Source organism: Flavobacterium ovatum, from assembly GCF_040703125.1.
Lineage (GTDB): Bacteria > Bacteroidota > Bacteroidia > Flavobacteriales > Flavobacteriaceae > Flavobacterium > Flavobacterium ovatum.
Window position 1 is genome coordinate 692,057 of record NZ_CP160035.1, and the last position, 57,671, is coordinate 749,727.

The window sequence follows — 57,671 nt, forward strand, 5'->3', positions numbered from 1 at the left end:
GTAAAATCACCTATAATTATCATTTCGTTTATTGGATTTAATACCAAAGAAGTGAGTCCTACAAGTCAAAATTTAAAAATTACACTTACGGAGAATTCTAATGAACTACTAGAAGTCATTGTTCAAGTAGGATATGGAACAGTAAAGAAAAAAGACGCAACAGGTTCTGTTTCTCAAATTTCTGCTAAGGAATTCAACAAAGGACAAAACGTTACTCCTGAAAGTTTAATTAGCGGTCGTATCTCTGGTGTGAACGTTACAGGAGGAGGATCTCCTGGTGCCAAAGCAGATATTCGTATTCGTGGAGGATCTTCATTGAATGCTTCTAATGACCCTTTAATTATTTTGGACGGTTTACCATTGAGCAACGCTGTTCCTTCTGGTTCAACAAGTATTTTATCTACTATTGACCCTAATGACATTGAATCTTTTACCGTATTGAAAGATGCCTCAGCAGCAGCGATTTATGGCTCTCGTGCTGCCAATGGTGTGATTGTGATCACTACTAAAAAAGGAAGCAAAGGTCGTATAAAAGTAAATTTCAGCTCTCAAGTGGGTGTGAATACAGTTGCCAACACAGTGGATGTTTTGAGTGCCGACCAATACAGAGCTTTGGTAAACGAAAAAGGATCTGTTGCGCAAAAAGCATTATTAGGAACTGCCAACACTAATTGGCAAGACCAAATTTTCCAAACAGCATTAACGGTTAACAATAATATTTCAGTTAGTGGCGCTTTGTTTGACAAAGTACCCGTGCGTTTATCAGTAGGTAATGTGGACAATCCTGGGATTTTGAAAAACACTAGTTTTGAAAGAACAACAACTTCGGTTGCTATCAACCCCGTGTTATTTGACAAACATTTAAAAATTGACATTAGCGGAAATTTATCTTTTGGTAAAAATCGTTTCCAAGATGAAAATGCCGTAATCGGTAGTGCTATTGGATTCGACCCAACCCAATCGGTTTACCAAGAAGGTTCTCGTTATGGAGGTTATTTCGAATGGCTAGAAGCCAACGGAAATTTACCTTTACTACCAGCTAGAAACCCTGTAGCTAGACTAAATCAAGATGAAAGAAGAGCAACCTCAACTAGAAAATGGGGAAATGTACGATTAGATTATAAGCTTCATTTCTTTGAAGATTTGAGAGTGGTGGCTGAAGCCGGAATCGATAGATTTGACAGTAGCGGATTTACAGAAGTAAGTAATCTAAGTGCCCTAGGGTATCAAGCAACACCTTTTAGTGAAGGAAACTGGACGAATGTAGGAAACTATTCTAGCTATACTGATGGCCTTCAAAACAAAAACTTAAATACCTATTTGAACTATTCTAAAGCTATTGGAGGGCTTAACATAGATGTAACTGCTGGTTATAACTACCAATTGTTTCAAAAAGTAAAATATGAAACGGGGGAAACTAGACAACCTACGCCTAATGAAGATGTAACAACAGATCCGGACATCAACTTACAATCCTATTTTGGACGTTTGAACTTAGGATATGACAGCCGTTATTTATTGACTTTAAACTATAGAAGAGATGGAACTTCTCGTTTTTCAAAAGAAAACAGATGGGGCAATTTTGCAGGAGCAGCTCTAGCATGGAATATTGCCGAAGAATCTTTCTTGAAAGATAATGAAACGCTTTCAGGTTTAAAATTAAGATTTGGTTACGGAACAACTGGTCAACAAGATATCTCGGCTTCTTATGATTATTTGAGAAGAGTAACTTTAGGTTCTGTAAATACTCAATATGTTTTTGGGAACACGGTTTATGCTACAGCAAGACCAGAAGGATACAACCAAAACATTAAATGGGAAGAGTTATCAGAAATGAATGTAGGGATGGACTACGGCTTCTTCAACAATAGAATTACGGGATCTATCAACTATTTCGACAAAAAATCAAGCGACTTATTAGCAGATGTATTGGTTCCTGATGGTGCCAATTTAAGAAATCAAGGTTTTAATAATATTGGAACTTTAAGAACAAAAGGACTTGAATTCAGCATCGAATCGGATATTATTAAGACCGAAAAATTAACTTGGAATCTAGCTTTTAATGTTACTCATATCAACCAAAAAATCACAGATTTAGGTGCAACTGTTCCTGGGTTTACAGGATATGCTGTTGGAGATATTACAGGAGGTGCCAATAATAAAATACAGATGAATGCTGTAAATTCTTCACCAAACTCGTTTTTTGTTTTCGAACAGTTATATGATGCCAATCAAAGACCTATTCAAGGTGCATATGTAGATAGAAATGAAGATGGTAAAATTGATGATGGAGATCGTTACAAATTTCACAAAGCAGCTCCTGATTATACTTTTGGATTGTTCTCTACTGTAAACTACAAGAATTTTGATTTCACCATGAACTGGAGAGCAAGCTTAGGAAATTACATTTTTGACAACGTAAGTTCTGACAAAGGGTATTTGCTTGCTGGATTAAGAAGAGATACGGATTTATCTAATATAAGTACTGATTATAACAACACTGGATTCACCTTTGAAGACAATGGTACACAACGTTATTTATCGAATTATTTTGTTAAAGAAGCTTCTTTCATCAAATTAGACAACGTGACGGTGGGCTACACTTTAAACAAATCATTACTAAAAGTAGCCACTTTAAGATTCAATTTAGGAGTTCAAAATGTTTTGACATTGACTAAATATGATGGCTTAGATCCTGAGAAATTCAACGGTATTGACGGTAATGTCTACCCTAGAGCAAGAACTTTCTTATTTGGTGTAAATGCAAGTTTCTAAATAACAGGTTGAAAATAATAATTTAAAAATTAGACAAAATGAAAACATCATTTAAATATATATCTTATTTCTTCCTAATGATTTTAGGAATGAGTATGACCTTTAGCTCGTGTACGAGCGACTTAGACGTAACACCAAAAGATGACGATGAATTTCTTTCGGAAACGTTCTTTAAAGACCCCGCTTCCTACAAACAAGTATTAGCCAAATTATATGCTGGATTATATGTAGGTGGTAATGACGGAGATGGAAAAGCAGATATTTCTGGAATTGGAGGAGATTTTAGTAGCTACTTGCGTTTGCTTTTTGTAATGCAAGAATTCACTACAGATGAAGCGATTATTGCTTGGGGTGATGGAACATTACCAACCTTAAACTCTCAAACTTGGGCCCCGGCTAATGAGTTTTTATATGGTACGTATTCAAGGGCTTTTTATGAAATCAGTTTAGCCAATGAGTTTTTAAGACAAACCGCTGATGACAAATTAACTGCTCGTGGCGTTGATGCCAATCTAAAAGCTGACATTGCTAAATTTAGAGCTGAAGCCCGTTTTTTAAGAGCTTTCTCTTATGTGAATTTAATGGACTTATTTGGTAATGTGCCAATTACAACTGAAAACGACCCTGTAGGTTTCTTTTACCCAGAACAAAAATCAAGAGCTGAAGTTTTTGCTTATATCGAAAGTGAATTGAAAGACCTTGATAATAGTTTGGTCGCTTCAAAAGCTAATGAATACGGAAGAATTGATAAAACAGCTGCTAAATTTTTATTAGCTAAAATATATTTGAACGCTAAAGTTTATACAGGAACTGAAAGATTTAATGACGCCGCTAAATTAAGTACAGACATCATTACCAATTCAGCATACACTTTTGCTAATGTTCCTTACAAACATTTATTCTCTGCAGATAATAATAGAAATGGTGCACAAAGCGAATTCATTTTTCCTGTAGTAAGTGACGGAAACGCAATTCGAGCAACAGGTGGAGGAATGAGTTTTATTCTTCATGCCTCTATTGGAGGAACGATGGATGCTGCTGCTCAAGGAATGAATGGTGGATGGCAAGGGATCAGAACAAGAAGTGAATTTGTTTCTAGTTTTGGAACTCCTACAGGTGAATTTGATTTTTTTCAAACAAAAAATAAAAATTTAGCTGCTCAAACAGGTATTTTAGTTAATAAAGATGGTAAAGCTTTTGATTCAAACGATAAAGTTGAAGGTGATGCAGGTTTTGATAATAACAAAACCTACTTATTTAATTTATCTACAGGAAAAATTAGTTTAAATGGTGTTGAAGTTTCTGCTCCTTCAGGACAAAATAAACCTGTAAGCTTAGGGAAACAAAAAGTATGGTCTGACAAGAGACTTAGTGCTTACACTCCTGGTCAAACTTTAAGCATTGCCAATGTAGGAACCTTTACCAACGGATATGCGGTAACCAAATACACCAATGTTAATTCTGACGGCACTGCAGCGCAACGTAACGATATTCCTGATACAGATTTCCCTATGTTCCGCTTATCAGATGTGTATTTAATGTATGCTGAATGTGCTGTACGTGGTGCGGCTGATGCCAATATGACTACTGCAGTTGGGTACATCAACAAATTAAGAGATAGAGCTAGTGCTTCAACAATTGTAGCTGCAAACATGAATCTTAATTTTATTTTGGAAGAAAGAGGTCGTGAATTATTTTGGGAATGCCACCGTAGAACGGATCTAATTCGTTTTGGAAAATTCACTGGAGGAGATAAAATTTGGGAATGGAAAGGTGGGACTCAAAGCGGTGCTGCAACTGCATCCTTTAGAGATCTAATGCCTATTCCTGCTAAAACAATCCAAGCAAACCCAACATTAAAACAAAACCCAGGATACTAACTAACCACCAAAAAAAATTATAAAATGAAAAACTTACACAAAATCTTAATCGCTTTTATTAGCGTACTAGCAGTTTCATGTACTGCTGATGATGTAGAAAACAGACCCTTAGTTGAAAAAATATCAACTCCAGAAATGAATGCTCCTTCAACTGGCAAGCAATATGAATTAATAGAAGACAATGCCAATAATGACGCAGACCGTTTTGTATGGAAAGCCGCAAAATACTCTGAATCAGTTGTTGTAGAATATACTTTAGTAATGGATGTTTCCGGTGGTGATTTCAAAACTCCACAAACATTAATAAAAACTAGCGATGCTACTCAAGCAGCAGTTCTTGTTAAAAACTTAAATCAAGCCGCTATTGAGCTAGGAGCTGTTCCTGGAATAGCCAAACAATTCGATGTAAAAGTAATGTCATCTGTTTCTGGTGGAGTTCCAATGACCTCTGAATCACTAATTACCATTAGTATCAACGCTTATTCAGGATTGATTGCTTATCCTTTTACCGATTGGTATTTAGTAGGTGATGCTTCAGTAGCGGGTTGGGATAATAATAAAGACAACCAACCATTATTTAGAAGTGGAACCAATCCTAAAGAATACAAATTCACGGGTTACTTTAAAGCAGGTGCATTCAAATTAATTTCCACTCTAGGAAAATGGACACCAATGTACGGTAAAGGTGCTGGTGGAACAATCGTTGCAAGAGCTACAGAAGCTGATCCAGATCCAGCTAGTTTTGAAATCGCTACGGCAGGACACTACACTTTCACTATGAATACAACAACTTTGACTTATACATTAGTTGCTTATGATGCTACTACAGCGACTAACTACGCAAGAATTGGATTCTTGGGCTCTTCAAGAACTGGAAATGATGCTGGATGGGCTGGTGATGACACTGAGATGACTAGATCTACTTTCGATTCTCATATCTGGACATTAAAAGTTACTCTTTTTGACGGTAAAGGAAAATTTAGAGCTAACAATGCCTGGGATAAAAGCTGGGGTGGAGATACTGCTTTCTCAAGTATAAGTGGTGGTGGAGACATTCCAGTAGCACGTTCTAAATATAAAATCTTATTCAATGATTTAGATGGCAGCTACATGATGTTCCCAAATCAAGAATAATTAAAAAGCTTACTAATTCTCAATATGGGGCTATCAACTAGATAGCCCTTTATTTTACTATTTTACTATTTTCTTATTTTATTTACTGTTTTGCGTTTTGTCAAATCGAGCGAAGTCGAGATTATTTAGTTCTACTGTTCAAGATGTAACCTGTCCTAGGCAACAATTGAGGGGCTCAACCTGACAATAGTAGTAACCATAGACCCGTACATTTAAAAGTTAAATGGTGTTTCACCAACCAAAAAAACCAATAAACCATGAAGAAATTTTTACTCATACCCTTCCTTTTTCTAATAACCACTATATCTTTTGCTCAATCTACCACTACCCCATCTCCTGCAATTGCAACAGGAATAGTAACCTTAAATTTTAACAAAACGGGGACTCCGCTATCAAGTGAAACGGGAACTATTTATGCACATATCGGACTCACTGTTGATGGTGATCAATGGCAAAATGTAAAAGGAAGTTGGGGAAATAATACCACTCAACCTACATTGACCTTAGTTTCTGGAACAAATTATAAACTAGACCTTACCCCTGATTTGTTTGCTTATTTTGGAGTACCAACTTCTAGTTCGATTACCGAAATATGTGTCGTACTTAGAAATAGCGCTGGAAATGTACAAACGGCTGATACTTATTTTAATGTTGGTGCATTCCAATTAACATTAAACACACCCGTTGAAAACAGCTCGACCATCATAAACTCTGGCGGAAATTTTACTATTTCGGCAAATAACACTGGAGGAAATGCTAGTTATACTTTAAAATCAAATGGCGTAACTGTTAATTCGAATGCTTCAACTGCAAATTACAGTTATACTCATACCAATCTTACTGCTAACCAAAACTATGAACTAATAGTAGTTAACGGTAGCACAACTATTACTAAGAAATTTGCTGCGATTGTCAATCCTGGAGCTGTTTCTGAAACAATGCCAAGCGGACTTGAAGATGGAATCAATTATAATCCTTCGGATGCGACCAAAGCTACTTTAGTTTTGGATGCCCCATTAAAAGATTTTATTTACGTTGCAGGAAGCTTCAATGATTGGAAACCAACTTCGCCTTATGCCATGAAAAAAGATCCAACTACTGGGAAATTTTGGTTAGCGTTATCAGGTTTGACTTCTGGTACAAATTACACCTATCAATATTGGGTGGGAGAAACAACACCTATTGCCAACTCGCCTGCACTTGTAAAAACAGCTGACCCTTATTCTACTCTGGTGCTTTCTCCTTTTGATGACCCTTCGATTCCAAGTGCATCATATCCAAATTTACCTGCTTACCCAGTAGGACAAGAGCGCGAAGTAACCGTTTTGCAAACAGGACAAACTACTTATGCTTGGAGTACTGCAACCACCAACTTTGTAAAACCTGAAAAAGAAAAATTAGTAGTTTATGAAGTACTGGTACGTGATTTTGATTCCAATAGAAACTTTCAAGACCTCATCAACAAGATTGATTATTTCAAAAATCTAAAGATTAATGCTATCGAATTACTTCCTATAATGGAATTTGAAGGCAATGAAAGCTGGGGTTATAATACGTCTTTTCATATGGCTTTGGACAAATATTATGGAACTTCAGATAAGTTTAAAGAATTTGTAGATGTATGTCATCAAAACGGAATTGCGGTTATTCTTGATGTGGCTTTGAATCACGCATTTGGACGCAACCCAATGGTTAGAATGTGGATGAACGATCCTGATGGAGATGGTTGGGGTTCTCCAACTACTGAAAATCCTTATTTTAACACCGATGCAAGACACAGTTATAATGTAGGGAACGACTTCAACCACCAATTACCAAGAACACAATATTATGTAGAAAGAGTCATCAAACAATGGGTTCAAGAATATAAAATTGATGGTTTTAGATGGGATTTAACCAAAGGATTTACGCAAAATTGCCCATCAAATGTTTCTGGTGGTCAAGATGCTTGTACCAATAATTACCAACCAGACAGAGTAGCCGTTTTAAAAAAATACGCTGACTATTCTTGGAACTTAGATCCAACTCATTACACTATTTTCGAACATTTGGGAACCAATAACGAAGAACAACAATGGGCAAATTATAAAATCAATGAAACACCAAGCAAAGGAATTATGATGTGGGGAAAAATGACCGACAATTACAATGAATTATCAATGGGATACCAAGCCAATATCTCTAATATGACCAGTGCTAGTCGCGGTTTTAATTCAAACCGATTAATAGGTTATGCCGAAAGTCATGATGAAGAACGTTTGATGTACAAAAACCTGCAATACGGTAACAGTGCTAATTCAGCTCATAATGTAAAAACACTAGATGTTGCCTTATCAAGAATGTCGGCAATTGGAGCGGTTTCTTTGTTGGTTCCTGGACCAAAAATGATTTGGCATTTTGGAGAATTAGGAATGCATGAATCCATATATACTTGTAACAACGGGACAGTCAATACTGCAGGTGACGCAACTGCAGGTGACTGCAAACTAGACACCAAACCACAACCACAATGGGTTGAAAATTGGTTAGCAGTCAATTCAAGAGCAAAAATTTATAACGATTGGGCTAAAATGATTGCTTTAAAAACTACTGAACCTGTTTTTCTAGGAACCGCAACAATTAATAATAGCGCTTCATTGACACAGAACATCAAGATTACCAACTCTTCATTAGCTTCTAGCGAACTTAAAGATGTGATTATTTTGGCCAATTTTGATGTCACTACCCAAAACATGACTGCAGGATTTCCATACACTGGAACTTGGTACAACTTGATGGACAATACTTCTATCAATGTTAATACTACTGCAGATCAAATTAGTGTTTCAGCTGGTCAATTTAAAATTTACGGAAACAAAAACTCCGTTGCATTAAGCACTGAAAAATTTGCAAATGATTTAGATATCATACTATATCCAAATCCTGCTCATTCGTTTTTTAAACTGAATAAAACTGTTGATCAAGTGTCTATTTACGACTTAACAGGAAAAGAAATACTTCATTTTGAAGGAGACTTTAACGAAAATCATGCGTTTTCGATCACTACTATTCCTGCTGGAATTTATTTAGTAAAAACTCAAAACAATCTAGGTCAAACAACCATAGTAAAACTGGTGAAAAACTAAAAATCAACAATTTGAAATCCATACAACAGTATATTAAAAAAAGTATTTTCATAACTTTAGTAGCAATACTATCCTGGAATTCTCATGCCCAAATCCAAAGAGTAGAACCTCCTTATTGGTATGCGGGCATGAAAAATTCGGAACTTCAGATTTTATTTTATGGCAAAAATATAGCCGAAAAGGAAGTTAGTGTTTCCAATGACATTCGCATCATTGAAGTCAAAAAAACAAAGAATCAAAATTACCTTTTTGTAACAATCGACACCAAAAATGTCAAGGCTCAAGAAGTTCAATTTTCTTTTTCGAAAAAGAAAAAACAGTCTATTACACAAAAATATGTGCTGAAGGAGCGAAGAGAAAATTCTGCTTTACGCAAAAGTTTTGATGCTTCAGACTTGATGTATTTGTTAATGCCGGATCGTTTTGCAAACGGAAACCCAAAAAATGACAATGATAATAAAGTATTCGAAAAAGCCAACAGAAGTCTTTCTAGCGGAAGACACGGCGGCGATATTGAAGGAATTATCCAAAATCTAAATTATATCCAAGAACTGGGAGCCACGACGGTTTGGTCCACACCCTTGTGCGAAGATAATGATGCACAAGGTTCGTATCACGGCTACGGACAATCGGATGTGTACCAAATCGACCCACGTTACGGATCCAATGAAGATTACTATAGGTTATCGAATGAGTTACATAAAAAAGACATGAAGCTAGTCATGGATTATGTGACCAACCATTGGGGAGCCGAACATTGGATGATTAAAGATTTGCCAACTTATGATTGGATACATCAATTTCCAGGTTATGCACAAACGAATTACCGAATGACGACTCAGTTCGATCCCAATGCCTCTAAGATTGATGCCAAATTATGTGCCGATGGCTGGTTTGTAAAATCCATGCCCGACTTAAATCAGTCCCATCCTTTGGTATTGAATTATTTGATTCAAAATGCAATTTGGTGGATAGAATCTGCCGATTTGGATGGTTTTCGTGTAGATACGTATTCGTATAATGACAAAGTAGGAATCGCCAAATGGACTAAAGCCATCACCAATGAATATCCCAATTTTAATATTGTAGGTGAAGTTTGGATGCAAGACCAAGCGCAAATGGCTTATTGGCAAAAGGATAGTAAAATTGCGGCTATTCAAAACTACAATTCCCATTTACCAACTGTCATGGATTTTACCCTTATGGATGCAACGGCAAAAGTTTTTGATGAAAACGAAGCTTCATGGAGCAACGGTTTGATTAAATTCTATGAAAACTTTGCCAATGACTTTCTATATCCAAATCCAAACAATATTCTAACTTTTGTCGAAAATCACGACACCCAACGCTTTAACGAAATCTATAAAAAAGACTTTAAAAAATACGCTATGGCGATGAGCCTTCTGGCAACGGTTCGTGGAATTCCACAAATTTATTACGGATCCGAAATTGGAATGGCGGGCGATAAAAACAAGGGTGACGGAGCGATTCGATTAGATTTTCCAGGTGGATGGAAAGGCGATACCAACAATGCTTTTACCAATGAAGGAAGAACTGCAGAGCAGCAACAATATTTTGATTTTAGTTCGAAATTGTTTCAGTGGCGCAAAAGCAATGAAGCGGTACATTTTGGAAAAATGACGCATTACATTCCGATGGACAATATTTATGTTTACTTCAGATATACTGATAAAAAAACCGTGATGGTTATCATGAATAACGGACTGATTACTCAAAACATCAAAACCAACCGTTTTGCCGAAAATATTAAAGATTTCAAAATTGGAAAAGAGGTACTAGCTGGCAAATCCATTTCATTAGAAAACGAAATTTCCATTGCTCCACAATCTGTTTTGATTTTAGAATTAGAAAAATAAATCTGCTTGAACTAGAAATTATTTGGCCACAGCTTTAATCAAGAATCTGTGGCTAAAATAATTTTGTTTTAGCCCACATCATATTTCATTTTTCGCAATACTCGCAACGCTTCCTTAAAGGATAAATAAATTTTCGGGAAAGGTTTGAGTAGCGTTTTGGCGTCTACCAACCTCTCTTTAGCATCGTCAAAACCATTGAGATAGCAAATCATAAAAGTAGAAGGTAGGTTTTCTAAATCCTTTTGTTCTCTAGGAGTCAGTACTACTCTCTTTTCTAATTTATTCAGTAATGAAATGTTGGAATTGTAAATATGAAAAAGCATTTTTTTGTTGAATTCGGGAGGTTGAAACAACATTTCACTTTCAATTTTGTAATATCCGTTTTCGTAAAAATAGATTTTTTGTTGTTCTAATGGATAATAACTCGTTTGATCGTTCAGCCCCAAAGGTACATACTCAATAATGGTAAACGAATGTTCGTCGTAGGTAATCGTAACCACATCTTGCGCGGAATAAAACAACTTAATTTGCTCGTTGATTAACTCAATATCTACTCGAGACAAATACGGAACGTTGCGAACTACTTTTGGAATTCCAGCCCAACAAATCACAAATAATTCTTTGAAAACCTTGTACTTTGGCGCCATGTCTTTGTGGCGGAAATTCATAAAATCAAAAACGCCATCTAGAGTGTGCTGAATATTATTTCGCGAATGATTTTCGATTCCGATTACAGTTTCGGTGTTCTGAAAGTTCTTTTCGACCTTTTCTTCGGTTGGCATCGTATTACTCCCTACTCTAACAAAAACGCTATTGACGGGAATGGTATGAATTCCTTTTTTGAAAAAAGAAACATTTTTCTTAGGCTTGATAGTTACCAAACCCACTACTTTGTCTTTGGGTAAATTTGGAAAAGGTATATTCTCGTACTGAATTTTAGGTGGATTTTCGAGATAAGCATTAACCAAATTCTGAATGCGACTATCATCAAAGAAATCATCTCCTACAATTTCATTATCTTGATCTTCGACCCCAACTACTATATAAGAATTATTGGCCGGATTGGAATTGGAGAGTGCGCAAATATGCTTTAGAAACTTTGCCTTGCCTTCGCGTGTATGCAAATTCAATTGACGCTTTTTGTCATAAAAACTGCTCTCATCATTGTGAGCCAGTAGATTTTTTATCAGGAGCCTTTTGTTAATCATATGATAAACAGAATTATTGAGGCTAAATTTACGTAAATAATATTTTCTAAGTTTCTAAGATGCTGAGTTTCTAAGTTATTCTAATGTTATATCTTTTAAATCATTCCAGAAAATCAACAATCATAACTCGTTAATCAACAATCGTTAATCTTTTTTTACCGTTCCAACAAATCAAAAATCGTTAATCGATAATCGATAATCTGCAATCATCATTTCTATTCACAATCGTAGAACTAGCTTGAGCCGTACTCATGACCACCAAATCGGCGATATTAACATGATACGGTCTTGAAATTACAAATTGAATGATATCCGCAATATCTTCTGCTTGCAGTGCATCAAAACCTTTATAAACATTAGATGCTTTTTCTATATCTCCTTTGAAACGAACAGTACTAAACTCCGTTTCGACCATTCCGGGGTGTATCGCACCGACTTTTATATTATACGGATTCAAGTCGATTCGCATCGCTTGATTAAGTGCGTCAACAGCATGTTTGGTGGCACAATAAACGTTTCCGTTGGGATATACTTCTTTTCCAGCTGTGGAACCTATATGTATGATATGACCTGATTTCCTTTCAACCATTTGTGGAATTATTGCTTTGGAAACATACAAAAGTCCTTTTAGATTAATGTCAATCATTTGATCCCAATCATCAATATTTCCATTTTGAATAGGGTCTAATCCGTGTGCATTTCCAGCATTATTAATCAATACATCTATTGTAGAAAATGCTTCAGGCAAGGATTGAACTTTTTCAAAAACAGCAGTTTTATCACTGACATCAAAACAAAGAAGATGAACCGACGTCAATGTTGATAGCTCTCGATGCAGTTCCTTCAAAGCCTCTATTCGCCTACCACAGATAATAATTTTATAATGCTTTTGCGCTAATAATGTGGCTGTTGCCCTTCCTATTCCACTAGTTGCTCCTGTAATTAAAACTGTTTTATTCATTTGTTATTTTTTTACTTGAAAAACTAAGATTTTTTGAATTTTTTGAATTTTATTTAAAGTTCTTAAAAAATTAAAAATTGTATCACAATTCGACCTTAAAATTAGGGGTTTACTAGAAGTTTTAACCATTTATTAACATCTTTCCTCTAAAAAAAAATTCAATTTGCACTACCAAAACAAAAGCGTTAATCACAAGGTTTTAAATAAAAAGATAATGGAAGAAAATACTGCGACTTTAGACATTAGAGCGATCAATGAAAAGATAGAAAGAGAAAGTGCTTTTATAGACCTTCTTACAATGGAGATGAATAAAGTGATTGTAGGCCAAAAGCACATGGTAGAACGTTTGCTTATTGGGCTTTTGGGACAAGGTCATATTCTTTTGGAAGGTGTTCCTGGTTTGGCAAAAACATTAGCAATCAATACGCTTTCACAAGCGATACACGGTTCTTTTAGTAGAATCCAGTTTACTCCCGATTTATTACCTGCCGATGTGGTAGGAACTATGATTTATAACATTAAAGCAAATGAGTTCTCTATCAAAAAAGGACCTATTTTTGCCAATTTCGTCCTTGCCGATGAGATTAACCGTGCGCCTGCCAAAGTACAATCAGCTTTGCTAGAGGCGATGCAAGAGAAACAAGTTACTATTGGTGATACTACTTTCAAACTAGAAAGACCATTCTTGGTTTTGGCAACTCAAAACCCTGTGGAACAAGAAGGAACGTACCAATTACCAGAAGCACAAGTCGATCGTTTTATGTTGAAAACAGTGATTGATTACCCTAAAATGGATGAAGAGCGCTTGGTTATTCGTCAAAACTTAAAAGGTTCTTACGAGAAAGTAAATCAAGTGGTATCTGTAGAGCAAATTTTACGTGCTCAAGAAGCCGTTCGTGAAGTATATATGGACGAAAAAATCGAGAAATACATTCTTGATATTGTTTTCGCCACTCGTTACCCAGAAAAATACAAATTGGCAGAATTGAAACCATTGATTAGTTTTGGTTCTTCACCACGTGGAAGTATCAACTTAGCCAATGCGGCTAAATGTTATGCTTTTATCAAACGTCGTGGTTATGTAATTCCAGAAGATGTTCGTGCCATAGTACATGATGTATTGCGTCACAGAATTGGACTTACTTACGAAGCAGAAGCAGAAAACATCACTTCTGTAGACATCATCAACAAAATCATAAACGAAGTAGAGGTACCTTAAAAGTCCTTAGTACCTAGTAAATATTCCTTAGAATTGCGTCATGTTAAATCTAAGGACTTTGGACTAAAGACTAAGGACTAAGAACAAAAAAATGGATACAAAAGACCTTTTAAAGAAAGTACGAAAAATAGAAATCAAAACCCGAAGATTGAGCGATCATATCTTCTCGGGTGAATATCATACGTCGTTTAAAGGACGTGGGATGACTTTTAGCGAAGTACGCCAATACCAATATGGTGACGATATTCGTGCTATTGACTGGAACGTAACGGCTCGTTATAACGAAGCGCACGTAAAGGTTTTTGAAGAAGAACGAGAATTGACCATGATGTTAATGGTGGATATTTCTGGTTCTGAAAGTTTTGGTTCTAATGCCGCATTCAAAAAAGACATTATTACTGAAATTTCAGCTACAATGGCTTTTTCAGCTACTCAAAACAACGACAAAATTGGACTGATATTGTTCTCGGACCAAATCGAATTGTATATCCCACCCAAAAAAGGACGTTCGCATGTTTTGCGTATCATTCGAGAATTAATCGAATTTCAACCTAAAAGTCAGAAAACCGATTTGGCGCAAGCTTTAAAATTCTTGTCAAGTACTCAGAAAAAGAAAGCGATTGTTTTCTTGATGTCCGATTTTATGGTTTCGGATTACGAGCATACGTTGAAAATCGCAGCCAAAAAGCACGATATCACAGGAATTCGTGTATATGACATTCGAGAAGAAAAGATGCCAAACCTTGGAATGGTAGAAATGACCGATGCCGAAACTGGCGAAAACATGATTGTAGACACTAGTTCAAAAATGGTTCGAATGAATTATGAAAAATACTATCAAGAGCAATTGAATTATTTCAAAGAAACTTTTAGAAAATCAGGCTCTGGTGTTGTAAACACTAGAGTTGATGAAAGTTATGTAACGAAATTGCTGGGGTATTTTAAGTCGAGATGATGATTAACGAATAGTGATTTTTGATTTGTTGGAACGATTGAAAAGATTAACGATTTTCGATTAACGAATAGTGATTTTTGATTTGTTGGAACCTATAAAAGATTAACGATTGTTGATTAACGAATAGTGATTTTTGATTTGTTGGAACCTATAAGAGATTAACGATTGTTGATTAACGAATAGTGATTTTTGATTTATTGGAACCTATAAGAGATTAACGATTGTTGATTAACGAATAGTGATTTTTGATTTGTTGGAACCTATAAGAGATTAACGATTGTTGATTAACGAATAGTGATTTTTGATTTATTGGAACCGTTAAAAAACATTAACGATTTTTGAAGTTGATTAAATCGAATAAAATGAACAAACATATATTAGAAGACAGGTTAATTGACTTTGCAGCTTTGATTATAAACATATCAGATAATTTCAAGAAAAATTACGCTGGAAATCATTTGACTGGACAAATTATTCGGTCAGGAACGTCTCCTGCTCTAAATTATGGAGAAGCTCAAAGTGCAGAAAGTCATAAAGATTTTATTCATAAAATGGGAATTTGTTTAAAAGAGTTAAGAGAGACTTTTGTTTGTATAAAGATTATTGAAAAAGCAAAACTAACAACTGATATAAACACTTTGACTATTGCAAAAAATGAAGCTAATGAATTAATATCAATTTTTGTAGCAAGTATTAAAACATCAAAAAATAATAATGATAGAAAAGAATAACGTTCTCTTGTAACTAATTTAAAATAGATAAAATTCAATCAACTTTAATAAAAAATAATTCCAAAAAATATTATTAGAAAACAATAACGTACTTGTTTAACAAATCTGAAATCAAAAATCGTTAATCAATTTTAAAAATAATGATAGAAAAGACTAACATTCTCGCTTAACCAATCTGAAATCAAAAATCGTTAATCGAAAATCGTTAATAATTTCAAAAATACCAATGAAACATATACTTTACATATTCCTCCTTTTTTCAGCCTTCGTTTTTGGACAACAAAAACGTGTTGAAACAAGTATAGATACCACAAAAAATAAGATTGGAGCAGAGTTTAAATTGACTCTAAAAACTTCTGTTGATACTTTATCGAAAGTAAAATTCCCAAATCCAAAGAACTTTGGTGCACTAGAAGTTATTCGCTCCTACCCGATTGACACGGTAAAAAACAACGACCGTTACGAGTTAATCAAAAGATACGGTTTGACACAATTTGATTCAGGACGCTATGTGATTCCGAGTATCAAAGTGATGATTAACAACAAAGCTTTCTTGACCGATTCTATTGCTGTTGAAGTTGCCACTGTACAAGTGGATACATTAAAACAAAAAATGTACGACATCAAGGATGTGGTAGCTGTTGACAGTCCGATGGGCAATTGGTGGAAATGGCTTTTGGGAATCATTCTATTAGCTGCCATTGGTGCCGCTGTTTATTGGTACACTAAAAAATACCAAAAGAAAAAAATTGAAGAAGAAGTTTATAAAACGCCTATCGAAAGAGCTACGATTTTAATGAACTCTTTGGAACAAAAAGAACTTTGGCAAAAAGGAGAAATCAAAGAATATTATAGTGAACTAACAGATATTGCTCGTAATTATATCGAAGAAGCGATTGATATTCCAGCGATGGAAAGCACGACTTCTGAATTGATTGCTGGATTGAAAGCGGCTTCTTTGAAAAAGAAAATGAAACTTTCTCAAGAAACTATAGACAATTTAGAACGTGTTTTGAAACAAGCCGATTTGGTAAAATTTGCGAAATCCAAACCAATGGAATTCGAAATTACAGAAGACCGTAACAAAATTCAAAAGGCGATTGTTGTACTAGACAGCGCCATTCCCGTTGAAGTTGTAGACGAAGAAGAAATGTTGTTAAACGAAATGCAACGTCAAAAACAAGTACAATTGCAATTGGCAAAAAAACGTAAAAAACGCATTCAAATTGCGATTGCTTCTGTGGTATTTGTGATTTTTGCGGTTCTGGCTTTCTTCATTGCAACCAGAGGATTTGAGAATGTAAAAGACACTATTCTTGGGCATGAAACCAAAGAATTACTAGAAGGAGAATGGATTAAAAGTGAATACGGAAATCCATCGGTAATTATTGAAACACCAGAGGTTTTGAAACGTATCGATTTGAAAAAATCATTACCAAAAGACGGTTTGGCATTGGTAAAGGAAATGCAATCTTTTGGATATGGAAGTTTTCTTGATAACTTTTATATCATGGTTTCTACTATGAAATACAAACAAGAAACCAAAACAGATTTAAGTAAATCTGTAGAAGTTACTGTTCAATATATTGAATCACAAGGCGCACAAAATATGATTGTCAAACAAGAAGATTTTGAAACTCCCGAAGGTGTGAAAGGGGTAAAAGCATACGGTACTTTTGTGAAATTGAACGAAATTACAAAAAGCAGTCAAAAAATGTTCTACGAAATAGTATTATTTGGTCAAGATGGAGGTTTGCAACAAATCATGATTTTGCATGAAGAAGGCGACCATTATGCCAATGACATTGTGGATCGAGTATTAAGCTCTGTCGAATTAAAACAAATTGAAAAATAATGGAAAAGATAACATTTTTAAACCCCCAATTTTTTTGGTTGTTTCTTCTAATTCCATTTGCTATTGCTTGGTTATTTTGGAAAAGAAAACATCAAAACGCAACCTTAAAAATTAGTTCCACCAAAGGATTCAAAGGTTCGACTTCATTTTTAGTAAAATTCAAACCGTATTTGGGTGTTTTGCGAATCATCGCCTTATGTTCCTTAATCATTGCCTTGGCTCGGCCAAGAACAGTGGACATTAGCAACAAAACAAAAACTACCAAAGGAATTGATATTGTCATGGCAGTCGATGTTTCTGGAAGTATGTTGGCCAAAGATTTAAAGCCCAACCGAATGGAAGGCTTGAAAGAAGTAGCGGCAAATTTCGCATCAGAAAGACCTAATGACCGAATTGGCTTAGTGGTTTATGCTTCTGAAGCTTATACTAAAACTCCCGTAACAAGTGATAAAGCAGTAGTTCTTGAAGCGATTAAAAGCATCAAATACGATCAAGTTTTACAAGACGGAACTGGAATCGGAATGGGATTGGCAACAGCTGTAAACCGTTTGAAAGACAGCAAAGCCAAAAGTAAAGTCATTATTTTATTGACAGATGGGGTAAATAATGCCGGTTTCATTGAACCAGAAACAGCAGCAGATATCGCTAAACAATACGGAATTAAAGTGTATACCATCGGAATTGGAACTAACGGAATGGCCGAATTTCCGTATGCACAAGCACCAAACGGAGAGATATTGTTCCAAATGATGAAGGTGGAATTAGATGAACGCTTAATGCAATCTATCGCTAAGAAAACAGACGGTAAATATTTTAGAGCAACCAGCAACAGTAAACTAGCCGAGATTTATAACGAAATCAACAAGCTAGAAACTACCGAAATCGAAGAACTTAAGTTTTATGATTACGACGAAAAATTCAGAGGTTTTGTATTATTCGCTGGATTGTTATTGTTGATAGAAGTAGGAATGAGAAACACGGTTTATAAAAGCTTTATATAAAGCTTTAACCGCCAAGATCGCAAGAAAGTAGCAAAGCACGCAAAGCTTGGCGAACTTCGAGAAAATAACCTGGCGAACTTTGCGGTTAAACAGCACAATACAGAATTATGGAATTAGACGAACGCAATTATTTATACTTACTTTTCCTGTTACCACTTTTGGTAGCACTTTTCTTGTTCAATATGTATTGGAAAAGAAAAAAGCAAAAGGAATTTGGCTCTATCGAAGCTATTAATCAATTGAGTCCAGAACGCTCGGTTTTCAAACCTGTTTTGAAATTGATTGTAATAGCATTGGCTTTTTTGGGATTGATTTTAGGATTGGTAAATCCAAAAATCGGAACCAAAATGGAAACCGTAAAACGAGAAGGAATAGACATCGTTTTTGCGATGGACGTTTCCAAGAGTATGTTGGCCGAAGACATTGCACCAAGCAGATTGGAAAAAAGCAAGCAATTAGTATCTCAAATTATCAGTCAATTAGGTAACGACCGCATCGGAATCGTAGCTTACGCCGGAAGTGCTTTTCCAGTTTTACCAATTACTACCGATTACAGTGTAGCCAAAATGTTTTTGCAAAGTATGAGCCCAGATATGGTTTCGTCCAAAGGAACATCCTTGGATGAGGCGATAAAATTATCGGCTACTTATTTTGATGATAAAAGCAAAACGAGCAAATTGTTGATTTTGATTTCAGATGGTGAAGACCATTCAGATGGTGCTTTGGCAGCAGCCGAAGAAGCAAACAAACAAGGAATGCGCATCATCACTATTGGAGTTGGTACCGAAAAAGGAGCTACTATTCCCCTTAAAAGAAATGGTGTAGTAGAAAGTTACCAAAGAGACAAAAACGGAGAGGTTGTTGTTACTAAATTAAACCAAAAAAGTTTAGAAACTATCGCCAAAACAACCAAAGGCGGTTACATTAATGGAAACAACACTAAGGAAGTGATGGAATACATCAAAAACACTTTAGATAACATTCAGAAAACCGAATTTGAAGCCACGCAAATGGCCGACTTTCAATCACAATTTCAGTGGTTTTTAGGTTTTGCTTTTGTATTGTTATTCGCTGATATCTTCTTGTTGGACAGAAAAACAAGTTGGGTGAAAAAGTTGAATTTATTTAATGAAAAAGAATAATGCCGTTCGAAGAAATTGCAAAATTGTATCCAAATAAAATGAAAACAATATTCAAAATATACTTATCAATAACGCTACTTTGTGGACTAGGAAGCTATGCCCAACAAAAAGACGATGCCTTACCCAAAGCAAATGAAGAATATGCTGCCAGTAAATTTGTAGATGCCGAGGCCAATTATAGAATTTCGGGTGCAAAATTCAATAACAAAGCAGCTGCCAACTACAATCTTGGAAACTCCATTTACAGACAAAATCAAGCTTCCGAAGCCAAATATGCTTTCGCAACGGCCATAGAAAAAGCAAAAACTAGAAGTCAGAAACACAAAGCATTTCACAATCTAGGAAATGTTTTCATGAAAGAGAAAGATTATACGCAAGCAGTAGAAGCCTACAAAAACGCCTTACGCAACAATCCATCTGATGATGAAACCCGTTACAATTATGCTTTGGCTAAGAAAATGCTAAAAGACAATCCTCCTAAAAACGACAATAAAGACAAAAATAAGGATAAGGATAAAGACAAGGATAAAGATAAAGACAAAAATAAGGACAAGGACAAAGATAAAAAGGACGATAAAGGCGACAAAGACAAGGACAAAAAAGATGGTGATAAAGATAAAAAAGACCCCAACAAAGGCGACAAGCCGAAAGATGAAGGTCAGCCAAAACCAAATCCTAGTGGAATATCCAAACAGCGACTAGAAAACATGCTAGATGCTGTAAACAATGAAGAAAAGAAAATTCAAGGAAAAGTAAACGCCAATAAAGTAAAAGGGAAACCGGTAGACACAGATAAAGATTGGTAATAAATGTAGTTATGAGTTATAAATTAAGAGTTCTTAAGTTCTGAGACGTTATGGTTTGTATTCGAATAATGGGATTTATCATATTCAATTACTGTAGCAGAATAACTTAAGTATGGATTAACGCACGCAATGACTTAATTCAATTTATAAAATAAAAAAGCACAAACGATTAAATAGTAAAATGAAACGATTAGTATTAGTAGTATTTTTAATTTCGCAAGCAGTCATGGCACAAATTCAGTTTGAGGCCAGGGTAAGCAAAAACACGCTTGGAATAAATGAGAGACTGCGCATCGATTTTTACATGAATTTTGATGGCGACAACTTCACTGAGCCTACTTTTGATGGTTTTAGGATAATTGCTGGACCAAGCCAACAAGTAAGTCAATCATGGGTAAACGGTAGAAGCTCTTTCGAAAAAATGTACTCTTATTATTTAGTCCCCAACCATAAAGGAAATATCGTAATCAAGGGAGCAACTATAGAATATGACGGAAAAGTATATAAAACATCCAATGTTAAAATCAATGTAACCGATGCCGTTCAACAACCCCAACAAGGCCAACAGCAACAATACGGAGACCCGAATGAACCAGCTGTTTCAGCAGATAACAACCTCTATCTCGTTGCTGATATTTCAAACACAAATCCGTATATCAACGAGCCGATTACGGTGGTTTACAAATTGTGGTTCAGCTACAACATCGGAATTACTAATTGGAAGGAACTCAACAAACCCAAATACAACAACTTCTGGAGTCAAAATATTGACATCAAGCAATTAGTAGGCGAAGAAGGACAGTTCAAAGGCCAAAAATACCGCTTTGTAGTTTTAAGAAAAACGGTTTTATACCCACAAAAATCGGGTAAACTAGACATCGAACCGCTATCCTTAGACATCGATGTACAATTGCCTACCAATCGTCGTGACATTTATGGTCGTATGCAAGTAACCGAGACCAACAAACGCGTCTCTGCAGGTAGCAAAACCATCAATGTAAAACCATTGCCCGAAGCAGGAAAACCAGCTGATTTCACAGGTGCTGTAGGGAAATTTGATTTCAAAGTTACCCCTTCTAAGACCAGTTTGAAAAACGGCGAAAGCTTAGATTTACTCGTTAGCGTAACCGGAAAAGGAAACATGAAATTGTTTACCTTACCAAAGCCTGTCGTTCCCAACGCACTCGAAATGTACGATGCCGTACACACCGATAAAGTAGAAACGCCACTTTCTGGAATGACCGGAAGTATATCCGATAGTTACACCATTGTACCACAATATAAAGGCAGTTACCCAATCAAACCAATTCAGTTTAGCTACTTTGATTTGGGTTCCAAAACCTATAAAACGATTAGTTCTCCAGAAATTATGATTGATGTTCTCGAAGGTCCTACAGATACAAGAACAGATTCAACTGCTGGTAACAAACAAAAGGTGATTGCTCAAACTCAGTTTAAATATGTCAAGACTAAAACCGAATTGACAGCACTAAATGAAGATAATTTCTTAGGCTCAAATTTGTTCTTCGGCTTGTTATTTGCACCGTTCCTTTTGTTGCCAATCATCATTTTGGCCAAGAAGAAAAAAGAAGCTATCGATGGCGACGTTTTTGGAAACCGCATCAAAGCCAACAACAAACTGGCTAAGAAATATTTGTCTGAAGCCAAAAAACAACTGGCCAACAAAGAACCATTTTATGTGGCGCTAGAAAAAGCCATGCATAATTTCTTGAAAGCAAAATTGCATATCGAAACCTCCGAAATGAGTAAAGAAAATATTCAAGAGTTGTTATTGAACAAAGGTGCCGAACCAACAGCTGTAGCCGACTTTATCAACCTGACCGAGAACTGCGAGTTTGCTCGTTACGCACCAGCATCTAGCGCCACCATTCAGGAGGATTTTGACAAAGCCGTGATGATTATCTCCAAACTCGAAAAACAAATAAGCTAGCTTAGTGAAACACATAGTTATGAAAAATTATTTATCCCTACTCCTCTTATTCATCAGTCAATTATTCTTTGCGCAAACCAATTTCGACAAAGGAAATGACTTGTACCAAAAAGGAAAATACAAAGAAGCCGTTGCCGCTTATGAAAGTGTTTTAAAAGGCAACCAACAATCGGCAGAACTGTATTATAACTTGGGAAATTGCTATTACAAATTGAACCAAGTCGCACCCGCGATTTACAATTACGAAAAAGCATTGGTACTAAATCCTGATGATGCAGACGTTGCCAATAACTTGAAATTTGCCCAAAAGAAAACCATTGACGAAATCAAAGTCGTTCCCAAAGTAGGTTTTGCCAAATTGCTGCGTGATTTCACAGGCATTTACCATTTCAACACCTGGGCTTGGATGGCCGTGAGCTTTGCCTTCTTCTTTTTGGTGTGCTTTTTGGGCTATTATTTCTCCCAATTAACGCTTACCAAAAGAGCATTTTTCTACGGAATGTTCCTTTTCCTAATCTGCGTTTTGGTCAGTGTAGCCGCAGCCTTATTCGAAAAAAGCCATTTTGACAACGAAAAACCAGCCATCATTTTTGCCGACATCGCAGAGGTCTATAGCGAACCACAAAAAGCAAGCACCACCTCCCTCGTACTCCACGAAGGAACCAAAGTCTACGTCCTAGAAACCGTTTCCAACTGGAAAAAAATTCAGCTAACAGACGGCACCGAAGGTTGGCTACAAAGCAACACCATCAAAGAAGTAAAATAAAAAGTATTTGGGCGTGACCCGCAAGAAAAATGCGGGTCGGGCTTTCCGTTACAATCTTTTTTGGGCTAGAAAAAGCCCAAAAAAGGATTTCCACTTCAATCCCTCACGCAGACTCGTAATCACCACAATAAATCGTTTCTAAAATTGATTTAATGCAATTGCTTGTAAGTATATTTTGGTATATTTGATTGATTGAAAAATATGACGTTTGTCATACTTATCTACCCTAAACTGGGTGGCATTGTATGATTTTATGATACATATAAACAAGTTATGCGTCAGCTAAAAAAAAACGTAGAGAAATAGAAACAACAATATAATTTACACTTAACAAAATAATGACATATTACGGAATAGTAGACAAAATAAAAGATGAACACAAAAATGGTGTTTACGGTAGAAGAGAATTAACAGCAGAAGAGATAAAAACCGCAAAAAATAAATACAATCATTTAATTGCAAGTATAGGAACTACAGGAGGGATTTTTTTTGCTGCTCCAATTATTCTTATGGCGCCAATTTTAGCAGTCGGAATTTCTGCGTTTAATCTATTGACTAAAAAGAAAAAAACTAATTTTATAACAAGACAATATGGAAATGATAACTCTTCACAAAAAGGTATTATTATTGAAAATGAGTTACTAAATGATGATTATGAAATAGATGGCGATGAAGAATTATTTTATGGATTATTCGATAATTTCCTTTCGGAAGAAAATGCTTTTAGAAAAATTATGAAATCCAAAGGTGGTTCAACTTTAATTATTATAGAACGAAATAGTATCCCAAAAAAAATGCATTTTGGTGGAGAATTTGGTCGTTTTAATTGTGGACTATATTGCAGTCATCCGAAAGATGAAAATTTATTAATACCATTAGAAAATTCAAACGAGTTAATTAAAACATTAATATTAGAAGAAACTTTAAGCGCATATGAAGCATTAGGTGCCAAAAAAATAATTATTGAAGATAAAACTAATATTAATACTAATGGAAAAGCCGACACATTAAAAGCAAAAGGAAGTTTTGACCAAAAATATGGAAAACAGATTTTAAGAGAAAAACTTTTTGGAAAAGGAACTTTTGACAAAGACCGTGCTTTGAAAGATAGTTTATTCATACACGACTTCCCAAATATAACGACAACACTAAAAGGGAGAATAAACGGTAATCAAACATCTGAAAAATTTACTGAAAATATTAATTTAAGCGTGGGTTTAGACTTAGAAGTATTAAAATTATTTAAAGGTAATATCAATTTTGAATATAATAGAAATTGGTATTTTGAAGTTGAATTCTATGACAAGAATGAATAGCCGAACGCATAACAGCGGTTTTGCAAGATTGCGAAATATGTAGTAAATTCAAGTTTATCTTTCGCAAGAAATTTTATCTTAGCCGAAAGATTTCGGTTACGAAGTTCGCAACCTCGCAAAGCCGCGAAACGTTAACTGCCATTTTAAGAAAAAGCCATAGAAAATGACAACTTTCGACCAATTTAACAAAGAATTAACAAAACTTGAAAATTTTTACAAGTCAAGTTTATACGCATATGAACAAACTGATTTTTTACTTTATCACTGGAGGAAAAATCAAGAAAAGCTTAAAGAAATTAATTTTGAAGTTGTTAAACCAACTTTCTATAAAATTAAAACCAAAGGAACTGTTAGTGATAATCAAAAAAACTTAGCAGAAATTATTTTTGTTAGATGTGTATCAGCTTTAGAAGTATATTTAACTGAGCAAGTAAGAGAAGTTTTTTTTATTACAAAAGAACCGTTCAAAAAAGAGCATATAATGGTAGAAATCAAACAATCTGAGTTGCTATCTGCAAAATCAACAACAGACATTTTTAACAAAATTATTAATAAAGAATTAAGAAGACTTTCAAGTGGTGGTTTTGGCGAAATAATAAAATATTATAAGAAAACATTGTTAATTGATATTTCCGAGATAAAGCCAAAAAGAGATATTATAGAGGAATACCATCAAAGACGTCACTTATTAGTTCATAGACTTGGTAAAACTGACCAATTCTACAGAGATAGATATAATTATACTGAACCAACTATCACAGTTGAAAAATATTATTTAGAGCATTGTTTTGAAGATTTTAAGGAATTTGCGCACGAAATTCACAATCAAATTAAAATTAAATTAACTAATAATTTTTATATAAAAAAATCAAAACAAAAATCAGAAGCTAAATGCAAGATTGATTTAGATTTAAGTAGTAAAAAAATGAATATTTTCGATTCAAATTATGAATTTTTATCAGGAGATTCAATAACTAGGTTTGGTAATTTATTTGAGCAAAAAATCAAAAATAATGACAATAGCGAGTCAATTTTCATATCAGGAACTAAAATCGAAATGCTAGCATATGTTAATATCTTAAATGCTGAAATAAAAAGAGGGAAAATCAAAGCAACAGTTGAAACTAAATTTTCTCAAAAAAATTCTGAAAAGCCACGAAATGAATTAACTACATATTTGTTAGATAAAATCAAATCGAGACTTCCTGAACAACCTTGGACTAAAAATCAACATAAAAGAACTGCAAAAGAATTAGGCTTATCAAACAAAACTGTTTCTAGAGCAATAGAAAAGCTTATAGAAGACGGAATTTTAAAAAAACAATATAATGGAGAAATTATTGAGTAGAAAAACGGCAGGTAACAGCAAAGGTTTCGTTGGGCTTGAAAAGCCAACAATGAAACCGCGATTGAACCCTTCGACTGTCGCTCAAGACATGCTCCCCCATGCTGGCGCGAGCGTCCCGCTCATGAACACAATCAAAATCTCAGCATAATCCATTTAAAAATAGCCGAAAACCAGATTGAATTTGTTTGCGGGCACGAGCAAGATGTGCGCGCTAGCCTTTGTCTACTGTACAGGAACTACTTGACTACAAACCCACCTACACCTTCGCCTCTTGACTCTTCACAGTCTTCGTCTTAAAATCTTCATACCAAGTTTCTAGTTTTGGGAAAACCAGTTGCGATACTTTTTGGATGGGATTGTAAAACATCGATTGATTGAAAGTTTCTTCTTTGACCAACCAATTATTGAAATTGATTTTCTGGAAAAGGTTGAAAACCACACTTAAGATTAAAACCATTTTCAGGATGCTAAAAAAACCACCTGCCAAACGGTTGACCCACCCTAAATAAGCAAAACTCATCATTCCGGTGAAGACTTTGGCTAGGAGCATAATTCCTAAAACCACCGCGATAAAAGTCAAAGCAAAGGCAGTTATAGCAACGGTTTTGGCTGACCAGGAAACTACTTGACCAACCACTTCACTCACTACAGACGAAAACTTAATGGCCAAATAAATCCCCACAATCAAGGACAAAAAAGAAGCCAACTCGGCAAATAACCCGTTTTTGATTCCTTTGATTAAACCGTACAATAGCAATCCGCCTAAAACAATGTCTAAAAAACTCATAATTGAAGTATATGGCGGCAAAGATAAGAGAAAGTTATAAGTTAGGAATTATGAGTTATGAGTTTTGCTCTCTATCCGTCAGTTCGAGTGTTTTTTGCGCAGCGGAGCGAAGGAAAAAATGTATCGAGAACTCGTGAGGGTTTCCACAAAGGTTCTCGATACACTTTAACTATCAAAAGCTATCGCATTTGATAGTTAAAGCACTCGAACTGACGGGTGTTTATAAGTTATGAAATATGAGTGATGAGTTTTACTCTCCATCCGTCAGTTCGAGTGTTTTTTACGCAGCGGAGCGGAGGAATCCCGATCCCGAGGCTTCGGGACGGGAGTATCGAGAACTCGTGATGTTGACCACAAAGGTTCTCGATACACTTTTACTCTCAAAAGCTATCGCATTTGAAACTAAATGCACTCGAACTGACGAGTAGTTACAAGTTGGGAATTATGAGTGATGAGTTTTACTCTCCATCCGTCAGTTCGAGTGTTTTTTATACAGCGGAGCGGAGGAAAAAATGTATCGAGAACTCGTCATGTTGACCACAAAGCTTGTCGATACACTTTTACTCTCAAAAGCTGTCGCATTTGAAACTAAAAGCACTCGAACTGACGGGTAGTTATGAGTTTTACTCGCTGTACGTCAGTTCGAGTGTTTTTTCTGCAGCGGAGCGGAGGAAAAAATGTATCGAGAACTCGTGATGTTGACCACAAAAGTTCTCGATACACTTTTACTCTCAAAAGCTATCGCATTTGAAACTAAAAGCACTCGAACTGACGGGTAGTTATAAGTTACAAATTATGAGTTATGAGTTTTACTCTTCCATCAGTTCGAGTGTTTTTTATGCAGAGGAGCGGAGGAATCCCGATACCGAGGCTTCGGGACGGGAGTATCGAGAACTCGTGATGTTGACCACAAAAGTTCTCACATGTGAAGTTAGTACCAATCATATACAGTTTAAATAGGGCTTCGACAAGCTCAGCCTGACAGATGAAGCATCATGTTTACTGTACCGAATTATGTTATAGACTGACGAATGCCATTCCTAGTATGTTTCTTGAAATCCCAAAACTTCTCTTTTAGCCCCGATAGCAGTGGAAATCCTTTTGGGGGCTGGCCTTTGGCCCCCAAAAGATTGGAACGGATAGCGGGACCAAATTTCCTGATAAACGACTACTTTCTGCTCCTGAAAATTATACGGCAACTCAGTGAAAAAGTCGGGTTGCAGTGCTTATCTTTGCCAAAATAATTTTATGCCTTAATGAATTAATAACTCATGACGCATTACTCATAACACACAAAAATGTCAAGAGACACACAACTTAAAGAGCGCTGGGAACAGCTTGTAACGATACTTTCGGACCAATTTTCGCAAGGGGAAGACTTGGATTTGGATGCCATAATTTATTTAATTGGCGTACAAGAGCTAGGGAAATTGCACCGTGAATTCAAAAAAGATGAAAAATTGAACTTAATGCATATTGCTATTTGTCGCCTTTTGGAGCCTTACGGATACTATGAATTTGAATATTTTGACGAAGAAGGTTGGCCTCATTTTAAAGTAAAAGAGGAATTACCTACTTTGAAAGCAGGGGAACAATCGGTTTTGATGAAGGAAGCGATTGTGAATTATTTTTTAGAGCGAGAAGTCATTTCTTAAGTTAAAAGTATAGTTTATAGGTTTGGGGTAACATATAACTCTTAACATATGACAAATAACTCATAACTCATAACTCATAACTTATAACTTTTTCCTAAATTTGCCCACTCAATTATTGAATGAAAATGATAGACAAGATAAAAGAATATATTGGTGAAGCTAACGCTTTTTCAACACAAAATCCAGCAGAATTAGAAGCGTTTCGTATCAAATTTATTGGAAGCAAAGGACTTTTGAAAGACCTTTTTGCAGAATTTAAAAACGTACCTAACGACCAAAAAAAGGAATTTGGACAAGTAATTAACTTGCTAAAAACCACTGCAGAAGAAAAAGTAAAAAGCATCCAAGAATCTTTAGAAAGCAAAGAGGAGTCTAAGGGGATTTTCGGAGATTTGACTCGTACGGCAGAGCCTGCTATCATTGGTTCTCGTCATCCAATTTCGATTGTAAAAAACCAAATTATTGATATTTTCTCGACGGTTGGATTCAATGTATCTGAAGGTCCAGAAATTGAGGATGATTGGCATAATTTCACAGCTTTGAACTTGCCAGAATACCATCCGGCACGTGATATGCAGGATACTTTTTTCATTCAGACCAATCCTGATATTTTGTTGCGTACACATACGTCATCTGTACAGGTGCGTTACATGGAAGAAAATAAACCGCCGATAAGAACGATTTCTCCAGGAAGGGTTTTCCGTAATGAAGCGGTATCAGCGCGTTCGCACTGTATTTTTCACCAAGTAGAAGGTTTGTATATTGACAAAGATGTTTCGTTTGCCGACTTAAAGCAAACCTTATTATATTTCACTAAAGAGATGTTCGGGAAGTCAAAAATCCGTTTGCGTCCGTCTTATTTTCCGTTTACAGAGCCTAGTGCCGAAATTGATATTTATTGGGGTTTAAAAACCGAAACCGATTACCGTATCACCAAAGGAACTGGTTGGTTGGAAATTGGTGGTTGCGGAATGGTAGACCCTAATGTCCTTAAAAACTGTGGCATCAACTCTGATGAATACAACGGTTTTGCTTTTGGAATGGGTGTTGAACGTATCGCGATGTTGTTGTACCAAATTGGTGACATTCGTATGTTTTATGAAAATGATGTCCGTTTCTTGGAGCAATTTAAAGCAAATATTTAAAAAAGATTTAAGATTTAAGACTAACGATTTTTGATTGCAGATGTATAGCTGAACTCAAAGATCGTTTTCCATAATAAACCTACTATGAAAGCCGATATCACCCTACTCGAAGTTGAAAATGTATTTATGGCAGCCGTTCAAGAGTGGAGCGACGATTTTGTGGCCAATATGTGGTACATCTACATTGTCAATGATAGTGATTTTGACATTGATAGCGTGATGGTTGTCTCCAAAGCTTTTGGAACAATTGATGGCGAAATGAAGAAAACATCGCTTTTGCGTCATGCTTTTGCGAAAGTTCCAGCTGTTTCTGTGGTTAAAGTCGAAATGGTTCAAGACAGTGTGCTAACACTCAACAACGAGTTTATGTTGACTTATTTTATGGACAACAAACTATATGACAAGAAATTCATCTTTAAAGCGAATTCAATCAACGAAAACACGGTAGAAGAAGTACCGATTTTGTTTGTTGATGGTGTGATTGTGAGGTAATTGTTCGTTTAAAAATATATAAAAAAGGCTGTCTTGAAAATATTCAAGACAGCCTTTTTTGTTCAACGCGAAATAAACTATACATTCTTTGTCTAGTGAAAGCATCATTTTTCCTTTAAAAATATCAGCCAAAACATTCAAATTTACTTAGGTTTGATTTGAAAAAAATCCAAGATAAAAATCACTATTATTTCAGTAAACTCCTAATAACCAAGTGTTAAATTCGATTCTATTTTACCGGATTGAATCAATTCCCCACTACTACTCTAGAAATTTTGGCCTTTTTTGCGTAACTTACATGATAGGAAGGATAGAACATTTGATGTTATTTCGACGATAACTTCTTGAATAGCCATAAATAGCAGCAACAGCCTTCCAATAAGGATAATTTTATCGTAATTAATAAATTAGAGAAATTATGAAAATTTCAAAGGATGATATTGAAGTAAAAATGGAGATTCCTGGAGCTGTTATTCGTCAAAAAACTGATTTTGGTGACGCTACTGGATTGGGGAAGATTAGTGGAGAGTATTTCAGTCTTTCTGCAGGAGTGGATACAACTCCTTTATTTATGGGACTTGAAGGAAACTTATGCCAATGTCCTCACTGGGGATATCTATTGAGCGGTCAACTTACTGCAACTGATGCGGAAGGCATCGAGGAAATAGTCGACGCAAAAGACATGTTCTACTGGCCACCAGGACACAATGTAAAAGTTAACAAAGACGCGGAGATTGTTATGTTTAGCCCACAACACGAGCACACCAAAGTCATCAATCATATGATTGAAATGACCAAGGGATAAAACAAAAATTACAAGCTAGGATTACACAGCAAGATATGAGGAAAGGAATTTTTTTTACTAAAATCAAGCTTTTACACTTATAGAGAACAATTATTAGATAGCTTATTTTTTAGCTTTTGCACAAAAGCTGAGCTTACTATGGACAGTATTTCCCCTAGCCTATTTTTTCTGGAATCTACAATGTTTTACCAGAAACTCTATTACTTTTTAAATTTGTTGAGTTGCTTAATTTCTCATTTCAATAAAACAAATATTTCATACCATATGAAACCAAATTTCAATAAAACATAAAAAAAAGTAAAACCGAACGAATCTAAGTTTTACTTTCTCAACTAAAAAACCATCTTAAATATTTTTAAAAACCTGCCTTTATTTGTTTAATGCTGTAAACTGCAGTTTATCATTGTTCTTTCCAGTGATAATATACGTGCTACCTTTTACGGTAATCATTGCCATATCTTTTACATCTCCTGGAGTAAAGAAACCACTTTGCTTTGGCGTGTAGGCTTTGAATTTTCCTTTATTTCCTTTTAAGAACAATCCGTATCCTGCATCATTTCTTGGTGTTTCTACCTCAGACATGTATAAATTTCCAGCTATCAAAATATCCAAAAAGCCATCTTTATCGTAATCTTTGACCAATATTTTATTGATTCCAGAGACTTGCGCTTCTACTGGTAAATGATGAATCACAAACTTTCCGTTTTTGTTTTCCAAGTACACACTTGCAAAAGATTTCACTTGGTAGTGCAACGCTTTCTCCAATGATTTCTTGCTATACACATCCTCTAAAGTAGCCTCAGAGAAACTTTCATAATTCTTGAACTTCTCTTTAATTCCCGGTATCTGTTGTGACGAACAGCCACGACCACGCACAGGGTATTGCTTTCCTTCGTTGTAATAGCTCAATACAATATCACTTTTCTTATTTTGATCAAAATCTGATGAATAGATATCAAATGTTTCTTTGTCTGTTGCTTTGTATTTGTAATTCAGACCATTGTTCCCAACTACATAATCCATATCACCATCGTTATCAAAATCTCCTTGGCTGATGCTCCACCACCATCCAGCGGTATCCTTGGTCAAGCCCAAACTTTTGGAAACTTCTTTAAATCCAGTTTTTGTATTTTCGAATACACGTATCGGCATCCATTCTCCAACTACGATAAAATCCAACCAACCATCATTGTTGTAATCGGTTATTACTGCGCTAGTTGCCATTCCCAATTTGGTCAACTCTTTGGCTCTTGAAGCCGTTTCGTTTACAAACTTGATATTGTCCTTGGTGCTTTTGTTCATCAGAATGTAACTATCTGCTGGCGCTGGATAATTACCCGGCATTTGACGCCCCAAAACCAATAAATCTTGCTTACCATCTTTATCAAAATCGGCCGCATATACTCTTGACCCACTCGTAATCATTTTTGGCAGTGCAGTTGCTGCTGCTTTTGTAAACACTCCTTTTCCGTTGTTGATATACAAACGGTCTTGCAGGTATGGGGATTTTGATCCCAACTCATAACCACCACTTACTACATACAGGTCATTATCTCCGTCATTATCAGCATCAAAAATAACAGCTCCTGCATCCTCAGATAATTTATCAGCTTCAAAAAACGTTGTGTTTTGCTTTACAAATCCTGTAGCAGTTTGAAAAAATAATTGCCCAACACTATTGAACGATCCACCCACAAAATAATCTTCCATTCCGTCATTATTCAAGTCTCCAACAGTGATCGCTGGACCTAGAGCAGACATTTTATGCGGCAACAATACTTGAAAATTAAAATCATCAAATGTGTTTTCTACCGTAGTAAAATCTGGAAACAAGCCTTTTGGAGCTGCTCCAAACAACGTATTACTTGCTACAGCCGTCGAAGCCTTCTCTGCCACTGCATCGGTATATTTCAAAACCAACTTTTGGTTGACTGCCGTGTTCTTCAAACGTTGTGTTTTTCCGTCAGGCCAAGCAACTTTTAGCTCGGTGATTTTTTTGTTTTTGTGCAAACCAAAATGCAGTTCGGGCGCGACAGACGATTGAAATCCTCGTGTGAGCGTGAGTTCTTGCATTTGCGTAGATTCAGGTGTAGTCACATATACACGTGCACCTAATCCAAATTTGTTTTTGGCATCACCCTTAAACTGAACCGTAATATGATTGTTGATCGAAGCACTTGTGTTTTCAAAAACCGAAGCCGGATCATCAATATTATTGGTTATAATTTCCAAATCCCCATCATTGTCCAAATCGGCATACGCCACCCCGTTTGAAAACCCTTTGTATTCAATTCCCCAAAGTTTATTTGCTTGCTCGAAGGCTAAATTTCCTTTATTCTTAAAAATAAAATTGTCTATTTTTTCAGAAGGTATTTTCAAGCTTCGCTCCAAATAACTTTCTGGGGTAATATTTTCGTCTTTTAAATGATTGAAATAATCATTGTTGTTTACTTCTCTCCTGGATCCATTGGTTACAAATAAATCTTTTAAACCATCATTATCAAAATCCGCAAAAAGAGGTCCCCAACTCCAATCTGTAGATGAAGTTCCAGTTATACGCGATACATTCGAAAAATGTGGCACACCATCGGTCACCACTCCCGAGTTCACTTGCATGCAGTTTTGCATGTATTGGTAGTGAAAACCAGCGTTTACAGTATCCCAAAAAAGCATTGGGTTCATACTCGCCATATTTGCTTTTTTGCGTCTGTTGGATTTAGCGTCCATGTCAACCTGAAAAATATCCAAGTTTCCGTCGTTGTTAAAATCGGAAATATCCACTCCCATTCCGTAAAATGCCGTGTTAGATGTTGCCTCTTTAACTACTTCTCTAAACGTACCATCTTGATTGTTGATGTACATATAATCGGGAGCACAAAAATCACTTGAAACATAAATGTCTGGCCATGAATCATTGTTCAAATCTCCAATTGTAGCACTCAATGATAAACTAAATTTTCGAACACCCGCCTCTTTGGTAACATCGGTAAAAATGTTTCCGTCGTTGCGGTACAAATGTCCAGATTCTTCGTCCTTTAAATCTCGCATCAAATACACATACGAAGATACGGGAGCATTAAAAGGTGTAGGAGGATAATTGGCCACAAATAAATCCAAATCTCCATCTTTATCATAATCAAAAAAGGTAGATTGAACACTACTTCCTATGTCATTCAGGCCGTAAGCAGCCGCTTTCTCTTCAAATGTTCCGTTGCCTTTGTTGATGAACAATTGGTTTTCTTTCGAACCAAATTTCCCACTTACCGAGCAATAAATATCCAAGAAACCATCGTTGTTCACATCGGCCATCGTAACTCCTGTGTACCATCGTTTGTCTCCAGACACTCCTGCTTTTTCGGTAATATCTTCAAATTTCAAGTTCCCTTTATTCAAATATAATTTATTCGAAACCTGATTTCCTGTAAAATAAATATCTTGTAATCCATCATTATTGATGTCACCCACGGCAACACCACCACCCATGTACAAATAAGAATAGGTAAAATAATTCAACGAATCATTCTCTACCAAATTATTGCTGAACTCTATTCCAGTATCAGCAACTTCCAATTTGGTAAAAATCTTTGTCGCCTCATTGTCCTTTGAACAAAACGTCAAAGTCAATAAAGACAGCAAACCAAATACTATTTTTGAGAGATTATTTTTCATTTCTAAATTATTTTACCTGTTCCTATTGGGTGCATTCAAATTAGTTATTCATACTTTGGGCGTGACCCTCCGTAAAAACTACGGGTCGGGCTATTCGTTTCAATCTTTTTTGGGGCAGAAAAAACCCCAAAAAAGGATTTCTACTACTATCCCTCACGCAAACCAGTACCAACATCACCTTAGCAATTTCAAAATATAATTAACTAAAAAATAAAATAAGTACTAAGAACCAAAATTGTAATCAATATTCCAGTCACTACAGCATGTTTCCATGGTGTGATATCTACCTTATCATTTGATCTCACGACGTGATCATGCGCCATAGGATACATCTTTCCAACCAATAACATGATTCCGATATTTAATACAAACAATACCGCCATTACGTGTAGAAAGTGTGGATAAGCTTCAGCTTGAATTACACTTAATGCTTTTGCATTTGTAATTCCATCTGCGGCAGCTTTGGCCATTGCACTATCAACAAAATATGGTTTAACGATAAATTGACTGATCGAATACAAAATCACACCAGATGCAATTCCGATTTTTGCCGCAAGAGCAGGAACTCTTTTGGTAAAAAAACCAATAATTACAACTGTTAGAATCGGAATACTGTAACATCCATTCGCTTCTTGCAACCAAGCAAACAAACCGTTTGGAGCATTTGCGATTAATGGTGCAACCGACATTCCTAAAAGTCCCAAGACCAATCCGAAGATTTTACTCGCTTTTACAACCTGATGTTCAGTCGCTGTTTTATTAAAGTATTGTTTGTACAAATCAAAACCAAACAAAGTAGCGCTACTATTAAGGATACTGTTGAAAGAACTTAATACGGCTCCAAACAATACAGCTGCAAAAAATCCCATAAAGGCCGTAGGCAATACCGTTTTAACCAAAGTTGGATACGCCTGATCTGGATTGGATAAATTGCCTTGAAATAAATGATAAGCAATTACTCCGGGAAGTACCACAATAAGCGGAATTAAAAACTTAACCAAAGCGGCCAAAATCATTCCTTTTTGTCCTTCTTTTAAGTTTTTTGCGGCAAAAACACGTTGTAAAATCGCTTGATTAGTTCCCCAATAAAACATTTGTACTAGCATCATTCCTGTAAAAATTGTCCCAAACGGAATTGAGTTATCTACTTCACCTACTACATTAAATTTTTCTGGATTTGAAGTGTACAAAGTACTAATACCCGTCATAACACTTCCCTCTCCAATGGCCATTAATCCGAATATTGGAATTAAAATTCCACCAATCAACAATCCAATTGCATTAATCAAATCAGAAACCGCAACGGCTTTTAATCCACCAAAAATGGCATAAATCATTCCGATAATACCGATACTCCATACACATAGCCATATTGACGCTTTGTGCGAAATCCCTAAAACAGTAGGAAGATCAAACATCGTACTAAAGGCCAAAGAACCAGAGTACAATACTGAAGGAACAATTACCACAACATATCCAGTAAGAAACAAACCGGAGATAATTGCTTTGGTTTGGTGGTCAAAACGGTACTCTATAAACTCCGGAATTGTAGTAATTCCTCTCGCCATATACTTTGGAACCAAGAAAATAGCAGTAATAATCATAGCGATTGCCGCCAAGGTTTCCCATGCCATTACTAATATTCCTTCGGTAAATGCTTGCCCATTCAATCCCACGATTTGTTCTGCCGAAAGATTGGTTAATAACAAAGAACCGGCAATGGTTACTGCCCCAAGACTTCGACCACCAAGAAAATATCCCTCAGACGAAGATTCATCTGTATTACGTGTGGCATACCATGACACAACAGCTACAAATATTGTAAATCCAACAAATGAAATAATGGTAAGCATGTCCATAATCTAGTTTTTTAGAGTCAGTTGAATTAATCCACAAGCAGGAACTTCAATTTTATATAATCCTTGGTTAAGCGTAATTTCATTCGATGCGAAAATAGTTCCTTTACAATCGTAAACGATACAGTTATAAGTTCCAAAATCAGCCGCTACATCAAGAACTACTTGCGTAGCCAATTGACCGTTGATGATGTCAAAATACTTTTTAGTAGTTGCTAAACTTACTACATATTCATCATATAAACCAATGATTTGATGATCGCCTTTTGTTACTTGTTGAATAGGATAATTGGCCAATGGTTTGGAAGGAACAAATTTCCCTTCCATTAAAACATTTGCATTGTCATTCCAATATTTAGTGTAAAACTGAATCATATCAATATGATCCTGAGGTACTTCTTGTAACATCACAGACAATTGTGGTACTCCAAACAAGGTGTTTACTACTTGCAAAGCCGCAACTTCTACTTTTTCGTCTTTATGCCAAGTCAACATATCTGCGTGTACAGCAGTTTCACCACATAACATTCTAATATCGGCAATACGAATTCTGTTCATCGTTCCGTCACCAGGACAGTCAAAGGCACGCATCATGTTACCAAATTTGCGCATAGCAGGACCAGTATATCTTTGTCTAAATTCGATAAAAACATCAGGATTGATTGCTTTTAGCTCACTCATTACATCAGACAATAAACGATCAACCGCTTCATTGATAGAACTATAATCACGACCATCAGCATCTGTAAGAACTGTTTCATCATACAATCTAAAGTCATCAATAAAGTCTAATTTGAAACCGTCAAGTCCCCATTCTTGCAATGCATTTTTGTAAATATTGATCAAATACTCCCTAACTTCTGGAAAACGAGGGTCAAATACTGGTGCCCAACGATGGGTTTTGGTCAATAATTTATTTTCGAAAACCTTGTAAGCTCTTGATTTTACGCCACAAAAAGGAACAGAATACCAGAAACCTACTTTCATTCCAATTTCATGAACGGCATCTACAAACTCTTTGGTTTTAGAAATACGGTCTGGAGTCCAATCTCCTGTGTAATCGTATCCTCTGTTGGTGTCATTAGTCTGCCATCCATCATCGATGATAATTACTTTATATCCTAGACTGTAAGCGATTCTACATTCTGCCAACAATTTTTCAACTTCCAAATTTTGGTGAAAATTATACCAAGTAGAATACAAAGGTGTTTTTGCAATTTGTGGAACGAATGCTGGTTTTAAATTATCAAAAGTTTCCCACCAAGCGGCAACTTCATTCAACGCAGTTGAAAAATGTTTAGGAGCAGAGTCAATTCTTATTTGCGCCTTAAACTCATTCAAGGGCGATAAACGCTCTGAAAGGAATGTAATATGGCAATAAAAACAATCATCTTCTTCTCTGATTCTTGCGTTTAATTCTAATTTATTGATAGCATTTGAACAAGCAAAAGTATGAACATTCGTATCGTCATTACCAAATAAGCTAATGATGGGAGCGTCAATAGAAATACGTGATTCCAAATGTTCTAATTCCCAATCTGCTTGGATGCGTTTTTCAAAATCTGTTGTTGGTTTCCAAACTCCTTTTACATTATGTGCCGGAATTTTCCATTGAATTGTAACTGGTTTAGGAACAATTGCTTCGTCTGATTTTATAGTTACATCAAAAATCTGTACCCCTTCTTTATTGTAAATGGAATTTATAGAAACATCTAAATTTCCTATGTTTTCTAAAACTAATAGACACATTGCTTATATTTTTTATATTGATTAAAAGCTAAAAAAAGCTTTCCTAAATTCTTTTTATATTAGTTTAAAGAAGCCAAGCACAAACACTTGGCTCCAATTAAACCACGACAATCTAATTACCTCTTTAATTATATCCTTGATTTTGTTTCAAATTAGGATTAGAATCTATTTCTGTGCTTGGAATCCAAATAAGTTCATCTCTATTCGATTTGAATATACCTCCACTTAATGATTTTGGGTTTTTACCATGAGCTGAAGTCGCTCCCATATATTTATCAGCAAGTCCCCAACGTACAAGGTCAAAGAAACGGTGTCCTTCTCCTGCTAGTTCCATTGCTCTTTCATCAATAATTGCATTTCTTAAAAGAACTTTATCAGCTTTAACTGTTGGTAAAAGATCTACCAGACCAGAACCAGGACGTTGACGAACCATAGTAACATAAGGTCCTGCAAGAGCCGTTTTATCATCTTCGTTTAACGCTTCTGCTAGCATCAACAATACATCAGAATAACGAATTACTCTCCAGTTGGTTCCAACATTAGTTCCTAAGAAATCTACTTGACTTCTCACCCCTATATCCATACCTGCATATTTTTTAGAAAATATAGGCTCTACTCCGGCTGCAGTAGCGATTGCAATATCACTAACAAAGTCAGTAGCATAAGGAGTCCCACCGTAACCTGTAGCGCCAAGGTAATTATAAGCTAAGGTTTGATTTCTTCTATAAGTATCTCCATTAGCTTCAAATAAATTTTTCAACCAAGGGTTTACTACGTGTCCTTTATCTGGAGTTTTTCCTGGAGGTGCATAATCAATATGAAAATTCCCCATAGTACCTGTTCCAGGAATATCAGATCCCCATACAAATGTTTGTTGTCCTAAAAATTGCAATTCAAAAACTGACTCCGAGTTGTTTTCATTTTTTTCAGTAAAGTTATCGCCATATTGAGCCGCAGGTAACAAAGTGTATTTCCCTACTAACGGTAATAATGTAGCATGAGCCAAAGCCCATTTTTTCTGATACAAATAACTTTTTCCTTTCAATGCTGTAGCTGCTCCAGACGTAGGTCTTCCTAAGTCATCACCCGTCCATTGTGCAGGTAACATGGTTTCTGCTTTTCCTAAATCGGCAACAATTTGATCCCAAACAGCTTGTTTAGCAGCTTGTTTTACATATAAATTATCTAAATCTGGTACATCTAGAACTAAAGGCACATTACCATAAAGATTGACCAAATACCAGTAATCAAAAGCTCTTAAAAAATAGGCTTGTCCTACTAAATTGTTACGAACGACGTCATTTGGAATCCCTTCTTTATTTACGTTATTGATAATATTGTTGCAACGGCCAATTGATTTGTATAATTCTTGCCATGGTTCTGTAGCCCAACGGTCACCCGGTTTCCCTAAAAAGGTTGCCATCGCTGTATTACTTCCTAAAGGAAAGTTATTGAATTCATCTGATCGTAGTAATGCACCTGAATGTAGAATTCGTCCCCAGAAAAAAGTTCCTGTAATTGGGTGAAAAGCTCCGTTTACCGCAGATTTTACTTGCTCTTCAGAGGTACCAAAATTGGCAGTTGAAGTGGCATTTTCATTACTTTGATTTAGCAAATCTCCTGAACATGAGCTCCCTAAAGCCGCTAAGCTCAAAGTCGCTAACATGATTGATTTTGTATATTTAAATTTTTTCATTTTACTATTTTTTAGATTAAAAACTAGCTTGTAGTCCAAGCATAAAAGTACGAGCATTAGGATACGTTCTTGCATCTAAACCTCTCCCTAACAATGGGTTTACTGTTGGTCTTACACCAGGAACACCAGAATTCAAATTCGCTCTACCACCGTTGGTAGAAGCTACGTCAGGGTCATATCCGCTGTATTTTGTCAATACAAATACATTTTGAACATTAAATGAAACTCTTAGGCTTTTGAAAAAGTCCATTCCTAATGTTTTAGTAGGTAAGTTATATCCGATTTCGATATTTTTCAATCTTAAATAAGATCCGTCTTCTACAAAAAACGAAGAAGGCTCTTTGTTACCTGCTGCATCAGAAACTGACGCTTTTGGAATACCTGTATCTGTATTTGTAGGTGTCCAAGAGTTTAAAACAGAACTCAATTTACCACCATCTTGCCAAAGCATATTGTAATATTTACCTACATTGTAAATCTCATTTCCTTGTACCCCAACGAATGCCATACTGAAATCAAAATTTTTGTAATCTGCACCAAAGGTCAAACCATAAGTAAAATCTGGAGTAGGATTACCAATATTAGTAATATCTTTTTCATCAATAACTCCATCACCATTTACATCGACTCTTACAAAGTTACCAGTCAATGGGTTTACTTTATCCTCTACTTTATAACCATAGAAAGAACCAATTGCTTCCCCTTTAACTGTGCGGTTTACAACTCTCAAATCTTCATCAATTGCTGGTCCTAAGATCGGAGCTGGAATATCTCCTGCTTTTGCAACAAGATTAAAGGAGAAGTTTGTACCTACTTTATAATGGAAATCACCATCTGTTTTTTGATAACTCAAATCAAATTCAAAACCTTTATTTATTAATGTTCCTGCATTTCTAGTTACTGGTAAACTTACACCCAAAGTAGAAGGAACATTGATCGCTACCAATACATCTTTGATGTCTTTTGCATAATAATCGGCAGTGAAATTCATTTTATTGTTTAAGAAGGTTACATCAACACCTAAATCAAATGTTTTGGTTGTTTCCCAAACTAAATTAGGATCTGCCAAAGTTGTTTGCGCTAAACCTGTCGCAAGTGCTCCTCCAAAAGAAGTATTGGATTGATTAGCAAGAAATACTGCTTGAGTTGGATAAAAAGTATCAGGATAAGAACCTAAAACTCCGTATGAAGTTCTCAGTTTCAAAAAGTTAATCATATCTGATTTCCAAAATGATTCTTTACTTATATTCCAAGCACCAGATATAGATGGGAAATATCCAGACTGATTATCTTTGGCAAAACGAGATGATGCATCACGTCTCACAGTTCCAGATAATAAATAACGATCGTCATAATTGTAATTCAAACGTCCGAAATAAGATATTAATCCTGCTGTATTGTTTTCTCCCAATAAAATATTTGTAGCACTTGGAGGCAACGCGCTCACCACTTGAATACTATTTGATGGTGTTCCTTGACCATAAATACCGCTGCTTCTTTGGTTTTCTTTAAAGTAAGTGTAACCCGCAACTACACCTATTTTACTTTTACCAAAATCTTTATCATAGCTAAGTGTTGGTTCTACCAATAAGTTAATCGTCGTTTTGTTATACTCTGTCAAATCATTTTTATCATTAACATTTCTAACAGCATCTACAGTACTCATAAAGTAAGTAGGTGTGAATTGAAATGAATTTTGGTTTTTATAATCCAAACCAAAATTGATTCCTGCACTCAAATTATCAGTAATTTTATAATCAAATTTAAGACCTCCAAATAATGTTCTTGTAGTAATAGAGTTGTTTTCCAAAGAAGCTAATCCAAATTGATTTACTCCTCCAGGACCCTGAATAACTGTTGATGGTGCTTCAAATCCACCTTCATTGGCAGCGTTACTTAATGCTACAGTTGGAGCTGTAGTACCATCAAATCCGTACCAGTTATTTTGTTTTAAATTACCTTCTGTAATTCCTAAAGTTTGCGTGATTTTCAACTTTCTAAAATTATGCTCACTATTTAATCTTGCATTCAATCTTCTAAAACCAGAACCAATTAAGATACCGTCTTGTTTGAAATAATTTACCGATGCAAAGTAAGAAGATGTTTCACCACCACCTTGTATAGACAAACCATGATCTTGAATCATTCCTGATTTAAGATTTTGTTTTTGCCAATCTGTACTCACACCATTGTAAGTAACTCTTGTTGCGTCTCCGTCGTTTTCAAAACGTTGGTTCAAATATTTTGTGTATTGTTCTCCGTCAATAAAGTCTAAGTATTTACTTGGTGTATCAAAACCAATACGAGCATTATATTTAACCTCCATTTCTTGGTTTTTTCTACCATGATTCGTTTTAATTAAAATTACTCCATTGGCAGCTCTAGCTCCATAGATAGCAGCAGTAGCAGCATCCTTTAAAACTGATATGTCTAAGATGTCATTTGGATTAACATAATCCATGTTTTGTACAATAACACCATCTACTATATATAATGGACTTGCATTACTCAATGAGTTTACTCCACGTATGAATACGTTTGCAGTACCTCCTGGTTGTCCACCTGAGCTCTCTACTTGAATACCAGATACTTTACCTTGTAATAAAGTAGCAGGGTTACTCGCAACAGATTTTACTAGTTCTTTCGAACTAATAGAAGCTACAGATCCTGTAAGTTCTCTTTTGCTCGAAGTACCGTACCCTACAATTACAACCTCATCTAAAGTTTGTGAATCTGCAAGCATGGCTACATTAACTACTGTTCTTCCATTTACTGCTACTTCTTGAGTTTTTAATCCCAAATAACTAAATACTAATACCCCTTTTGAAGAAACTCCTCCAATTGAATATTTTCCGTCAAAATCGGTTGTGGTTCCTTTTGCTTCTCCTTTAATGGAAACATTGATACCAGGAACAGGCATGCCATCTTCTGTGACTACACCAGTAACTTTAATTGTTTGAGCAAAGAGACTAAAGCTTAAAAGCAAAGTCGCAAAACCCATCAATTTTTTTAGCGTTTGTTTTTTCATAAGTTTTTAAATTGGTTAATTTATTTTTATTGGATAGTAAATAGATTTAACAATAATCTCAACTGTATTCATTGGTCTATGATAGTCTATGCTACTGATACAAATTTAGATTATTTTTTTCAATACAAAAATTAAATTACTGTTTTTTTACGATATCAGTACAAAATAACCGTGTAAACCAATAAAACCGCATATGATTACTGACAATATATTTAAAAAAATATCAAATAGAACTAATGAAATTAACAATTGAAGAAGTTTTTTAATGAGAAAAAAACTATTAATAAAAAAAAAGAAGTGATTTCTTTTTGTCAAAAGAGAAAAAAATCTCTAATCTTTTTACTAATGCAAAAACAAATGACTTATCTACAAAGAGTTACGCTGAATAAAATCAGAAGGTACGATTTCATGAATCAACTCTCCATGTTTAACAAATTTGGCTGCCTTGACTGCCATTTCGTTAAAATTAGTGGATATGGTAGTAATACCCCCAGAAATAATTTCTTTAATAATGTGGTCGTTATGAGACAACAAACCTACATCTTGACCAATAACGAAATTCATTTTTTTACAATCTCTAAGCAACTCCCATAAATCTGTGTCGTCAATAAAAAAATAAAGGACACCTGCCTGGACAGAATCGAGACGGTAATTTTTTTCTATTTCGCCTATTAACTGGTTTTCTTCTACAAAACACTCAAAACCTTTTAAGACCCCAATAGGATAATCCAAATCGCTTCTATAATACAAAACAATTTTATCATACTTTTTTATGGCCTCCAAGATTTCGGTCAAACGGTCGTGGGTGGAGTTTTCAAATTCTTGTGCTATATAGGAATAGTTGTTACCCAAATCTAAATACCTATCAACAATTAATAATCGACTAGGTTCAATAGTCTCTAGCAATGGTCTTACCAATGGATTTTCTATTGGCGCAATTACATATGCACCGTATTTACCATAAATATTTGATATAATATTCTCAAATGTTTCGATATTATTATGATGTACATAAATATCAATTTGATATCGGTCTCCCAATTCTTTTCTAAAAGTATTATAAAACTCTTCTTGAAAACGGTGAAAAGAATACAATAACAACGCAACCTTTAATACTACATCTGTTTTAGTACTTATTATAAAATATCCTTTTAGTTTTACTGATTCTACCAACCCTCTATCTTTTAGCTCTTCATAAGCCTTTACGATGGTTTTTCGAGCAAACCCAATATTTTCAACCATTTGATTAATAGATGGAAGTTGATCGCCCACAACTATGATTTCGCTATCAATACATTCAATAATTCCTTGAACTAATTGTTCGTGTTTTGACAACGTACTAATTTGTTTTAAAGCAATAATTTTATCGAATAGAAGTTCCATTAATTGTATTTTAAATATATAAAGGCTAAACTCAGATTTTCGCAGTAGAAATCTAGACTAAAGATAAAGGTAAAGAAACAATAAAAAAAGGTTATAACCCAGATTACACAGTAGAAAACAATGATGCAACATTTCACATTCAAAACGAAGCACTTACACCTATAGAATATTTATTTTTAAGAATAAACACAAATCAATAGTTATATAATACCGCTACTTCAACCGCAACAAATCTTTCTAATCTTTTATTATATCAAAAAAAAGTCACTTTCAAATAATTCGAAAGTGACTTTATATCGTTTAAATATTCGCTATTAATCCAACTTATCAGTTAAGTCTTTGAATATTTTTCTAGCATTTTTATTTTCATATAAAATAGCATAAACGGCGTCAATAATCGGCGTTTTTGCTCCATAAGTTTGATTGAGTTTGTAAGCACTTTTAGTTGCGTAATAACCTTCCGCCACCATATTCATTTCCATCATCGCACTTTTTACAGTGTAGCCCTTGCCTATCATATTACCAAACATTCGGTTTCTGGAAAAAACGGAATAACCCGTAACCAATAAATCCCCTAAATAAGCGGAGTCATTAATGTTACGTTTCATTTTATGGACTTTTCGAATAAATTTCTTCATTTCTCGAATGGCATTACTCATAATCACCGACTGGAAGTTATCACCATAACCCAAACCGTGTGCCATTCCTGCTGCTATAGCATATATGTTTTTCAACATGGCTGCATATTCTGTTCCAATAATATCATCGGTGATTTTGGTCTTGATATAATTACTGGATAGATTATCTGCCACAATTTTTGCTTTCGACTCGTCACCACAAGCGATAGTCAAATAAGACAAACGTTCTAAAGCAACCTCTTCAGCATGACAAGGCCCCGTTATTACTCCAATATTCGAATACGGAATATCATAGGTGTCATGAAAATGCTCACCAACAATCAAACTTGTTTCAGGAACGATTCCTTTAATGGCTGAGAATATAATTTTGTCATTTAAAGGAACTGTCAAATTTTGTAATTCGGCATCCAAAAAAGCGGATGGTATTGCGAATATGAGGTAATCCGCATTGGTCACAGCCACATTAATATCACTAGTTAGTACAAGTTTATTAAGGTCAAATTCAACCGAACTCAAATAATTAGGATTGTGTTTGTAGGCTTTCAAATGTTCTATTGCCCCTTCATTACGCATATACCAAGTTACCTCAGTAAGATTATTGCACAGCATTTTAGTAATAGCGGTTGCCCAGCTCCCACCACCAATCACTGCAAATTTTTTAGTTTTGCTCATTTTAGAATAATATTTAGTCAAAAGTACTTAAAAATAGGGGAATCATATCATAAATGATTCTTTAGCGTATCGTTTTTTATAAATATAAAATTTAGAAATACGTAAAAACACTTTTTTTTTAATCCCTACACAATATAAGGTTTTTACAAACGTTATAACAGTCTATTAATAAATGTTTTGCTTGCGAAAATCTTGTAAAATAAGGTTAAATTAGTTAGTTATGATTTTGGTTTTATGAAAAAGGCGTCTTGGAAAATCCAAAACGCCTTTTTTTTGCTCAATCAGTATTTTGAATTAATAACTCATTTCAACAATTTCTTTTACTTTCTCTAAAGTAACCTTTTGTTTTTCACCTAGACCAAGCCAACCTCTTTCTTCAAATCGATTCACAATAAAATCAGCCGTATTCGCGTACTCTTTAGTATAATCAGATAATTTAGTATCCATCCCCATAGTATGGAAAAAGGCAACCGTTTTCGCAATTGCTTCTTGTGCAACTGCCTCATCAGTTCCTTCCAAATTAAAGATACGTCTGCCGTATTGTGTTAATTTTTCTTTTTTAGATTCAAATAACGCTTGGTACAAATTAGGGCCAACAATCGCTAAAGTTCTAGCATGGTCAATTCCGTATAAAGCCGTTAATTCATGGCCGATCATGTGTGTTGCCCAGTCACTAGGAACTCCTTTTTGAATTAGTCCGTTCAATGCCATGGTACAGCTCCACATAAAATTAGATGCCAAAGCATAATCTTTTGGATTGGCTACAACTTTTGGCCCTACTTCAATTAAGGTTTGTAAAATTCCTTCGGCAATGCGATCTTGCAAATAGCCTTCGTGGGGATAAGTTAGATATTGTTCTAGTACGTGCGTATATGCATCTACTACTCCATTTTCTAATTGTCTTTTTGGCAAGGATTCAATCACCGTAGGATCACAGATTGAAAATTTAGGAAATAAGGCGCTTCCACCAAAAGCCAATTTTTCTTGAGTTTCAGCAATAGTAACCACTGCTCCAGAATTCATTTCGCTTCCTGTAGCTGGCAAAGTCAATACTGTTCCAAAAGGAATTACTTTAGAAACATCCGTTAATAGGATTCTTTTTCTCAAAATTTCAGAAGGATCGCCTTCGTATTTTACTGCTCCTGAAATGAATTTTACTCCATCAATCACAGAACCTCCACCCACAGCAAGAATGAAATCTATATTTTGTTCTTTGATAACTGAAACTGCTTTCATCAAAGTCTCATAATGAGGATTCGGCTCAATTCCGCCAAACTCAACAATTGCAAAACCTTTCAAAGCTTCAACTACTTGTTGGTGGATTCCGTTTTTAAAAATACTTCCTCCTCCGTAAGCTAATAATATTTTGGCTCCAGCAGGAACGAGTTTTGTTAATTGTTCTATTTGTCCTTTACCAAAAACATAATTGGTAGGATTGTAATATTGAAAATTTAACATCTTATTTTGTGTGATTTAATTGTTGTACTAATTTTTCCGCTACTAATTTTGATGAAGCTGGATTTTGACCTGTAATCAATAAACCATCTTCAACAGCATAGGGATGCCAATCTTCTCCTTTGGAATAAGTTGCTCCGTTCTTTTGCAATTCGTCTTCCAATAAAAAAGGAACAACGTCTGTCAATCCTACAGCTTCTTCTTCTGTATTTGAAAAACCAGTAACTTTTTTTCCTTTAACCAAAAATTCTCCGTTTACTTTTACGTTTTTCAATACCGCTGGCGAATGACATACAAAAGCCACTGGTTTATTATTTGAATAAAAATCTGCAATCAAAGCAGCTGAATTAGCATCAGTAGCTAAATCCCAAAGCGGCCCGTGTCCTCCTGGATAAAAAACAGCATCATAATCCGTTGATTTTACATCGGCTAATTTCATCGTGTTTTTCAATTTATCCAAAACTTTTTCGTCTTTGTCATAACGCTTGGTGTCCTCAGTAGCAGATGATGGATCTTCACTCTTTGGATCAATTGGCGGCTGACCCCCTTTTGGAGTTGCAATGTCAACTTGGACACCTTTATCCACTAATTCATAATAAGGAGCTGCAAATTCTTCTGTCCAAAATCCTGTTTTTTCTCCTGTGTTCCCTAAATCACTATGACTTGTCAATACAAATAATACTTTTTTCATCTTGTTTTTATCGTTTTTTTGAGCAGTTATATTTAAAGAACTGACCATGATTAATACTATAGTAACTAATTTTACTTTCTTCATGTTTTTATTTATTGATACAAATTTACGTTATTAGTGTTATTAGTTAAAATAATTTAAATTATGTTTGTGATAAGTAAATTTATATCATGGTTAATTTAGAATGGTACCGCACTTTTAAGTCTGTTTATAAGAACAAGAATTTTTCCTTAGCCGCTAAAGAACTGTTTATCAGCCAGCCAGCCGTTAGCCAACAAATAGGAATGTTGGAAGCGCATGTAGGCTACAAACTTTTTAATCGAAAATCAAAAGGGGTTGAACCAACTGAGTACGCCAACTTGCTCAATAACCTCATCATTGAAGCCCTCGACCGTTTAGAGAATGTAGAAAACGGCTTTAGAGCCAAAGCATTTAATGCCAATCGTTTGATATCTGTTGGGATTTCACAACATTTATTCAGCAACCTAGGAAGTGTTTTGATTTCAAAATTTGATTTTATAGATTTTAACTTTCAAGATGACGATACCTTATTTGAATTAGTAAATTCTAAAAAAATTGATTTTGCTATCGTTACTAAAAAACTTGATACTTATGATACTATTCAACAAGAAGTAGGCGAAATCAAACCCGTTGTAATAGGTTCTAATGATATTGACATAACCGAATTAGAATTACATCTTGCAGCAGCAGATTGGAATGCCACCGAAGCTTGGTTAAACGAGAAAAGATGGTACACCTTTGATGCTCGTATCCCACACATCAAATTATTTTGGCTGTATGTTTTTGACAAAAAAAGACCTAGTTTGATTCCTAATTATATTATCCCTTCAGAATATGAAATGATGGAAACAATTTCAAAAAACCAAGGAATAGGCATTACTTGGAATTGCAACGCCAAGTCATTTATAGAACAAAAAAAGATACAACTGTTATGGGACAGTGAAAAAATGCCCACAACAGCCGTTTATGTCATGTGTCGAAAAAATAATAATTTTGATACCATCTTAGACGAAATTACTCTCATGCTCCAAAAGGTTTTGTCTTAGTTATTTTTTATAAAAAGTATTAAAATCAATATATTCCCAAACTTTTATAGCCAAATAGCCGTTGTGTTTTTACAATAGCCTTCAAGTCATTAAACCCATCCATTTACAATAGCTTTGGACGAAAACTCTATCCAATTGCTACATTTTGATTTCTTCATTATGTTTTTTCGATGCGTATGGACAGTATGGACCGAAATCATTAAAACATCAGCCACTTTAGTACTTTTGTGACCTTCAACAGTAAGTTTTATAACTTCTTTTTCTCGTGGTGTAAATAATTCTTTCGTAGGACTTAAAAATAATTCTTCAGTCGTAACATTAATGAAAGATGGTTCGCCATTCAATCCTAGAAAAGACAAACCTGAAGGTTGATTATCCGTTTTTAAATGAGTAACATCGGTATGAATATCTAAAACCCTTATAATAGCACCTTCTTCATTACTTTGTATGGGAATACATTGCATCAAGATCCAAATATAATTTCCGTCAGTTTGTCTTATTCTGAAGTCATAACTTAACTTATAGTTTAGTACTTTTGGGGGATCTAGTTCATTAAAAAACTTTATAGCTTTGCGTTCATAGGCGACAAATCTCTGTTTATCATCAGGATGAATATTATCAAAAAAAAGTTTCAAATTGAAATCTTTCTTATCTTTTAAACCTAAAACTCTAGTGACATCACTACAAATCCACTCTACCTCGACAGTGGCAAAATTCACGATATAATAGTAAAAATCGCCGACATGAAATATGTTCTGAAGTTTTTTATATAATTCTAATTTAAAATCAGAATCCATTTCCTCCTCAGAATACTTAGCCAATTCTTGCCAAGTTTTCTTCATATCATCGTATTTTAGAAGTTCCATAGTTCTTAAATTCTGGTTACCTATTTTGAACCCTTAATACAAGGTTTTTTCAGCAACTGAAAGTAGTAACAATCTTGCTAAAAAACAAATAGATTTTCGTAAAATTAATAATTCAACAATAATATTATGTTCGTCAAAAGCTAGTTTATGAGAACAAAACTATGAATTGTAATGAACAAAAGGATTAAAGATACAAAAATCAAAAATGATACTACTTCTTATAAAAATTATTGTGGTCAATATATTCCCAAACTTTAGGAGGCAGTAATGGTTGTATGTTTTTGTTAGTTTTGATATTCTCACGAATAAAAGTGGAAGAGATTTCGACTACAGGAGCATCAATCATCTTGATTTTTGGATTGTTTTTATAATCGAATTTATCCGTTCCATTAACCACCCCGTCAGCTACTACATCTTTGGTTTCTAATCTTGGATAGACATACAGCGAATAATTTTTCAGAATTACTTCGTAGTTTTTCCATTTATGCAAGGAGTTTAAATTATCCTCCCCCATAATCAAAGCAAATTCATAATTAGCATATTTTTCCTCTAGATATGCTAAAGTGTGCGTTGTGTAATTGGGTTGTGGCAATTTGAACTCTATGTCACTAGCTTTTAGTTTTGAATAATTTTCGGTTGCCAAATGCACCATGTGCAAACGATGGTAATCATCTAGTAAGCTCGATTTTTTCTTCAACGGATTGTGTGGTGTGACCACCATCCAAACTTGATCCAAGTCAGTGTGTTCTGCAATGTGGTTTGCAATAATCAAATGTCCCACATGCATGGGATTGAATGTTCCAAAGTAAAGTCCTATTTTCATGTCTTTAGTTTTTAATAACTAGGATTAGTAATTAGTGAGCTATAATTTGGTTAATTATGGTCAGCATTCGATGGAAATTAATAATGATATTGCAATTTAATAAAAATATTAATTTTGGTGTTTTGTTCCCAATCCTTTTTTACCGTCATCTTCCATTAATAGCAAATTTGCTAAAAAAGGAAAATTAAATACTGAATTACAATTAATTTGCTACTGTTTTTTGAGAATCTGTTTATCACTTTCGCTTCTTCACTTTGAAGTAAAAGTCATTTTTCACGAACCTCAACTATTCGTTATTTTGGGTTAATATCTAAATTACTACTTCGATACAAAATCCTTTACCAATTGATAGGCTTCTTCCAAAGCGACTTCCAATTCATAGTTTTTGATCACTACATCAAATTGAGGTGCAGTTGCCAATTCTACGTGTGCTTTGGCAATACGCATATTGATTTTGTCTTCGCTTTCGGTAGAACGTTCTTTTAATCTTCTTTTTAATTCATCAACACTTGGTGGTTTTACGAAAACAGCCAAAGTCTCTTCTGGAAACTTGTGTTTGATACGCAATCCTCCGGCTACATCAATATCAAAAATCACGTTTTTGCCCAAAGCCCAAATACGTTCTACTTCACTTTTTAAAGTTCCGTAAAAATTGTCGCGGTAGACTTCTTCCCATTCTACAAAATCTTCGCCTTTGATGTGGGTTTTAAATTGGTCCAAAGACATGAAATAATAATCTTTTCCGCTTACTTCTTCCCCACGTGCTTCACGTGTGGCTGCCGAAATAGAAAATTCAAGATTCAAATCTTCTTGTTTTAATAAATGCCTTACTATAGTGGTTTTCCCAGATCCTGATGGTGCCGAGAATACGATTAATTTTCCTTTTTTCATTTTATGCTGAATTTATTTCAGTATCTTGTTTTAAATCTAAAGCACGTTTAAAACCTGCTCTTTAATTTTTTCCAATTCATCCTTCATTTGTACCACCAATTTTTGCATTTGTGCATGATTGGATTTAGAACCCATCGTATTGATTTCTCTTCCCATTTCTTGAGTGATGAATCCTAATTTTCTACCATTGGCTTCTGTACCGTTGATCGTTTCTAGGAAATAGTCCAGGTGGTTGGTCAAACGTACTTTTTCTTCGGTAATGTCTAATTTCTCTAGGTAATAAATCAGTTCTTGTTCAAAACGGTTTTCATCAACATTGACTGCTAATTCTGCAATCGCAGTTTGCAAACGGTCTTTGATGGCTTGTACTCTTTCTGGGTCTAATGCCAAAGCTTCTTCCATATACTGACGAATGTTTCCGATTCGCAATTGAAATTCTTTCTCCAAAGATTGCCCCTCGTCCCTACGGAAATTCAATATATTTTGGACAGCCTCTTCGATAACGGTTTGGATTTTTGCCCATTCGTTTACGTCGATTTCTTCTCTTTCGGTTTTCATGGTGTCTGGCATGCGTATCGCCATTTTCATCAACTCGGTTTCATCGGCTGCAGGATATACTTCGCGCAACTGACTGATGTAGGCTTTTACGATTGGCACATTTACCTTGGTCGATGTTTGCTCGGCAGTACTTTCGATAAAAATAGAGAAATCTACTTTTCCTCTTTCGAGTTTTGTAGCAAGTTGGGTGCGGAGACCTAATTCCATTTCACGATATAAAGAAGGCATTCTAGCGTTGAGATCTAGGCCTTTGCTGTTTAGGGATTTTACTTCTACGGTAACTTTTTTGGTTGGTAATTGCAAAGTAGCTTTACCAAAACCTGTCATTGATTGTATCATACTTTTTTATAAGAAAGCCCAAATATACGGAAAAAGTTTTTTGGTCGTACTGTGACATAAGGTTACGCAAAGATTCACAGAGGAAACACGGAGATACGCTGGGTATTTTTGAACATTTAAGTTTTGTTTATTGGGCTAACGCTGAATTTTTAAAACATATAAGAAATGTAAGCTCATATAAGCGTGGAAGGGAAAAACTAGAAATTCAGATTTTTGATTAACGATATTGTGTACGATAATCGTTTTCAGGTAACCAAAAAATCTGAAATCGATAATCGTTGGTCTTCAATCAAAAATATTTTTCACTAAGAGGTTTGCGTGAAGGATAGGAATAAGCTACCAAAGTAGCATGGATAGCCTGACAGCAGTAGAGAAAGGGGCTTTGTGAGCGCATGCTAGATTTAGCCCCTTTTTCTACTGCTGGCACGCCCAAATGATTTTAATTTTGGACTATACTAATCCTAATTTTTTGTGCAATTTGAGGATGTTTGGCTGGGTGTTTCCAATGAAAATTTCATCATTTATCACAAAAACGGGGCGACTCAAAAAGGTGTAATGCTCTAGGAGGTATTTTTTGTAATCGTCCTCGGTTAGGGATTTGTCTTTGAGATTTAAGGTTTTGTACAAAACGGCTTTTTTGCTAAAAAGTGCTTCATAACTTCCTGAAAGTTGATATAATTGGTCAATTTCTTCCTCAGTAAGAGGGTTTTGTTTGATGTCGTGATAGGCCAAATCAAGGTCTTTAGGTAAGGCTTTGATGATTTTTCGACAAGTGTCACAACTGGCTAAATAATATATTTTGTTCATGATATTGGAATTTCTAACTGCAAAGTAACTTTATTTAAGATGGAATTTGCGTATTTTTAGCAAAAAAAATAGATGATGGATTCAATATTTGAAGTTTTAAAAATACAACGAAATCTGGCTGTACAGTTTTTAGATCATTATACGCTGGAGCAATTAAATACAATTCCAGAGGGTTATCGCAATAATTTGATTTGGAATATCGCGCACATGGTCGTGACGCAACAATTATTGGTTTATAAATTTTCGGGCTTGCCAATGCAGGTTTCAGACGAATTGGTAGAACGTTACAAAAAAGGGACCGAAGTTACGGCTCCCGCAACCGAAACAGAGATTGCCGAAATAAAGACCTTGCTTGTCGATACGGCTGTACAAAATGAAAAGGATTTTGCCAACGGTCTATTTGTAAATTATGCGGAATATCCAACCTCAACAGGTTTTGTGATAAAAAATGTGGCTGACGCACTTAGTTTTAACGTTTTTCACGAAGGAATGCACATTGGAATTATGATGCGCTTGAGAAAGTTGGTGTAAATGAATTATAATTCTGTTTTATGGATATAAAAAATGTTGCTGGATTTCTCTAGCAACATTTTTTTGAATTCTGCCTTTCAACCTACTTACCTACTATAAATTTTAAACTTGTTTTTACACCTTGTTGATTTTTGACCGCAACAAAGTAGATCCCTGTACTTAAACGGGTTACATTTATTGGCTCATCACTTGAAACAGTGCCGCTGAACATTAACTTTCCGTTACTATCAATAATGGAATATGAGCTGTTATCTGCTATATTGGTTAACTTGATTATGCCATTGTTTTTGACAGGATTTGGATAGATTGTAGTTTGGGTTTTTAGCTGAACTTTTTCTTCAACTGATAATAAAGCCGCATCAATCGTTCCTTTGTACCAACCACTTCCCCATCCTGCTGACCACAAAATATTTTGATTGTCTGGGTCTGGTTTTACATCAACCACTCGGTCTGAATGGGCCAGCCCTTTGTTGATCTTAATCCAATTCACACCTGCATCTATTGATAGAAAAACGCCCGTGTTTTTGAAATTATCGACCATATTAGGCACTTGGGCTGCTGCCGAAATCACAATTATATTCGAATTTACTGGAGATACTTCTGTCTGCCATATGTAGGGTGATTCAAATATTCTTGTCCAATTTGCTCCGTTGTCGGCACTTTTCCAAACACCTCCTGCGCTCAAAGCACCCGATCTTGATCCCGCAGATATAAACATAAAACCTGTATTTCTATCAATAAAAAAATTATTAACTGATTTAATAGCGGACGGAATTGTCATTTGTGTCCAACTTTGACCGTTATTTATAGACTTATATAATCCCCCTGGATCTGAATTGCTAAATTGATTTACCGATGCGTAAATTGTATTTGTATTTGCTGGATCCATTGTTATCCTACGAATACTTCCTGTAGAAGCAGGCAAACCAGAATTACTTAATGTCCATGTAAAACCCGCATCTGTTGATCTATAAAAACCATAACCACCTTTTGTCAACACGCTTTCGTCTACCGAAGTACCTACTTCTGAAATTGCTCTTCTGGTTGCACAGAAATACATATTATTGGGATTGTTAGGGTCTATCAACAATGAGTTTTGAAAAGCTAAATTCTCATAACTATTATTACTAGCAGTGAATATCTGGCTAATATTTTGCCAAGTAGCCCCGCCATCTGTAGTTCTTCGTAACCAACCTCTATGGTCTTGCCTAGTAACAAGAATGTAAATTGTATTTGGATCTGTTGGGTGAGCAGCTACGGTAGCGGCCGTATGAGCGGCGACATTACCATTATAATCATGTACTTGTCCTTCAATTTGTTCGATAACGACATCATTGGCAATAGTACTTGTTGTGGTTCCTTTTGTTTGCCATAGACCATGCTCTCCGCTACAAAATAATTTTCTACCTGGTACTCCGGTTTCCACTAGCATAAATCGACCAGGAAGATTGGTATTTCCTCGTCCTATCCATTTATTGCTATTTGGTGCCGCCTCAATATCATCAGCTTGTTGCCAAGATGTTCCACTGTCATTTGAACGAAGCAATTGTTGGTCGATTCCTGTAAAAATTTCTCCATTTTTATTGATTGCTAACATCCTTGCTCCTGCAGCAGTTTCGTCACTAGCATCCATATCCTTTTGCATATGAGAATAGTCTATATTAGCACCCGTAGGATTGTTTCTTGCCTGCCAATAGCCACTGTTTGTATTGTTTTTCCAATAAATTCCTGATCTTGAACTAGCGATCCATGTTGCTCCGCCATCAACTGTTTTCCAAACATCACCAGGTCCAAAACTGAAATCATGTCTCTTGTTATGCAAAATATAGATTTCATTCTTGTTTGTTGGATTAACAACTATCCTATTAAAGGTTTGCAACGCTTGTGTAGGATAGGACGTATAAGTTGCTTGCGAAACAGATTTAGATATCCCCAACCAATTCGCTACTGTACGATGGTAACTATCTCTTGACGAATAATCTGTAACCGATTGCATATTGAGTCCCAAATTACCTGTGATACTTTGCCATGAAAGGCCGCTATCGGTACTTTTATAGATTCCGCCAGTGCTATTGATTGTATTTCCGCTTGGAGTATAAACCGTTTGTTCTACAGCATATAAAATAAATTCACCAGAAGTGGCATTGTAATACGACGTTAAATCACGTGGTCTATTGTTTGGTAATCCTGTCGCACTTGAACTCCAAGTCACACCCAAATTTGTACTTCTGTACATTCCTTGAGCGGTAGCCATGATAACAATATTTGGATTGTTTCTATCAAATAGAATCCTACCCACATCTAGATCTGCATCTAAACCGGTAGCCACTTTTGTCCAGCTCACCCCTTTGTTGGTTGTTTTCCAGACATAACCATAGTTGGACCTTGATATCATTTGTCCTTGCGGTTGGGCCAAAGTTCTATGAACATCTTTTACATTCCAAAAATCACCAGCACCCAAAAACCAAATGTTATCATTGGTAGGATGTATAGCCAACTTAGAGTGGCATTTTCCCATTGTTGCCAATTCTGTCCAATTTCGTCCTCTATCGGTAGTGGTATAGATTTTTCCGCTGGAAATACTTCCACTTTGATCATTTGCAAAGGCAACACCATAATCAGCATCCTGCAAAGAGAACTGTATATCAATTACCCTACGCATGTCGAGTCCGTTGCCATCACTATCTTTTAAAGTAGACCATGATTGTCCGTTGTCCCAGGTACCAAATGCAGCATGCATGTCTGCACCGCTAAACATCACATTTGCATCTGTGGGGTGACACCAAAACTCTTCACAGTAGCCAGAAGTACCTGGCGAAATATTCACCCATTGCACCAAAGGAGATGACTGAATCTTTTGAGTTTGCAATTGATTAAAACTGATAAATGAACCTTGAGCAAAAGATAAATGCGTTGTTATAGTAAGTAAAAAAGGTACAATAGAAGGTAAAATTCTTTTCATAAATATTTTATTTTAAATGCAAAGACCAAAATTAACCAAACAATTTCCCTTTATAATTTCAAACAGTTTTTATTCTATCACAAATGATTTATTAATGAACAATTAACCCGATTTACAAGTCTTTACACAAATAACAGACTCATATTTCGCTAATTATCTATAAAATGAAATACTGTTATTAATTGCTAATGTACCAAAGCCAGTTTGAAACAAGAATTACAGTCAATTACAAATAAAGAGAACTTTCTTATTCAAAAAAAACCGCCACAAAAAATAAACACACCCAGCATTAAAAAACATAATATACTGATTTAGATATTATTATAAATTATATTAATTTTTTTTTACGATGCATAACAATACTATTTCACAACATAGTATACACTTCCTCAAGTCAATGTAATACCACGCAATGTTACTTTTCTAATTCTAAATAAAAAGAACCATGCCGAATTTTACTCCCATCATTCACGTACATCCGTCAATTAAGCCATACGGAAATAGGTTTTACCCGAATAACAATTTCAAAGACCTTTTGAGTCCTTCTTGCATTTGGTACAAAGACCGCCCTACCGTAGTAGATAAATTACCAGAAAATGCCGTTGGTGTTGGCAGGTATAGTCAAAGTGATTTTAGCACGATTACCGAAGGTTTCTAAAGCATTATTTGCTTATCGCAATACCCGATTGAAAAGGATTTTTTTTTAAATAAAAGGATCAAAATCTAAAATTCTCGGGAAATTTTTGAGTTTTATGAGTTTGTTGAGCAAGCAAAGGGTGGATTATGTTTTAAGTTCCAAATACAACTACTTTGAAGACCTGAATAAAGAATATGAATACTTAAAAATACTTAATGGCTGTTCGCCAAACGGTAGCAGCAAGACCTATGGTCTTATAGGTTCTAGAGCGGACTTAATTTCGACCACAAATTTATATGTTATCTTGACTACTGAAGGCACTCACGTTTTTTGTTATAGCACAGACACTCGAAATCCCAACAACTGGAAAAACCTAGCGCAAAATGTTGCTAAAGTAAAAACTAGGATACTCAGCCTTT

42 protein-coding genes (2 of these 42 running past the window's edge) are annotated in these 57,671 nt (G+C 35.3%); 24 read left to right on the forward strand and 18 right to left on the reverse strand.

All coding sequences use genetic code 11. The features are described from left to right. The 5 genes from ABZP37_RS03060 to ABZP37_RS03080 all read left to right on the forward strand — a co-directional run. On the forward strand, positions 1-2,775 hold the 3' portion of the coding sequence (locus tag ABZP37_RS03060) for a TonB-dependent receptor (protein WP_366185531.1). The gene continues 219 nt to the left of window position 1, outside the view; 2,775 of the gene's 2,994 nt are visible here — the last part of the coding sequence; its start codon lies off the left edge, out of view; it ends in the stop codon at positions 2,773-2,775. 38 nt (positions 2,776-2,813) lie between these two features. Continuing rightward, positions 2,814-4,655 (forward strand): RagB/SusD family nutrient uptake outer membrane protein, encoded by a 1,842-nt coding sequence (locus tag ABZP37_RS03065; RefSeq protein ID WP_366185533.1) that lies wholly within the window; start codon positions 2,814-2,816, stop codon positions 4,653-4,655. A gap of 24 nt (positions 4,656-4,679) precedes the next feature. Further along, positions 4,680-5,789, forward strand: a complete 1,110-nt coding sequence (locus ABZP37_RS03070) for a SusE domain-containing protein (RefSeq protein ID WP_366185534.1) — start codon at positions 4,680-4,682, stop codon at positions 5,787-5,789. Positions 5,790-6,046: 257 nt separating this feature from the next. Then, positions 6,047-8,914, forward strand: a complete 2,868-nt coding sequence (locus tag ABZP37_RS03075; RefSeq protein WP_366185536.1) for an alpha-amylase family glycosyl hydrolase — start codon at positions 6,047-6,049, stop codon at positions 8,912-8,914. 20 nt (positions 8,915-8,934) lie between these two features. After that, positions 8,935-10,791 (forward strand): glycoside hydrolase family 13 protein, encoded by a 1,857-nt coding sequence (locus ABZP37_RS03080; protein WP_366187467.1) that lies wholly within the window; start codon positions 8,935-8,937, stop codon positions 10,789-10,791. 68 nt (positions 10,792-10,859) lie between these two features. On the opposite strand, the gene ABZP37_RS03085 is transcribed toward ABZP37_RS03080, so the two are convergent. Together ABZP37_RS03085 and ABZP37_RS03090 are read right to left on the reverse strand one after the other, a co-directional pair. Further along, positions 10,860-11,999 carry an ATP-binding protein gene (locus ABZP37_RS03085; protein ID WP_366185538.1) on the reverse strand — a complete coding sequence of 380 codons (1,140 nt, stop codon included), beginning with the start codon at positions 11,997-11,999 and terminating at the stop codon, positions 10,860-10,862. Positions 12,000-12,180: 181 nt separating this feature from the next. Then, positions 12,181-12,960 (reverse strand): SDR family NAD(P)-dependent oxidoreductase, encoded by a 780-nt coding sequence (locus ABZP37_RS03090; protein WP_366185540.1) that lies wholly within the window; start codon positions 12,958-12,960, stop codon positions 12,181-12,183. 214 nt (positions 12,961-13,174) lie between these two features. On the opposite strand from ABZP37_RS03090, the gene ABZP37_RS03095 reads away from it, so the two are divergent. The 11 genes from ABZP37_RS03095 (at position 13,175) to ABZP37_RS03145 (ending at position 26,050) form a co-directional block, all read left to right on the forward strand. Then, positions 13,175-14,179, forward strand: coding sequence for a MoxR family ATPase (locus tag ABZP37_RS03095; protein WP_366185541.1), 1,005 nt, complete (start codon positions 13,175-13,177; stop codon positions 14,177-14,179). Positions 14,180-14,270: 91 nt separating this feature from the next. Continuing rightward, entirely contained in the window at positions 14,271-15,134 is an 864-nt protein-coding gene (locus ABZP37_RS03100) for a DUF58 domain-containing protein (protein ID WP_366185542.1), read from the forward strand. Between the two features lie 362 nt (positions 15,135-15,496). After that, on the forward strand, positions 15,497-15,865 hold the full coding sequence (locus ABZP37_RS03105; protein WP_366185543.1) for a four helix bundle protein: 369 nt from the start codon (positions 15,497-15,499) through the stop codon (positions 15,863-15,865). Between the two features lie 226 nt (positions 15,866-16,091). Then, positions 16,092-17,720: a hypothetical protein gene (locus ABZP37_RS03110; protein ID WP_366185544.1), complete on the forward strand. Its 1,629-nt coding sequence runs from the start codon at positions 16,092-16,094 to the stop codon at positions 17,718-17,720. Further along, the gene (locus ABZP37_RS03115) at positions 17,720-18,721 is read left to right on the forward strand and encodes a VWA domain-containing protein (protein ID WP_366185545.1); all 1,002 of its coding nucleotides are present in this window, start codon (positions 17,720-17,722) and stop codon (positions 18,719-18,721) included. Before ABZP37_RS03110 ends, ABZP37_RS03115 begins: the two co-directional genes overlap by 1 nt. Before the next feature lie 107 nt (positions 18,722-18,828). Continuing rightward, positions 18,829-19,863 carry a VWA domain-containing protein gene (locus ABZP37_RS03120; RefSeq protein ID WP_366185546.1) on the forward strand — a complete coding sequence of 345 codons (1,035 nt, stop codon included), beginning with the start codon at positions 18,829-18,831 and terminating at the stop codon, positions 19,861-19,863. 38 nt (positions 19,864-19,901) lie between these two features. Then, on the forward strand, positions 19,902-20,669 hold the full coding sequence (locus ABZP37_RS03125) for a tetratricopeptide repeat protein (RefSeq protein ID WP_366185547.1): 768 nt from the start codon (positions 19,902-19,904) through the stop codon (positions 20,667-20,669). Positions 20,670-20,850: 181 nt separating this feature from the next. Beyond that, on the forward strand, positions 20,851-22,620 hold the full coding sequence (locus ABZP37_RS03130) for a BatD family protein (RefSeq protein WP_366185548.1): 1,770 nt from the start codon (positions 20,851-20,853) through the stop codon (positions 22,618-22,620). A gap of 19 nt (positions 22,621-22,639) precedes the next feature. After that, on the forward strand, positions 22,640-23,386 hold the full coding sequence (locus tag ABZP37_RS03135; RefSeq protein ID WP_366185550.1) for a tetratricopeptide repeat protein: 747 nt from the start codon (positions 22,640-22,642) through the stop codon (positions 23,384-23,386). A gap of 338 nt (positions 23,387-23,724) precedes the next feature. Continuing rightward, the gene (locus ABZP37_RS03140; protein WP_366185552.1) at positions 23,725-24,702 is read left to right on the forward strand and encodes a hypothetical protein; all 978 of its coding nucleotides are present in this window, start codon (positions 23,725-23,727) and stop codon (positions 24,700-24,702) included. A 163-nt stretch (positions 24,703-24,865) separates the two neighbouring features. Beyond that, positions 24,866-26,050, forward strand: coding sequence for a winged helix-turn-helix transcriptional regulator (locus ABZP37_RS03145; RefSeq protein WP_366185553.1), 1,185 nt, complete (start codon positions 24,866-24,868; stop codon positions 26,048-26,050). Between the two features lie 256 nt (positions 26,051-26,306). Here the strand turns inward: ABZP37_RS03145 and ABZP37_RS03150 are convergent, their stop codons facing one another. After that, entirely contained in the window at positions 26,307-26,837 is a 531-nt protein-coding gene (locus tag ABZP37_RS03150; protein WP_366185554.1) for a CvpA family protein, read from the reverse strand. Between the two features lie 1,298 nt (positions 26,838-28,135). Between ABZP37_RS03150 and ABZP37_RS03155 the strand changes: the two genes are divergently transcribed. The 4 genes from ABZP37_RS03155 (at position 28,136) to ABZP37_RS03170 (ending at position 30,934) form a co-directional block, all read left to right on the forward strand. Continuing rightward, positions 28,136-28,492, forward strand: a complete 357-nt coding sequence (locus tag ABZP37_RS03155; protein WP_366185555.1) for a hypothetical protein — start codon at positions 28,136-28,138, stop codon at positions 28,490-28,492. Between the two features lie 125 nt (positions 28,493-28,617). Then, positions 28,618-29,637, forward strand: coding sequence for a phenylalanine--tRNA ligase subunit alpha (gene pheS / locus ABZP37_RS03160; protein ID WP_366185556.1), 1,020 nt, complete (start codon positions 28,618-28,620; stop codon positions 29,635-29,637). 84 nt (positions 29,638-29,721) lie between these two features. Beyond that, positions 29,722-30,129, forward strand: a complete 408-nt coding sequence (locus ABZP37_RS03165; protein WP_366185557.1) for a hypothetical protein — start codon at positions 29,722-29,724, stop codon at positions 30,127-30,129. 418 nt (positions 30,130-30,547) lie between these two features. Continuing rightward, positions 30,548-30,934 (forward strand): cupin domain-containing protein, encoded by a 387-nt coding sequence (locus ABZP37_RS03170; RefSeq protein ID WP_366185558.1) that lies wholly within the window; start codon positions 30,548-30,550, stop codon positions 30,932-30,934. A 369-nt stretch (positions 30,935-31,303) separates the two neighbouring features. On the opposite strand, the gene ABZP37_RS03175 is transcribed toward ABZP37_RS03170, so the two are convergent. From ABZP37_RS03175 to ABZP37_RS03215, 9 genes are all read right to left on the reverse strand, one after another. After that, the gene (locus ABZP37_RS03175) at positions 31,304-34,603 is read right to left on the reverse strand and encodes a VCBS repeat-containing protein (protein ID WP_366185560.1); all 3,300 of its coding nucleotides are present in this window, start codon (positions 34,601-34,603) and stop codon (positions 31,304-31,306) included. A 203-nt stretch (positions 34,604-34,806) separates the two neighbouring features. After that, entirely contained in the window at positions 34,807-36,456 is a 1,650-nt protein-coding gene (locus ABZP37_RS03180; RefSeq protein ID WP_366187469.1) for a solute:sodium symporter family transporter, read from the reverse strand. 9 nt (positions 36,457-36,465) lie between these two features. Further along, positions 36,466-38,208, reverse strand: a complete 1,743-nt coding sequence (locus tag ABZP37_RS03185) for a glycoside hydrolase family 36 protein (RefSeq protein WP_366185562.1) — start codon at positions 38,206-38,208, stop codon at positions 36,466-36,468. 124 nt (positions 38,209-38,332) lie between these two features. Beyond that, on the reverse strand, positions 38,333-39,904 hold the full coding sequence (locus tag ABZP37_RS03190) for a RagB/SusD family nutrient uptake outer membrane protein (RefSeq protein WP_366185563.1): 1,572 nt from the start codon (positions 39,902-39,904) through the stop codon (positions 38,333-38,335). 16 nt (positions 39,905-39,920) lie between these two features. Next, a complete protein-coding gene (locus ABZP37_RS03195; protein WP_366185564.1) occupies positions 39,921-42,932 on the reverse strand; it encodes a TonB-dependent receptor in 3,012 nt (1,003 codons plus the stop codon). A 366-nt stretch (positions 42,933-43,298) separates the two neighbouring features. Then, a complete protein-coding gene (locus ABZP37_RS03200) occupies positions 43,299-44,315 on the reverse strand; it encodes a GntR family transcriptional regulator (RefSeq protein WP_366185566.1) in 1,017 nt (338 codons plus the stop codon). Positions 44,316-44,629: 314 nt separating this feature from the next. Then, positions 44,630-45,625: an NAD(P)H-dependent glycerol-3-phosphate dehydrogenase gene (locus tag ABZP37_RS03205; RefSeq protein ID WP_366185567.1), complete on the reverse strand. Its 996-nt coding sequence runs from the start codon at positions 45,623-45,625 to the stop codon at positions 44,630-44,632. Positions 45,626-45,919: 294 nt separating this feature from the next. Beyond that, positions 45,920-47,083, reverse strand: a complete 1,164-nt coding sequence (locus ABZP37_RS03210) for an iron-containing alcohol dehydrogenase (protein ID WP_366185569.1) — start codon at positions 47,081-47,083, stop codon at positions 45,920-45,922. 1 nt (position 47,084) lies between these two features. Continuing rightward, positions 47,085-47,855, reverse strand: coding sequence for a type 1 glutamine amidotransferase domain-containing protein (locus ABZP37_RS03215; RefSeq protein ID WP_366185570.1), 771 nt, complete (start codon positions 47,853-47,855; stop codon positions 47,085-47,087). 86 nt (positions 47,856-47,941) lie between these two features. Between ABZP37_RS03215 and ABZP37_RS03220 the strand changes: the two genes are divergently transcribed. Then, a complete protein-coding gene (locus ABZP37_RS03220; protein ID WP_366185571.1) occupies positions 47,942-48,838 on the forward strand; it encodes a LysR family transcriptional regulator in 897 nt (298 codons plus the stop codon). Positions 48,839-48,927: 89 nt separating this feature from the next. Here the strand turns inward: ABZP37_RS03220 and ABZP37_RS03225 are convergent, their stop codons facing one another. The 5 genes from ABZP37_RS03225 to ABZP37_RS03245 form a co-directional block, all read right to left on the reverse strand. Further along, positions 48,928-49,680 (reverse strand): LuxR C-terminal-related transcriptional regulator, encoded by a 753-nt coding sequence (locus ABZP37_RS03225; RefSeq protein ID WP_366185572.1) that lies wholly within the window; start codon positions 49,678-49,680, stop codon positions 48,928-48,930. 235 nt (positions 49,681-49,915) lie between these two features. Next, positions 49,916-50,527, reverse strand: a complete 612-nt coding sequence (gene nadD / locus ABZP37_RS03230; RefSeq protein WP_366185573.1) for a nicotinate (nicotinamide) nucleotide adenylyltransferase — start codon at positions 50,525-50,527, stop codon at positions 49,916-49,918. 318 nt (positions 50,528-50,845) lie between these two features. After that, on the reverse strand, positions 50,846-51,418 hold the full coding sequence (gene gmk / locus ABZP37_RS03235; protein ID WP_366185575.1) for a guanylate kinase: 573 nt from the start codon (positions 51,416-51,418) through the stop codon (positions 50,846-50,848). Positions 51,419-51,454: 36 nt separating this feature from the next. Continuing rightward, positions 51,455-52,315, reverse strand: a complete 861-nt coding sequence (locus tag ABZP37_RS03240; RefSeq protein WP_366185577.1) for a YicC/YloC family endoribonuclease — start codon at positions 52,313-52,315, stop codon at positions 51,455-51,457. Positions 52,316-52,765: 450 nt separating this feature from the next. Then, entirely contained in the window at positions 52,766-53,122 is a 357-nt protein-coding gene (locus ABZP37_RS03245) for an ArsC/Spx/MgsR family protein (RefSeq protein WP_366185579.1), read from the reverse strand. Positions 53,123-53,194: 72 nt separating this feature from the next. Here ABZP37_RS03245 and ABZP37_RS03250 point away from each other — a divergent pair, with 72 nt between their 5' ends. Beyond that, positions 53,195-53,653 carry a DinB family protein gene (locus ABZP37_RS03250; RefSeq protein WP_366185581.1) on the forward strand — a complete coding sequence of 153 codons (459 nt, stop codon included), beginning with the start codon at positions 53,195-53,197 and terminating at the stop codon, positions 53,651-53,653. A gap of 82 nt (positions 53,654-53,735) precedes the next feature. Here the strand turns inward: ABZP37_RS03250 and ABZP37_RS03255 are convergent, their stop codons facing one another. Further along, positions 53,736-56,615: a T9SS type A sorting domain-containing protein gene (locus tag ABZP37_RS03255; protein ID WP_366185583.1), complete on the reverse strand. Its 2,880-nt coding sequence runs from the start codon at positions 56,613-56,615 to the stop codon at positions 53,736-53,738. 445 nt (positions 56,616-57,060) lie between these two features. Here ABZP37_RS03255 and ABZP37_RS03260 point away from each other — a divergent pair, with 445 nt between their 5' ends. Then, positions 57,061-57,273 (forward strand): hypothetical protein, encoded by a 213-nt coding sequence (locus tag ABZP37_RS03260; protein WP_366185585.1) that lies wholly within the window; start codon positions 57,061-57,063, stop codon positions 57,271-57,273. 94 nt (positions 57,274-57,367) lie between these two features. Further along, positions 57,368-57,671, forward strand: the 5' portion of a protein-coding gene (locus ABZP37_RS03265; protein ID WP_366185586.1) for a hypothetical protein. It continues 8 nt past the right edge of the window; the window shows 304 of its 312 coding nt (coding positions 1-304); its start codon is at positions 57,368-57,370; its stop codon lies off the right edge, out of view.

Bases quoted from the DNA above. Each gene is read 5' to 3' on its own strand.
- ABZP37_RS03065 (WP_366185533.1), top strand. From the start codon at position 2,814: ATGAAAACATCATTTAAATATATATCTTATTTCTTCCTAATGATTTTA.
- ABZP37_RS03070 (WP_366185534.1), top strand. From the start codon at position 4,680: ATGAAAAACTTACACAAAATCTTAATCGCTTTTATTAGCGTACTAGCA.
- ABZP37_RS03075 (WP_366185536.1), top strand. From the start codon at position 6,047: ATGAAGAAATTTTTACTCATACCCTTCCTTTTTCTAATAACCACTATA.
- ABZP37_RS03085 (WP_366185538.1), bottom strand. From the start codon at position 11,999: ATGATTAACAAAAGGCTCCTGATAAAAAATCTACTGGCTCACAATGAT.
- ABZP37_RS03090 (WP_366185540.1), bottom strand. From the start codon at position 12,960: ATGAATAAAACAGTTTTAATTACAGGAGCAACTAGTGGAATAGGAAGG.
- ABZP37_RS03095 (WP_366185541.1), top strand. From the start codon at position 13,175: ATGGAAGAAAATACTGCGACTTTAGACATTAGAGCGATCAATGAAAAG.
- ABZP37_RS03100 (WP_366185542.1), top strand. From the start codon at position 14,271: ATGGATACAAAAGACCTTTTAAAGAAAGTACGAAAAATAGAAATCAAA.
- ABZP37_RS03105 (WP_366185543.1), top strand. From the start codon at position 15,497: ATGAACAAACATATATTAGAAGACAGGTTAATTGACTTTGCAGCTTTG.
- ABZP37_RS03110 (WP_366185544.1), top strand. From the start codon at position 16,092: ATGAAACATATACTTTACATATTCCTCCTTTTTTCAGCCTTCGTTTTT.
- ABZP37_RS03115 (WP_366185545.1), top strand. From the start codon at position 17,720: ATGGAAAAGATAACATTTTTAAACCCCCAATTTTTTTGGTTGTTTCTT.
- ABZP37_RS03120 (WP_366185546.1), top strand. From the start codon at position 18,829: ATGGAATTAGACGAACGCAATTATTTATACTTACTTTTCCTGTTACCA.
- ABZP37_RS03125 (WP_366185547.1), top strand. From the start codon at position 19,902: ATGAAAACAATATTCAAAATATACTTATCAATAACGCTACTTTGTGGA.
- ABZP37_RS03130 (WP_366185548.1), top strand. From the start codon at position 20,851: ATGAAACGATTAGTATTAGTAGTATTTTTAATTTCGCAAGCAGTCATG.
- ABZP37_RS03135 (WP_366185550.1), top strand. From the start codon at position 22,640: ATGAAAAATTATTTATCCCTACTCCTCTTATTCATCAGTCAATTATTC.
- ABZP37_RS03140 (WP_366185552.1), top strand. From the start codon at position 23,725: ATGACATATTACGGAATAGTAGACAAAATAAAAGATGAACACAAAAAT.
- ABZP37_RS03145 (WP_366185553.1), top strand. From the start codon at position 24,866: ATGACAACTTTCGACCAATTTAACAAAGAATTAACAAAACTTGAAAAT.
- ABZP37_RS03150 (WP_366185554.1), bottom strand. From the start codon at position 26,837: ATGAGTTTTTTAGACATTGTTTTAGGCGGATTGCTATTGTACGGTTTA.
- ABZP37_RS03155 (WP_366185555.1), top strand. From the start codon at position 28,136: ATGTCAAGAGACACACAACTTAAAGAGCGCTGGGAACAGCTTGTAACG.
- pheS (WP_366185556.1), top strand. From the start codon at position 28,618: ATGATAGACAAGATAAAAGAATATATTGGTGAAGCTAACGCTTTTTCA.
- ABZP37_RS03165 (WP_366185557.1), top strand. From the start codon at position 29,722: ATGAAAGCCGATATCACCCTACTCGAAGTTGAAAATGTATTTATGGCA.
- ABZP37_RS03170 (WP_366185558.1), top strand. From the start codon at position 30,548: ATGAAAATTTCAAAGGATGATATTGAAGTAAAAATGGAGATTCCTGGA.
- ABZP37_RS03175 (WP_366185560.1), bottom strand. From the start codon at position 34,603: ATGAAAAATAATCTCTCAAAAATAGTATTTGGTTTGCTGTCTTTATTG.
- ABZP37_RS03180 (WP_366187469.1), bottom strand. From the start codon at position 36,456: ATGCTTACCATTATTTCATTTGTTGGATTTACAATATTTGTAGCTGTT.
- ABZP37_RS03185 (WP_366185562.1), bottom strand. From the start codon at position 38,208: ATGTGTCTATTAGTTTTAGAAAACATAGGAAATTTAGATGTTTCTATA.
- ABZP37_RS03190 (WP_366185563.1), bottom strand. From the start codon at position 39,904: ATGAAAAAATTTAAATATACAAAATCAATCATGTTAGCGACTTTGAGC.
- ABZP37_RS03195 (WP_366185564.1), bottom strand. From the start codon at position 42,932: ATGAAAAAACAAACGCTAAAAAAATTGATGGGTTTTGCGACTTTGCTT.
- ABZP37_RS03200 (WP_366185566.1), bottom strand. From the start codon at position 44,315: ATGGAACTTCTATTCGATAAAATTATTGCTTTAAAACAAATTAGTACG.
- ABZP37_RS03205 (WP_366185567.1), bottom strand. From the start codon at position 45,625: ATGAGCAAAACTAAAAAATTTGCAGTGATTGGTGGTGGGAGCTGGGCA.
- ABZP37_RS03210 (WP_366185569.1), bottom strand. From the start codon at position 47,083: ATGTTAAATTTTCAATATTACAATCCTACCAATTATGTTTTTGGTAAA.
- ABZP37_RS03215 (WP_366185570.1), bottom strand. From the start codon at position 47,855: ATGAAGAAAGTAAAATTAGTTACTATAGTATTAATCATGGTCAGTTCT.
- ABZP37_RS03220 (WP_366185571.1), top strand. From the start codon at position 47,942: ATGGTTAATTTAGAATGGTACCGCACTTTTAAGTCTGTTTATAAGAAC.
- ABZP37_RS03225 (WP_366185572.1), bottom strand. From the start codon at position 49,680: ATGAAGAAAACTTGGCAAGAATTGGCTAAGTATTCTGAGGAGGAAATG.
- nadD (WP_366185573.1), bottom strand. From the start codon at position 50,527: ATGAAAATAGGACTTTACTTTGGAACATTCAATCCCATGCATGTGGGA.
- gmk (WP_366185575.1), bottom strand. From the start codon at position 51,418: ATGAAAAAAGGAAAATTAATCGTATTCTCGGCACCATCAGGATCTGGG.
- ABZP37_RS03240 (WP_366185577.1), bottom strand. From the start codon at position 52,315: ATGATACAATCAATGACAGGTTTTGGTAAAGCTACTTTGCAATTACCA.
- ABZP37_RS03245 (WP_366185579.1), bottom strand. From the start codon at position 53,122: ATGAACAAAATATATTATTTAGCCAGTTGTGACACTTGTCGAAAAATC.
- ABZP37_RS03250 (WP_366185581.1), top strand. From the start codon at position 53,195: ATGATGGATTCAATATTTGAAGTTTTAAAAATACAACGAAATCTGGCT.
- ABZP37_RS03255 (WP_366185583.1), bottom strand. From the start codon at position 56,615: ATGAAAAGAATTTTACCTTCTATTGTACCTTTTTTACTTACTATAACA.
- ABZP37_RS03260 (WP_366185585.1), top strand. From the start codon at position 57,061: ATGCCGAATTTTACTCCCATCATTCACGTACATCCGTCAATTAAGCCA.